This window comes from Gynurincola endophyticus (assembly GCF_003991195.1).
Lineage (GTDB): Bacteria > Bacteroidota > Bacteroidia > Chitinophagales > Chitinophagaceae > Gynurincola > Gynurincola endophyticus.
The window spans coordinates 173,015-230,685 of record NZ_RCWL01000006.1 but is presented as its reverse complement, the minus strand read 5'-3'; the positions used below and the strand labels follow the sequence as shown (position 1 = coordinate 230,685).

The window sequence follows — 57,671 nt, the reverse complement described above, 5'->3', positions numbered from 1 at the left end:
GTTGATAATGGTGGGCGACAGCAGCACCTTAACAGGGATCAGTTTTTATCAACGCTTGCTGGATTACACTCAATCAATGAACGGTTATGCCAGTGCGTGGAACTGGATGTTGGAATAAATGGAGAAGGAAGAATGGAGCTGCGAAATCTGGCAGGGAATTATCCTTGAATCATGCCGAATAAAATAAATAACGCTTTTGGTTGATTTTTTATTGAAACATGAAGAAAAGTTAAAGGGGATGAAGTGAATGAAGCAGCGAAGCTGTTCTTATTTTCTTCCATCCGTTCATTTTCTTCCTGTTTAAATAATAATCTGCGAAAATCTGCGGGGAATAGCACTTTTTTTGGAAAGGATTTTATCCGCGTTATCTGCGGGAAAATAGTCCTTGAATCATGCCAAATAAAATAAAGAATGCTTTTGTTTGATTTTCATTGAAACATGAAGAAAAGTAAAGACGATGAAGTGAATGAAGAAGCGAAGCTATTCTTATTTTCTTCCATCCCTTCATTGTCTTCCTGTTTAAATAATAATCTGCGAAAATCTGCGGGGAATAGCACTTTTTTTGGAAAGGATTTTATCCGCGTTATCTGCGGGAAAATAGTCCTTGAATCATGCCAAATAAAATAAAGAATGCTTTTGTTTGATTTTCATTGAAACATGAAGAAAAGTAAAGGCGATGAAGTGAATGAAGAAGCGAAGCTATTCTTATTTTCTTCCATCCCTTCATTGTCTTCATGTTTTCATCGATCAACAATCAGGTATAAATTATCTGAAGTGGAAAATAATGCTTGAATCGCGACGAATAAAGTAAATAACGCTTTTGGTCGATTTTTTATTGAAACATGAAGAAAAGTAGAGGCGATGAAGTGAATGAAGAAGCGAAGCTATTCTTATTTTCTTCCATCCCTTCATTGTCTTCATGTTTTCATCGATCAACAATCAGGTATAAATTATCTGAAGTGGAAAATAATGCTTGAATCGCGACGAATAAAGTAAATAACGCGTTTGGTTGATTTTTTATTGAAATATGAAGAAAAGTAAAGGCGATGAAGGGAATGAAGAAGCGAAGCTATTCATATTTTCTTCCATCCCTTCATTGTCTTCATGTTTTCATCGATCAACAATCAGGTATAAATTATCTGAAGTGGAAAATAATGCTTGAATCGCGACGAATAAAGTAAATAACGCTTTTGGTTGATTTTTTATTGAAACATGAAGAAAAGTAAAGATGATGAAGTGAATGAAGCAGCGAAGCTGTCTCTTATTTTTCTGCTATCCCTTCATTTTCTTCCTGTTTACATCGATCAAAAACCTGATAGAATTTATCTGATGTCAATAAACAATGCTTTTGGTTGATTTTTTATTGAAACATGAAGAAAAGTAAAGCTGATGAAGTGAATGACGCAGCGAAGCTGTCTCTTATTTTTCTGCTATCCCTTCATTTTCTTCCTGTTTACATCGATCAAAAACCTGATAGAATTTATCTGATGTAAATGAACCATGTTTCTGACTTTTTTCATTCTCAAATGATTAAAGCTAAAAATCCCCCTTCAATAGATGAAGAGGGAGATGCTATTAGTAATGGGAAAAAATTATCTAATGCAATGAGCAGCTGCTCTTTATATAAAAAATAAGCACTTTAATTAAAAATGGTGAAGCTAGTAGTATACCCTTTAATCCGAGAAGACGAGGGTATACTACTCTGCATCACCGGCTGTTTGACCCTTTTACGGGCACGTCGCATTCATAGGTATTGGAAGCTAAAAGCGTTGGTTTTCATGGCTAAAACAGAATACCGAATTTAGCTTCTGTCTTTCATAGGAATAATCAATTTAAAGAACTTACAACGGTAAAGGGAAAATAATAAGGGGAGTGAGTCGATAAGAATCTAGGAGTCAACTGGGTTATGCAAATATAATAACATCTTATTAAAAATTCCAAATATATATTAATAATATTTTGCATTTAAGGTGGTATATATAGTAGTACTTATATGCATATTGATCAGGGTCAATGTTATGCTTAAAAACCTGATCGTATCAGTAACATCCGCTCAATTATTACCACTTTTTCTGCTCAAAAGATTGTAAAATACAAACTAAAGTAATAATTTTAGTTCACCTCTCAACACATACATCCTTCTCTTAAAGGTTAGTTAGCAAATATCTCATTCAATCAGTTAGCAAATCTCTCATTCAAAAAGAGTTAACCTTATTTAAATGAGTTTGTATGAAAATCATCTCGAAAAATGCATTAGATTTCACCTTAACGGCTGAAATGATCGCTCCGAAAGAAGGAATTAAAAAATTTAACGCCAACTGGGAATTCGGTAAAGTGGATTTGCTCGCCAAACGCTTAGAGCACCTTCGTTATTACCATTGTCAGATTCAAGGGCGTGGTGACGACGAATTAGTCGTTATCATTAAAGAACCCGCCATTTTACTGGTATGTTCTTTACACGGAAAAATTGACGCGCGTGTGAAAGGTTTGGGCGACCTCACCTTTCATGAAAGAGGGTTCAATGTGTTGTACTCTCCTATCTGGAGCGCTGAAGTAGTGATCCGTAACGCTACGCAGGATGTTTTCTTAATTGAAATTCCGCTGAGTATGTTACAGGAAAAACAACACAATTTTCCTTTGTTAGAAGCTTTTACCGCTATGATTGAGCTCGATCGTTCGTGCAAGCTGATGCGCCTGAACCAGGTAGCCGATCGCGCAATGTTACACAAAATCGAAATGGTGATTAACACGCAGCAGGATGAAGAAAAACTCATCTGGCTGAACAGCGTCATCAGTTACGCACTGGAACTTTCCATGCGCCACCCTGTGAAACGAATCCCCCGCTTAACCGAAGAAGAGATTCACAAGATGTATCGCGTAAAGGACATGATCTTAAATCAATTGCATAAGACTTATACCTTAAAGGAACTTTCAGAAAGAGTCAATATTAACATTCTGAGACTGAAAAAAGATTTCAGAAAAATCTTCGGCTTAACGCCTGCTGCTTTGCAAACAGAACAACGCATGAAAAAAGCGGCAGAACTATTATCTACCAGCAGAACATATACGATCTTGCAGGTGGCAGAAACGGTAGGTTATAAATATCATACGGATTTTACAAGGGCGTTTAAACACTTCTATGGGTTTTCGCCTAAAGTACTCAGCAAAAAAGCGCCCAGATATTAATAAAAACTACCAACATGAAAAAAGTAATAGAAGCTATTTTGATTCTATGGATTAGTTTGCCGTTACTGTTCGAAGCGATGAATGTTTTTACCAACCTGGAGAATTATAAGTTTTATATCGGCTGGTTTACCAATCGCCTCTACAGAAGCAATACTTATTATTATACCGCTGCCATTATAGAAATCGTACTGGTATTCCTGATCTTTATCGACGTTAAAAGAAAGATCATGCTTTATCTCGGTTTCCTGATCATCATCACCTGGCAGGTACTCAAGTTTGTACTGATGGAGTCTGACAGATTCTTAGGATATCTTCACCTCCGGTTCACCTTCAGCAAACCTGAGTACTTTACCATTCTCGGAGTATATGTGGCAATAGGGATGGTGTTGTTTTATTTAACTTATTACAGAAATAATAAAAAGGGAATTGTTTAATTCCCTTTTTTGTTTTCAATGGAAACATGAAGAGAATGAAGAGAAAAAGAAAAATATTATAAATTTAATAAAATTAGATCTTACGCATACTTTTTTTCGTATGAGTTCTAAAGAACTATATGACTAAAAAGCAGATAACTCAACTCTCCTACGACATTACCGGTATTGCCATCAGTGTGCACAAAGAATTAGGTGCCGGATTATTAGAAAGTGTATATGAAAAATGTATGATTTATGAACTCACCAGCAAAGGCTATGAAGTTTCTCAACAACTATCTACACCAGTAATCTATAAAGGCATTATTATTAATACCCGCTTGAAGTTAGACCTTCTTGTTAATGATTGCATTATCATTGAATTGAAAACGGTAGAAGTTATTCTTCCCATTCATGTGGCTCAGCTTTATACTTACATGAGAATACTTAAAAAACCTCATGGGTTATTGATTAACTTTTTAACCAAAAATATAAGAAGTTCGATGAAATCATTAGTAAACGATCATTTTTCGAATCTACCTGATTAAATGAATTGAAAAGTTTGCAAATTTAAGGTATTGCGCAGCAACCTTCATTCCCTTCAAGCACTAATTTATCTTCATGTTTCTTATTGATAACTTTAACTAAGCTAAATATTTCATTTATAAAATCAATTATTCTAATCAGCTAAAACACTCATTAGCAATTGAAAAAAAGGATCTTAGATTAGTATTATTCTAAATACAGCCACCATGCATAAAAATATCTTCACTGCAGCCCTCGCCTTTTTTCTGATTGCCACCGCCTGTAACGACCAGGCAACAATCGAACAACTACCCACCTACGTGGATGTTATCGATGTAAAAGACAGTACCCTGCCCACAAAAAACCTGACGGAACTGACAAAAGACCAGAACAGTCTGATCTTCTTTTACAGAGCAGATTGCCCGTTCTGTAAAGAACAGCTCACTTACTATATCGGTAAATACAACCATATCAATAACTTTCAGATTATTCTGGCGAGCACAGGCAGTACAGCCGAAGCCATCAACTTTCAGCAGGAACTCGGTATTGATACCTTATCAAAATTCAAACATGTGATTGATAAAAACCAGGACTTATGGAAATACGCCGGCGCTACCGGTGTGCCTTATAATATCATTGTAAACAAACAACAGGAAATTGCCTTACGGCAAGGAGGTATTTTAACCATCGGAACAGTGGAAAATGTTTTACATTAAAAGAGCCTGTCAGAAACATGAAGCCAAAAAACGCGATGAGATAAAATATATCCACCATTTTTTTGTTCTCTTCATGTTTCTTATACAGCACTCCAGGCTATCAATTGGGGGAAGCCTGTATTTTGCATCAACTGAATTCTTGCATTCCTGAATATTTGCCAGCTGCATCCTCAAAAAATATCTTCTCCCAGCATCAACCGGCGAAGTTTATCCAAATGGGGAAATACACAATTAACCTCTTCGGTTAAATCAGCGATTAACATACTTTCATAATGAATCTGTGCTTCCTCTCCTTTAGGGGAAATTTCTCTGACCTCATCAAATTCAGCTAACAAGTCTTCAATTTTCCGCATCGCAGCAGTAACTGCCGTCAGCTGTTTTGAATAGATTGAAATTGACGATACGGGCAAGGTATTCAAATATTCATCATACTTTTCTTTAGCAATTTCAAACATTTCATTATGATCATAGATCGCACCCAAAAAAGAGTACAATCCACTGAACTTAATATTAAATAAGGCTTCACCTAATTCACTCAGTTTTACAAAACGGTTTTGAAACTCTTCGATCTGGTCCTCCATTTAAAAAAAATTAAGTTTAGATTTAGTTATTATATACACTTTCTACCAAAAAGATGGTAAACATCCATCAATCGGCATGGCTACTTTTGTTACTGGTAGCAATGATTTAGTAATGCGCAAAAAGCTATGCATGTAATAGAATAGCATTGCACAATACTAGCAGAAGAATCCTTACGAGGAAATGCTCCACAGCAGAAATAGTTAAAATAAAAAAGCGTGCTGGCAATTATTCTTTTAACTAACTGCTCAATTCATGAAGAGGTGTGTTTAAATCGATATATATACTGTATGCGAAGTCTGAGAGCAAATATAACACGAAGATTAACAATTCCGAAAAAATATTGATACTGTTTATCTCTATTTTGCTTTTTTGAAGCAAATATTGACAAGGATCAACAGAAATGAGGCTTTTTCGAGTTACTCTTCATCCTCTATATAACTATCTAAAACAAAAAAAGTAACCTGTTTTTCAAATATTTATTTTTTAAACATCCCTGCCAAACCGATCGTAGCTCTTTTAGCTATTATAAATTCAGGAATTTCAATCTCTTCTATCTTTTAAGGTTCAAATACACAGTAAAACGAATAAACTGCTTTTAGGGTTAAATGCTCTTTCGTCTATTGCTCATCGTGTTTTATATTATTTACCACTCACCCCTAACCTTCTATTATGAAACTCTTTTTTTCATTTTTAGTACTACTCATCGCACAAACATTACCCGCTCAACTGAGCAGGCAGTATATTGATTCTGTTAGCAGTAACTACAGCTCCAACCTGATAGAAAATTTCAAAATCAGCCCCGATGGCAAAACCTATGTTTATAAATACAATCAACAGCTGATCAAGTTACATACTCCTGACCAAATTATTGATATTACGGCAAGATTTATATTCTATATGGATAATAAAATGCTGTTGTATTCCAATAACAATAAATTGTTCAAAAAAAATCTATTAAAACCACTTGAATCCGACCAGGAACTAGGTGATTTTATAGGTATTAACCTGATTTTTTCAAAAAAAATACTGCATCTGAAAAATAAAAACCTGTTACTTTTTACTGATAATTATTACGAGGAATATCAAAACATAGAAAACTTTCGCACCAAAGGTGATCTGGAGCAGTATGTGGTGCTTACCAATACCAAAGGTGAAAACATTTACCTGTTTCAACAACAGCAACATGTTTTTTCTGACAGTATACTGACCGTGATTGAAGGAAAAACAGAAAACCTGATCGTTACCGCCACACAGATTCATAAAATCAACAATACCACCGGAAAAGTAACGACCCTTCACCATCGTTTCAATAACACTGATCAGCAAATGTTCTCCCAACCGGGTATTCAGTATACTCATTCTAATAATAAAATCTATTCCAAAGAAGTTAAAGACACGGGTACCGTTCAGGATTTCTATTTATCTGCACCACAGCTTGACCTGAACTATTTTCACGAAATCAGCTCAAACCTCAAAGCCAGCCATATCACCACCATTCGATTTACAGATATTCTAAGCGGAGATACCGGTACTGTGTTTTCTTTTTTGAGCAGGAGGGCCAAAAATGAGTTTAACCTGTACAGAGACCTGTTCATTTATGATGCTAATATTGAGGTAAACAACGAACTAATGACGGTGGATAACCTGCCGGTTATCAGAAGTACTGTTTACAATATCCCGTATGAGCAATCTATTCAGATTGATTCTCTGGTACCCTCCTGTAATACCTTTGTGATTACGCCAGACGCCAGGTTCTTATACATAGCCGACCGGCAGCAGTCTTTGTACCGCTACGACTTTCAGCAACGGTCATTGATGCTGTTAATGCAATCATTTCCTTTTAAACCATACAATATCCAGGTAAACGACAGCAGAGATTACCTGCAATTAGCACACTATGATGAGCAAGAACAAAAGGCTTATTTTAATACCAACGGAGATCCTTTAATGATAGATGCGGCAGGTAAGATAGAATTTATCACCACCCGGCTCGCCAAAGGCAGCTTTCAAAATACGGTGCTGTATAAAGTAGTTGACAAAAATCAATACCTGGTTTACTCACTGAATGAAGAAACGGGCATTTCATCGCTGAACTATATCCATGGCAACAAAAATAGAGTGCTGACGGCCAATGACAGTTATAAAATTCCGCAGGCGGCTTTGTACCTGCCGAATAAAGATTATGAAAAAGGCTATTTTTTTATAAAAGGCAGGTTCATCGTATGGTCTGAAAGTAACCTGGCCACCGGTACCCGGATATACACTTACGATCTTACCACCGAATCGGTAAAGCACCTGCCGGTGGTATTTGAAAAACAATATGATTCGTTGAAATACGAATACTTTTCTTACCACACCGGCAAAGAACTGATCAGGGGCGGGTTAAAATACCCGAAAAACTTTGACATGGCAAAAAAATACCCGGTGATTATTTCTTTGTACCTGAACAAATTGCATCACTTACATTTTCCGTCGATGGGTAACTATGCGGGTGAATTGCAAAACATTGCCCGGAGTGCCTTATTGAATGAACTGAACCTGCTGCACCAGGGGTATATCATTGCTTATATAGACATCCCTTTTGAGAACGGTATTTATTCGAGCCACTCGTATTATGCCAATGAAATTATCCGGAAGGTATTCTCAAAAAATCAACACATCGACCTGGCCAGTATCGGGCTGTTGGGGCATAGCCGAACAGCCGGACAGGCATTGGGGGTATTAACCACCGATACGCTCGTAAAGACGGCAGTAATTTCGAATGGGGTACTGTCTGAACTGCTCGATGCCAGCCAGTTTTCAGATTACAGTTTTACTAACAGCCCTTACTCTCCTGAGCGGAGCAGCCGATTTTTCAGAAAACTAGGTTATTCGATGAACAGCTCCTACAACCAATTAGAAGACCTGAAAAACGATTATTCGTATATACAGACCAAAGATCCGTTTTTACAATTGAACCGCTTAAATAGTACCGTACTATTCCTATTAAACGATGCCGACGGCAGTATCAGCAGCAATAACGGGTATTTTACCTATATCAAAACAAAGCTGCTGAACAAAAATACCTATCTGTTGAACTTTCACAAAGAGGGGCATAATCTGTTAAAGCCCGAAAATGCGGCCCAGGCTTACCGGATACTGATGAGTTACTTAAACTTTTACTTAAAAGAGAAAAACGATAAAAATAAGCCCTGGGCATTCAGGCAACCGTAAAACTATCCTTTAAAGTATGGGTACTCCTGCTATTGAGCCGGAGGTATCATTTCATTGAAATAAACGGCTAAACCGGTTATAAAAGAAGGTGTCATGAAAAGTTAAAGAAGTAATTTAGTATAACAGGTTAACCTTTATTACTCCCTATAAAAATAACCTTTCTTTATTTCTCTTCTACTCACTCCCTTTTAAACGCACTGATTCTATCCTTAACAAATGAAACCGATGGTATTCACCCGGGTGTACGTGCTATTGCTACAATATTAATTCATTTAAAACTACTTACAATGAAAAAGACAGTACAGCTACTGGCGTTTCTGGTAACAGCCGGTATAGTGTTTAGCTCAGCCAGTTACAAAGGATTTGATTCCTATTTTGTTTATTGGATACCAAACTACCCTATTGAACCACTTTTTGTAGAAGAATGTGCTGAACAAGAAATACATTTTCGTATTGAAAGTACTTTTGGAACATCCTATTGGGCAGTATACGATTTAAGATGGGCACGATTTGTAAAGGGATCAGATTTATGGCCCGGTCAAACAATTATGAGCTATATCTACAGTGAAGGCTATTATAGTTTTACTTGTCGGCAAATATTTCTTATCCACGAATAATAACCATTAAATAATATTACATAGATACAACATTCTAATTAATCAAAACATTTTTAGAGAATTTATCATTTAATATAATTACTGATAATTATTTAAACATAACATATCTTTTTAATCTAAATACAGTTATAATAAAAAAAAAATATCAAATCTTAGCATTTTCTATAGTGCTATTTACGACATTAGTATCTAGTTCCATTTTACGTGGGGATGTTTATTACATTAAACCTGGTATAATCGACCCAAGTATTAGGCCTCCTGTATCTGAATGTACAGCGCCGATACCAAACAGATTTGAATTTCCTTTTGGACAAGGATACTGGGCTCTTTTTCAACACACCCCTCCTCCAGGACGTTTTGTTAGACAATCAGACTTAAATCCAGGAGAGACATTGGCACAATATAGGGCCAGAATGGGTGGCGATTCTAACTTCTCTTGTGAACTAATCATTCTTGCAGTAGAGTAATACAGGGTACAACTCAGTACCCTATACTTTTTTAAATATCTAGTCTCTTTTAAATTAATTATGAGCTAATCTAAACAATTTACAATTTCATTAACTACTTCTGACAATTTCAAAACAGATCTATCACTGTTGGTGGAAATACCAGAATCTTCAGCATTAATAAACATCCAATCCGTTAATATTTCATTGTAAATCATTTAATAAAACTCAATCTTCAATACATATTTATGGTATATATTATTCTCGTCTACCAGTAATGATTCAACAAAATTTTCATGCAATTTCATTATTTCATCACAATTCTCATCAAAATTATTAATACTGCCAATATAATGTAATAGAAAAGTCAAGTTAAGTTCAAATAGAGATCTTCTTAGTTTGCAAATATTAAAAATTTGATTATTAATTCTGTTATTTAATGAATGTATGATAAAATATATTTTAGTTACTTCTTTAATATATTTTATACGAAGAGTAGATTCATGTGGATTAAAATAAATATAAAGACTCTTTACTTTTACAATTAATCATCATTTAACACCATCTCTGTCAGTTTGTTTAAACAAAAGAACACATGGTTAATACGCTCCATGATATCAACGATCAGCAGGTCGTAAGTAACAAAAGCTTCACTTTCGATATCTGAAAAATCAATCACCGTCTTTTCCGTTTTAGCGAACAAGTCCTGCAAATCTTCTAACAAGAAATTGATCACTGCCAGCACGCGTGTATAAGCATCTTCATTATCTATTCTGATAACCTCTGCCAGGCTAGTACATTTTTGTTTCACCAATTGATAATCGTGGCGATAATGGTCGGCTGAAACCAGTGCACCGGCCAGTAAACTCATTTTCAGTTCTTTCAGCGAAACTTCACAATCGGCGATCATGATCATCTTTTCTTCTAACGATATTTTTCTAAAACTCACGTAAGCACATTTAAAATGAATGAATTAATATTCTCTTGTTTTAACAGGGCAATACTTAAAATTGACTGAAAATAACCCGGTAAGTACAGTTACTGTTATAAATAAGGAACAATACTTTTTGAATAGGCGAAGCTAATTTTTCAGATTAAAACAAAAGTTCATAGGTAGTTTTTCGAGCGTAACTTAGTATTAACAAAAGCGTGAAAGCAATGAACCAGTGCAGCAGCAAACCGATAAATCACTATCCTTCTCATTCAAGGCATTTTATTAACCGTGGATATAGAAAGCGGGAATTCGAAGACCATTCAACAACAAACTAAAACAAACTACCACAAAGATAATCAGTGGTACAATAAAAGAAAAAAGTGTAACAGTTTTTTCACCAAAACAACATTTTTTCAGCAAATTATTGACCAGAATCAACAAAACAGATCTATTGAAAATAAATCTACCACTTCGTTTGTTATCTAACGAACCAAGCAAAAATCTTACAATAAAATGACCGGTTACTAACCGTTCAACAATAGATAAATCATTGAATCAAATTGGTTTGTATAACACAAATCAAACAAAAAAACTTTGCCGGCCAGCAAGTATTGATCACTATTAATTAACCATTTTAATCAGAAAAATCATGAAAAAGTTCTTTCAAATTGCAGCTTTTGCAGTAGTTGGGTTTATTGCGTTTACTTCTGCTAAAGCGATTGGACCAGATAATTTCTATGCGATTCCTCAAACAACACATCCTGTTAAACCTACAGATCCAAATACATGCGCAATTTTACGCAATGGTACTGTAGAAGGCGGAGTTATAGCTTATTGGGCTTTGCGCAGTAGTAGTTTGAATAGATTTGTAAAAGCACAAGATCTAGCTACTAATCAAACAATTGAAGAGTACATCAGTACAAACTTAAGTTTTTTAAGTTGTGAGCAAATATTCTTAATTCAAGAATAATATTTAAAAAAGTACTAACATTGATACTTCATATGTTAGTACTTTTTATTTAAAAGCTAGTTATATATTAAAAACATGCGATATCTAATATTTTCTATTATTCTTATCCTTATAAACTCACAAATACTTAACGGACAATTATCAAACGATTATATACAAAAATATAAAGAAGAATATGATTCTAACATTCCTATGGATTTAAAATTAAGTTCAACTGGTAAATCATATATCTATAAATACAATAACGACACTCTAATTGTACATGTAAACAACAAAAAAATAAAAATACATGGTAATACTATATTCTCCATAATAAAAAATACAATATACATTGACCGAAACAAAGAATTACTAAAGATTACTTTCTCATCTGGGATGGATTACAATGTAGAAAAACTAGGAGATATCAAAAAATACCAAAAAGAAGAAGATGAATTCATAGTAGAGTTAACAGACAATACTATATATGTATTAAATATGGATACAGAAAAAAAAATTCATAACATACAAAAAGTAGAAAGGTACAATATAGATAAAGAATATATGTATATTTTCAAAAAAAAATCATTCAATATCATTTTAAAAGGTAAAAAATTCTTAACCATAAATGAAAATATAAATCAAGTAATAACTGGACCTGAAGAAACACTAATAGTATCAAAAAGTCACCTCTACATAATTAGTAATAACTTAGAAAAATTATTAAAAGAAAAAAATAACATTTCACATATATTAGAAGACTTGAATAAAAGAATCATAACCGAAAAAATATATTTTGACAACAACATAATTATAAAGAAAGAAAAAGACACAACAACTATAAAAGAATATTTCATTTCTTCATCAATACTCGACATCAACTACTTCTTAGAATTAACTTCAAACCAAACACTCCAAAAAATAAAAACAATTGAATCAATAAATATAAAAACAGGGGAGACAAAGCAGCAATACAAATATTTAAATAGACTATTAACACCTTTCAGTAATGAAAGTAAACTCATTAGCAAAAACTCTTTCCTTGAATTAAATAATATTTTTCATATATACAAAGAAGAATTAATACAAGAGACACATATACACAATAAAATATTTAATAAAACCATTAGAATAGATTCATTAGTTAATGATGTCGAATCTTACGAACCTACTACAGACGGAAGATATATATATATATGCAACAAAAAAAGAAATATAATTCGATATGATTTCAAAAAAGATACATCAATTAATATATTTGAAAAATTTGAATTCAAAAAAAACAATATAGATCTGCAAGAAAACAGAAAATATATTGAAATAAATGCATACAATCCAATTCAGAAGAAAACTTATATCAGTTCCGAAAAAAAAATATTCATTGTAGATTCTAATGGAAAAGTTAATGTCTTAAAAAATACACTAAAAAAAAACGATTACAAAAATAGTATATTGGTAAATATGCCAAATGACACATCATACATAATTTATTCTTTAAATGAAAGAAATGGAAATTCTGAAATTGAAATTTTGACGAGTAATAGTACAAAAGTAATTTCTAGCAATGACAGTTACAAGTTTCCATACAACCGACTATACTATCCAAACATTGATTCATCTAGAGGATTTTTTCGTGTAGTTCAAGATAAAATCGTTTGGTCAGAGACAAATCTACTTAAAGGAACATCTGTCTTCATATATGACTTGAATAGTAAAACAAAAAAAAAATTAGATATTTTATATGAAAAAAAATATGACTCTTTAGAGTACAATATTTTTTCTTATGAAAATGAAGATAGAATAGTTATGGGGGGGATAAAATATCCAAAAAAATTTGATCGCTCAATAAAGTACCCTTTAATAATATCTATTTATTTGAACAAGATGCATGGTTTCCATTTCATAAGTAATATTTCTAATTCCAATTATGAAATACAAAACATATCTTCAAATGGTTTAATGAATGAATTAAATTTACTTCATCAGGGATACGCAATCTGCTACATAGACTTACCTTTCCAAGATGGAATTTATTCGAGCAATTCTAATTTAGTAAACGAAATAATAAAAAAAATAATATCAACCATACCCAATATTGATAAAGATAATATTGGAATATTAGGACACAGTAGATCTGCTGGTCAGGTACTTGGTGTATTAACAAATGATACCATAGTAAAATGTTCTATAATATCGAATGGAATATTATCCGAATTATTAGACATAAGTCAATTTACCGATTATGAAATAGTTTCAAAAAATGAAACTGAAAGACACAGCAGATTCACAAGAAAAACAATGTATACATTCAATAGCAAGTACAACATGTATAGAGATATTCACAATAATTATGAAGAAATACTAAAAAGAGATCCATTTTTCAAATTGCAACAAATAAAATCCTCTATTCTGTTTCTATTAAATGATAATGACGCAACAATAAGTAGCAATAATGGATACTTAACTTATATAAAAACAAAACTATTAGAAAAAAATACTTATTTACTAAACTTCCATAAAGAAGGACATAGTATATATAAAAGAGAAATACAAGAATCACTATATTTAATATTAATAGACTACTTAAATTATTTCTTAAAAGATAAAAACAGTAAAGAATCATTTTGGATTCCAAATTTCAACAAAAAAAATTAATAATTCAAATCAATTTGTTTAATCAAATAATCATTTAACAAAAAAATTATTACACAAACTGAATCTTTTTAAAATATGAAGCATAATTTAGATTTGATGAATATGAAAAACCAACAGATCCAATACTTATGAAGTGCCTCCGAGATTTCATCACAGATTAACGAATAGTTTTTAAATTCGGTATTCTGTGAAAAACGTCTGCGCGATGTAAATTGCTCAAAGTAAAAAGCGAGAAAATTTACAAAAAGAAAGCTGTTATGTGATACGTAAGAACATAACACGGTTGAATTACTTACAGTGCAGATCGTGGTTAACAGCGATGTTAACCGGCTTGAAAAAGTGGGGGATAGTATATTATGTACTTAACTTCCGGTGGGCACTGTAATAATTCAATGAACCTGGCAGACTGTACGACATTCGTACCCGTTCTCCGGTTATATTTCAAAACTCATGCGTTAATCTGTTAGCTTGCCAATCGATTTACTTGGTTCTGTGAACCTGAAAATAATAGACACACCTTCTTAGCATTCGGCTGAGCCGATAGTAGTTTTTTCCCATTTTTAGTATTTGTTGGTATGTGCTTAAAGAAATTTAAGTACATACTTTTTCTATGGATGGGGTAGGTAACCGTACTTGTACTGTACCATATTCTTCTGATGTTTTTATTTTGTTTTACTCACTGAATGAACTTTTGTATTATTTCGAATTCCCAATTCTGATTTCCTCTTATTTTATGCTGCGCAGCATTACGATACCTGTTGCGGATACTCCGGGTATTGTATAACTATCAACATTAACATACAAACAACTAATTGCAACAATGGGCTTAACTAAAATAATTTCATCAATACTGCTATTGATGGCTTTTGTTGTTGCTGCGCAGGCACAGGTAACGGTTACCCTCGTTGACGGAGAAGGAAAACCGGTTGCCGAAGCTACTGTAGAAGCCAACAAAAAAGTAATCGGCAAAACCGATGCCGATGGTACCGCCACACTGGATTCCTCCTACCTCAACCAGCAATTGTGTTTTACACATGTGAGTTTCCAAATGTTTTGTGAGAAAGTAACCAGAAACGTGAACAAATTCACCTTAAAATCAAACGATAATTTTTTAGATGCAGCAGTGGTTACTTCGTATGAAAGTACCACTAGAAGAACAACTATTGGAAACGTCTCCACTATTGATATGACGAAAGTACCTGTACTTAATACAAGTAACTCGCTCTCGGCTCTACAAGGATTAGCACCAGGATTAGATATAAAAGTTAGCGGGGGTGGCCTTGGTCAAGCGTCTAAAGTAAGGATACAAGGTGATCAAAGTCTTCTTTTCGCAGCACCACCCATATACGTAATAGATGGAGTAGTAATTTCAGAATATCAAACAAATTCTATAGCTAAGACACCACAGGGTGGAAATCAAGTAATTCCAGCCATTCCCAATCAAAACTCAAGAGGAAACTTCATAGACTTCATTGACTTTAACAATTTAGAAAGTATAACTATACTTAAAGACGCTGATGCAGTGGCAATATATGGTAGCAGGGGAGCAAATGGAGCGATTGTAATTAAAACAAAAAAAGCACTTTCAAATACAATAACTCTAATATCAAATTCAAATTTGAGTTGGCAACCAAGACGCCTAGATTTGATGAATACAGAAGAATATCTTCAAATGAGAAAAACAGCAATAAATAATAGTGGAATCACAAACATAAGTGGTCAAGCATTCTATGACATGACACTATACGATTCAACTGAATATAACGACTGGCAAAAAATTGTTATGGGACATTCTGTCTTTAACTATAGTATTGGTTTTTCTGTATCCTCTTATACAAAAGGAGCATCAAATAGATTCTCATTCAATTTCAAACCAAATAAGCATTTTTATGACGACAAAAGCTACTTTAATCAATTTAACATAAGTAACAATTGGGAGAAAGAGTTACTCAATAATAATCTCATAATTACAAATACAAGTAATATTGGTTTCACATTTTCAAACCAAAATTCAATAGACTTAACTAATTTCTCTGTAACTGCACCACCTAACCTACCCATAGAAATTTGGAACAAAGATGAAGTAATATGGAAATATAAAGATAAACAATTATATGCTAGCAACATTCAACATCCTTTAAATAGATCTGAAGATATTCTTCAATACAATAATATTGACATGATAAATTCTTTAAACATAAAATATAGAATAAATAGAAATATTGATTATGATTTTATATATGGTCTTTCATACAATACTTCTACTGACAAATATATTACACAAATAAATTCTTCTGGTAGATTGATTTACCCAAATGTAATTGGATCATATAGTCTAAAGAAATATGAATCTTGGAAACATAATCTAGAAAGCTTCATAACATTAAAAGATATAAAAATTTTTAATTTAATACAAATAACTAATATCTCAGGTATTAACTACAATAATAGTAACAATGAAGGTATACTAGTAACTTATACAGGAAATCCAATAAAAGAGTATGTAACTAACATCAACTATTACAATACAGGATACAATAAATCACAAGATCAAATTTATTATAGATATTTTGCCATATACAATAGACTTTTAACAAGAATAAATAATATCAATTTTAATATTAACTATAGGTATGACGGCAGCAGTAGATTCTCTCCAGAAAATAGATGGTCGTCATTCTACAGTTTTGGAATTGGCTGGAATTTATCAGATGAAAACTGGTTTAACAATAAAAATTTTTATTTAAAACCTAGAATTACATACGGTAGACTTGGGAATGACAACATACCAGATTACGGCTATATGCAGAGATTCATATACTCCAGCTCCCAAAATTATCCAAACAATGGAATAATAAAAGAAATAAATTTGTATTCAAGAAACTACAAATGGGAAGACTTAAGAAAGTCAAATATAGGTATCGACTTAAAATATAAAAAAATATCTCTCATCCTAGATTACTCACTAACAAAATCTAAAGATTTACTAATAAATTATAGACTACCGGAATACTTAGGACAAACTAGTATTTTCAGGAATTTCCCAGGTGTATTCGAAAATAGATCATTAGAAATAAACTTAGGATATTCAATTAACTTCAAAAAAGAAAAAACTTTAAATATACAATCAATATTTACTATCCCAACAGACAAACTTGTAAGCTTCCCTGATATTGAAAAATCTTCATACGCAAATACACTAATTATTGGAAAAACAAAATCTCTTTCCCCATATTTCCAATATGCAGGAGTAGATCAGGGTACAGGATTGTACTCGTATTATGACAAAGACGGAAAAATAATCTATTCAAAAACACTAGCTAAGAGAGAACTTATTGAAACCCCAATCAATTTTTATGGAAGTTTTATCATCAATTATCAATCGAAAAAAATCTCAGCAAACCTAACATTATTTTACAGAAATGAAAAAAATATAGATAGGAAAATTCTAAACTATGGGGTGACTCAGGCATCACCAGGAGACAATACTAACAATTACAGATTTCTTCTATATGAAAACTTTGACGTAAACAATAATTCCAATTATCAAAAATTCATTATCTCCAGTGCTCCTAATTTGCCAAATGGTTATCTTAACAAATTAAATAGTAATTTCTTAAGAATAAACAACTTATCCATAACATACAAGTTAGAGAAAATAATTGGAATTCAAGGAATCAACTTTACGGCCTATATAAACAACTTACTAATAGCTACTAGTAACAAGGAACTCAATTATGAAAACAACTCTAATAATTTATTACCTATACTATTAAACACAGGCATAACTACACAAATTAATTTCTAAATCATGAAAAAATATATTTTAATTCTTGTTTCAATTTACGTAGCTTCTTGTGAAAAAACAATTTCCGCACCTACTAATAAATCATTTATTGTTATTAATGAAATAATTTCCGATGAGAACTTATTAGATTCATATATATCTAGTATATATAATGATTTATACACTTTATTTAACAATGAGACGTCAAATACGCCTGATGCTAACATCAGTGTGATACTAGGAGCATTTTCGGATGAGTTTAAAGATGTATTTTTCCCAAGCAACAACATATTAAGAAACTCCTACAATAATTCGTACTACACCAACGAACCTATCGGAACACCAAACTTCTTCATTCCTTTTTATAAAATAATTATTAGATGCAATGTAATGCTAAATGATGTTTTAGACGAAGAAAAACACAGCCATAAAAAATATATAAATGAAATAAAGAGTATTAGAAGTATTTTATACTTCTACATAGTTCAACTCTACCAAGAAGCGCCGTTAATTACCTCCTCAGATATTGATATAAATTTTATAACACCCAGAACAAATACTAATATAATTATCAACTTTTGCATAGATGAACTAAACAATGTATTTTCATCAATACATGAAAATAAAAATAAAATAAATAATAGCAGTACTAATTTCAGCTACACTGAAAGGATCAATAAAGACGTAGTATCTTATTATTTATCTGCATTCTACTTATTAAAAAAGGATTATAACAAATCAATTTATCATTCTTTATCTTTAATAGAAAAATACAATTTTGAGTCTAATTTTTCTAAAAAATTTGAAATACCATCATCTGAAAACATATGGCTCTTAAATCCTTCTTTCTCTAACCAAACTTTTCTATATAATAACGCTAATGCTACTTTTTTAAATTATAAACTAGTTCCTTCTATAGTACCATTCGTTTCTTTTACCAGACCCTTTTCCTTATCAGACTCTCTAATTAATAAAATGAGTGAATATGACAATAGACGAATCAATTTTATAGATTCAGTTTATTTTGAATCGAAATGGTATTATTTACCATACAAATATAAAGTTACTGGCTCTTACGATGTCAATTCTTTAAAAGAAAGATTTGTTTTGTTACGACTACCATTAGTTTACTTTAATCTAATAGAAGCTTACTATATGAATGATCAAAAGGATTTAAGTCTGTATTACTTAAATAAAATTTCCTCCATAAATTATTCTAAATATAATGATATCGAAAACATAGATTTACATATAATTTTAAAAGAACGACAAATAGAAATGTTTGGAGAAATGGGAGACAGATGGCTCACCTTAAAAAGAACTAACCTAATTGATAGCATTATGAAGATTTATGTTCCTTTAAAAAGCAAGGGGGAAAATAAATGGGACCCAAACCAAATGCTTTATCTTCCTATTCCTATTTCTGAAACAACCATAAATCCAAATTTGTAAAAAATCATTTTTATTCTCACTATTAATTAATAACATACCTCACCCCTAAAAAACCTCTCCGCCCCTGTAACGACGCATAGTTATACGAAGGATCAAACGTATACCCGTTCGGGTCTTCGTCGGCATATTTGTCAAACGGATCAAAAGGACGCAGAATACCGTTTTTCGGTACAAAATCAAAGATGTTTTTAATGCCGCCGTAAATCTCAAACGATTTCCAGGCTTTTTTCAACTGCAGATTCGAGAGTACGTACCACGGTGAATATTCCGGCCTGAAATCATTGGGTACCACCGGTAATCGCATAGGGCCATTCCATTTGTTCGTAAAATCAACTGTCCATGAACGTGGTAAGGTTCTGCTAACGATCAGATTGCCCGTATAACGGGGTGCATACAACTGTATTGTTTTTTCGCCTCCCTCTTTGCTGTACACGTCCATATAGGTAATTCCTGCCTGTAACTGCCATTTGTTCGATTGTATCGCCGTAATATTCAGGCCGAGACCTCTATTCACCGCATATCCTTCCAGGTTATCATAAATGATCAACTGAGGATCCGTATCCAGATCTGCAATAATTTTATTCGTAAAATAGTTGTAGAAAACATTGATGTCGGCATCAATAATCCAGCTATTCAGATAGTACTTGTTCGAGTATTGCGCTAAAAAGTTATACGACTGCTCGGGTTTCAACGCTTCTTTAATCACCACTTCGCGCGCACCACTCAAAGCCGCATGGTCTTCGGTAAAGATACTCACCACCCGGTAGCCTGTACCCGCACTTAACCGGATCTGCTGCACCGGATTAATCTTATACTTCCAGCCTACCCTGGGTGATGATACCCAGCCGTGTGCCGAATGATGGTCTAACCGGTACCCCAGCAACAACGCATGTTTACCCCACTCTGATTCGTTCTGTACAAACACGCCCGGTAAACGGGTATGCTTTGCAGCTACATAGCCTTCCGTTGCCGGTGTATTGTCATCGTAATAGGTATACCGGTAAGTAGCTCCTACCAATAAGCTCTGGTGCTCGCGCCATTGTTTGTTCCATAAAGCCTGTACAAACGCTACGGTCTGGTCGGCATCAAAAGAGGTGTTTCCGTACATGGAGCGCTGGCGGTGCCCGTTCAGCGACCATTGCACGCGAATATCCTCTTTGGTAGCTAACTGATACTGCCCCAATACCTCCCAGCGGTTGGTTTCGATGTATTCACCATATACACTGTCTGTTCCGAGAAATTGTTTACCCCAGTTGGTTTGTCCGCCCCAGCGCTCCTCCCACACATACCTGCCGGCGAGGGATAATTCTTTACCACTTTTACGTTCGAGCGTCCATTTATTAAACAATGCGATTCTTTTTTGCAGTGCCATATCGGTAAAGCCGTCGTTGTTTCTGTCGATGCGTTGCTGAAAATTATAGTGATTGATGCCCAGTAAAGAATTCCATTTACCAGCTTTAAAAGCGGTGGAAACATCGGCCTGGCTTTCACCCCAGTCGGTGCCCATCAGATCTACAGAAAAACGGGGTGAGTTGTTGGGTGATCTGGTAATGATATTAATGATACCGCCCATGGCTTCAGAACCGTATAAAGCGGCGGCAGGGCCTTTTACCAGTTCTACCCTTTCTACGAGGCTATTGGGAATACCCGATAAGCCGTACACCGTACTGAGGCCGCTCACAATCGGCATTCCGTCAATTAAAATCAGTGTATACGGGCCTTCCATACCATTAATATGAATGTCGCCGGTATTACAAACATTACAATTAATCTGCGGCTGTACCCCGTTGATTAACTCAACCGATTCAAAAAAACTCATGGTCGGGTTTTTACTGAAAAAAGCCGGTTTATATAATTCAATGGGAACAATCGAAGCCGATTTAAAAACGGTTCGCATGTTGCCGGTCACTACCACTTCCTGTAAAGTGTCTTGTTTTTCTTTGTCTTGCGAAAATACATCCTGTGCTAAAAATACAAATCCGATGAGTAACAATATTTTATCCATATTAACTTTATTTTCTTCACAACAAAACTACAAAGTTAGATTCATCTAACAAATAAATTCGGGTATTTTTTTTCTATCCTGTACTTTTGAGTGAAGAATATGGCTATGGTTTCCTATACTGAAGAAAATTATCTCAAGTCGTTATTTCTGCTTTCGCAGGGTTCCGGCGAAGTGGGTGTGAACGAGTTATCGCAGCACCTGGGCATTAAAATGCCTACGGTCAACAGCATGATGAAAAAACTGCGTGAAAAAAAACTGGTGGTATATGAAGCCTATAAACCGTTAAAACTCACTGCCAGGGGTAAAAAAGAAGCGGGCTTAATTGTACGCAAACACCGTTTAACCGAGATGTTTCTGGTAGACATTATGGGTTTTACCTGGGATAAAGTACATGAAATTGCCGAGCAGATTGAGCATATTGCTTCACCGGAGTTTTTCGACCGGATGGATTCGATGCTGGGGCATCCTACGGTAGATCCGCACGGCTCACCGATTCCTGATAAAAACGGTAACCTGGTATGGAAACAATACCGGTCTTTGTTAGAAGTAACCGCCGGTGAAACGGTCAAACTCTGTGCAGTAATTAACTCAAGCGACGAGTTTTTAAGATTCCTGAATGCAAGAAACCTTCAGTTAGGTACTAAAATAAAAGTGGTATCGGTAGAGTCGTTCGACCAGTCGATGCGGGTGAGTTATACCGGCCATAGTGATGAAATGTTGTCGAAGATTGTTTGTGAGAAACTGTTGGTGGAGTAAAAGATCAGTTAAGAATTAATAATTAAAAACGGGCTGACGCTGGTTTTGAGCTTAATCTAATTTGCTGTATTCAATAATTATTAACTCTTAATTCTAAATTATTAATTACTCTCAGATACGCCATTGGTGTGCACCCGAAATACCTTTTAAAGTGTTTGATAAAGTGGGTTTGATCGAAGAAATTATATTGCTCGCAAATCGTAATCCAGTCGAGTGATGGATGTTGTTCGAGGTACGATTTCACGTGATTCATTTTTTCAATTTGTGCAAAGGCTTTGGGGGTCATGCCTACTTTTTCACTAAAGTGAGCTCTGAAAGAAGTTTCAGACATATTCAGCTGCCGGCAGATTGCTTTCATCTTTACATTACCGGCGTTTTCCTGAATAATTGAACAGGCATAAGCAATTTGCTCTATCGTAGCGGTAGTTCGGGCAGTGTTTTTCAGTTTATTTAAGAAGTACTGGTCAAATAACTTAAAGCATTCAGCTTCGTTTGGATAAACCTCTTCTATCCGGTGAATGGTTTCTTTGATGTCATCCAGTAAAATACCGGCATCCATACCTACTCCGGAAATTTTTCGAATGGCAGCTCCCAGCAAATAAAAAGCACCATAGGGTTTAAAAATAACCTGCAACAAACGGTCGGGTACCCGGCTAATCGTTACATAATTATCTACGGGGCCAACAAATACCATAGATGATTTTATTTCTTTTATCCCCTCTGCCAATAGGTGTTTACGGTTTATATCAAAACAAATGATAGAATGATAATCGGGGTGATAATGTGTAAGTGTATGAATGTTGTTGTTTTCAAACAGTACATAGCCCTCTATATAAGGTTGCAGAAGAGGGTGCGGTACAAACATTTTACTGCCCGGTTGCATAGTTGTTGGTTTGCTGGAAAGGAAATTTAACAATTGAAGTTACCGATTTTGAATCATTTTTTTTCAGGGTAACTGATTTTACCCAACCTCCTTTTTCTTTGACAGGCACAAAAAAAGACTGCACGTAAAAACGTGCAGTCGTAACACTAAATGTGTCGATACTTAAATCGAGCGAACTTTCATTCGCAATTCGAATATAGATAATGTTTAGAATCCAACCAATTTTTTAGGCCGGAAAAAACGCCACACACCACTCTCATGGGTACAACTGGGTAAAAATCAACCTGGTAGTGTGCTTTGTTTTTAGTTTATGCCATAAACAACATTATCGCATCAAATCCATGAATGGCGATTCAATATTATATACGTAGCTGGAATGATGTTTGGATGTTGAATACTGAAATTTTATTGCTTTTTTCTAACTTTAGTAACATTTTAGTGTAATTTCCACCTTATGAGCGATTTAAAGACCGATTATGATGCAGTAGTGGTTGGAGCCGGCCCGAACGGCCTGGCAGCAGCTATTACTATTCAGGAACAGGGTTTAAATGTTTTACTGATTGAGGCTACCGATACCATCGGGGGCGGTTCACGTACAGCCGAGCTCACATTACCCGGCTTTCACCATGATGTATGTTCAGCCATTCATCCGATGCAGGCTGCCTCCCCTTTCTTTGCAAACAGAGACTGGAAACGTTTCGGTTTAGAGATGATACTGGCTCCTATTGAAGCAGCCCACCCGCAGGATAATGGCGAAGTAGCCTGTTTGTATAACAGTCTCGATAAAACGATTCAGCACCTGCACAGCGACAGAGATGCGTTTTATGAATTGTTTGAACCGATGGTGAATAACTGGGCGAAATTACAACCCGATGTACTCGGTCCGATCGGTTTTCCACAGCACCTGTTTCCTTATATGAATTTCGGATTAAAGTCTATTCAGTCAGCTCAATCTATCGGCAAAAGATTTAAATCTAAATATACCAGAGGCCTATGGGCAGGAATGACCGCTCATAGTATGCAACCTTTAGAAAATCTTTCAACTGCGGCTATCGGTATCGTTTTAACCACCGTTGGTATGGTACACGGTTGGGCGATTCCGAAAGGAGGTTCACAAAGTATTGCCAATGCAATGGAGCAATATTTTCTTTCGCTCGGTGGAAAAATTCAAACCGGTACTCCTGTTAAAAACCTTGGCCAGCTACCATCGGCAAAAGCTATTTTGTTCGACCTGACGCCTAAACAGGTATTGGAAATTGCGGGTGAGTCGTTTTCTTCGCTATACCGTTGGCAATTGTCAAAATTCAAATACGGGATGGGCGTTTTTAAAATGGATTTCGCCGTTGATCGCCCGGTACCCTTCATTAATCAGTTATGTAACCAGGCATCTACCGTACATATCGGTGGTACATTCGAAGAAATTCAGGAAAGTGAGTCTGACATCTGGAAAGGCAAACATCCTGAAAAACCGTTTGTATTACTCGCGCAATCAAGTATGTTTGATGATACACGTGCTCCCGAAGGCAAACATACGATCTGGGCTTATTGCCATACCCCACATGGTTCTACAACGGATATGAGTGTTGCGATCGAAAATCAAATCGAACGATTTGCACCGGGTTTCAGAAAAACCATTCTTGCTAAAAATACAATCAACAGCAAACAGCTGGAAGCTTATAATGCCAATTATATCGGTGGTGATATTAATGGAGGGGTTCTCAATATTACTCAGCTGGTCAATCGTCCGGCATTACGCTTTTCTCCATATAAAACCAGTGCAAAAGGAATGTATATCTGTTCATCCTCTACACCACCGGGTGGCGGGGTGCACGGACAGTGCGGATTTCATGCAGCGAAACAGGCGTTGAGGGATTTGTGGAGAATTAAAGTGTAAAAAATTGGAACCATTAAGCAATTCAGAAATGAAGAGATAACCGGTTTGGCTTTTTGTTTATAGGTATCAACAGTACATAGCTAATGGTAGTTTTAAAAAGAAATTCAGCCGGTTACACGAAAAAAGTGTACCCGCTTAATCAGCAATGCGGCTTCCTGAATACCTTAATTTCTGAATGGTTCAAAGCCCGATTGTCCTATAATATAAAAAAAGATATAAACAGCTGATATTTAATATACTCTGATTAAATTTTACCAAGAAACCTTAAATTGCGTAATCCGGTAAAATATATTTGCCGAAATTTTGTTATTTAATTTGATAAGCTGTTAGTAACTTACAGCCCCTGAATGCCTTGATGAAGAAGGTATAGGTTGAAAAAAGTAAAGTAAGTATGGCGAAGAATTTATTGATTGTAGAGTCTCCGGCAAAAGCGAAAACCATCGAGAAAATCTTGGGAAAGGATTTTGAGGTGAAGAGTTGCTATGGACATATCAGAGACCTCGAAAAAGATGATATGGGAATCGATATCCAGAATAATTTCACCCCACGATATACGATTCCGGATGAAAAAGAAAAGGTGGTGAAAGAGTTAAAAAGCCTCGCACGGAAAAGTGACGAAGTTTGGTTAGCAACGGATGAGGACCGCGAAGGAGAAGCGATCAGCTGGCACTTATGCGAGGTATTGGGATTAGACCCCGGAACAACCAAAAGGATTGTTTTCCACGAGATCACCAAACCGGCTATTAAAAAAGCCGTTGACAATCCACGCCATTTAAATATGCATCTGGTAGATGCTCAACAGGCCAGAAGGGTTTTAGACAGAATCGTAGGATTCGAATTAAGTCCTGTTCTATGGCGTAAAATGAGCATGAAAAATAACCTGTCTGCCGGCCGTGTTCAAAGTGTTGCCGTACGCTTAATCGCCGAAAGAGAAAGAGAGATCAACGCCTTTACCGCTACTTCACAATTCAAACTGGAAGCCCAATTCATTGCCGACGACCTTAATAAGAAGCCGGTATTATTTACTGCAGAGGGCAAAAAATACGATCAGGAAAATTCAGCCAAAGCTTTCTTAGAATCCTGCAAAGGAGCCAACTATACTGTTACAGATATTCAGGTAAAACCGGGTAAAAAATCACCTGCAGCACCTTTTACAACTTCTACCCTGCAACAGGAAGCATCGAGAAAACTCGGTTACTCCGTTAGCAGAACCATGTTACTGGCCCAACGTCTGTATGAGAGCGGTAATATCACTTATATGCGTACTGATAGTGTGAATCTGAGTGATACTGCTATGGGTGAAATCAAAAAACAGATCACAGGTTCTTACGGGGCTAAATATTACCAGGCCCGTAAGTATAAAAATAAAAACGAATCGGCACAGGAAGCACACGAAGCTATTCGCCCTACTTATATGGAGAACAGTACCGTTGATGATCCGGATTGCAAACGTCTGTACGAACTCATCTGGAAGCGTACCATGGCCAGCCAGATGTCTGATGCCGAACTGGAAAGAACCATTGCCAAAATTTCAATTTCCACTAATAAAGAAGAACTCACTGCTCAGGGTGAGGTTTTAAAGTTTGAAGGGTTTTTAAAGGTTTACCGTGAAGACCACGACGACGAAGATTTACCGGAAGAAGAACAGAACGAAGGTATGTTACCACCATTAAAGGTAAAACAAAGCCTTGAACTGCAACAAATGAAAGCCATTGAACGCTTTAGCCGTGCGTCGCCAAGATACACCGAAGCTTCTCTGGTTAAAAAATTAGAAGAACTGGGCATCGGCCGCCCTTCTACTTATGCACCGACGATCTCTACCATTTTAAAAAGAGGATATGTAGAGAAGCGTGATAAAGAGGGTATTAAAAGAGCCTATCGTATTCTTCAACTGAAAAACGATAAGGTTTCGGCTTCTACTGCCGAAGAAAATACCGGAGCTGAAAAGTCGAAACTTTTCCCGACCGATCTCGGACTGGTAGTAACAGACTTCCTTAAACAACACTTCGACGAAATCATGGACTACGGTTTTACGGCCAGTATCGAAGAACGTTTCGATGAAGTAGCTGCCGGTAAACTGAAGTGGAATAAAATGATTAAAGAGTTCTATTCTCCTTTCAAAGAAGACGTAGACAATACCATAGAAAACGCCGAACGCATTAAAGGCGAAAGAGAATTGGGAGTAGATCCTGAAACCGGTAAAAAAGTAGTGGCACGTATGGGCCGCTTCGGTCCAATGGTACAGATCGGTGATGTCAGCGATGAAGAAAAACCAAGGTTTGCCGGATTAAAGAAAGATCAGTCTATCGAAACCGTTACCCTCGAAGACGCGATGGAATTATTCCAATTGCCAAGAACACTGGGTGAAATTGATGGTAACGAAGTAATTGTAAATACCGGCCGGTTCGGCCCTTACCTGAAAGTCGGAGAACAAAATATCTCTATTCCTAAGGGAGAAGATGCTTTAGCCGTTACTTATGAACGTGCCCTTGAGCTGATCGAAGAAAAAGCCAAGGCCGACGCTCCTATCGCTACCTACGAAAACAAACCGGTAACGAAAGGTACAGGAAGATTCGGTCCGTTTATCAAATGGAACGATCTCTACATCAACGTACCGCGCCGCTATAATTTTGAAAATTTATCGAAAGCAGATATCACAGAACTGATTGATGCAAAAGTTAGCAAAGAAGCCAACCGCTATATCCAGCAATGGCCCGAAGCCAAAGTTAGCATTGAAAACGGAAGATGGGGTCCGTTTATCCGCTTTAATAAAAAGATGCTGAAGCTGGGTAAAAAAGCAGATGACACAAAGTATACAGCTGAAGAAGCGGCAACATTGGAACTGGAAGAAGTGAAAGCGATGATTGAGGCAAGTATTCCGGGGGCCTTTTCTAAAGGAGCAGCGAAGAAAACCGCCGCACCTAAAAAAGCGGCAGCTAAAAAATCAGCAGCACCTAAGAAAGCAGCAAAAAAAGCGGCGCCTAAAAAAGCAGCGAAGAAAAAGAAATAGTCCGTTTGTATACAACCATTAAGAAAATACGTTATCCCGCAGATAACACAGAAAACATCGTTTCAATTCAAATATTACTTCAGCGCAGATCTGCGCTGAAGTAAATTTAAACTATACTATAACTTATCCGCTCAATCAGCGGGAAAACTTCACCTGTCAACATAGGAGGAATTAAGTGGTACAGCTTATCCGCAATTCTTAATGGTTTATTTTTTATTCCTATTCCCCGAAAACTATGAAAGAAAAAAATACCCACTGGTTGTTGCATTTATTCTTTCGAATCACGGGCATTGTGGTGCTCTTCTTCATCATTTACAACCTTCTGTTGAACGGCAGAAAAGATCCGTTGGGTTACGGCTTCCTCTATACCTGCATCTCTGTTATCCTGATCAGCTTTGTTTACTTTTTAGCTGAGTGCATTATACTTTATCGCAAAAGACGAACTTCTACATTATATGTAAGCCTGTTGTTGTTATTATCAGCAACAGGAGTTTTGTGTATTCTCTCCATTTTATAACAATAACACCTATGAAAATTAAAAAGATCCTGCTTTGGAGTATTGCGATCTCACTGGTTGTATTTGTATTAATGTTCATTTATGTTATAAAAACAAAATCTGCCGATATCAGCCGGTATACCCCTTTCAGTGAATGGATAGGGAAAACAGTGATTTTACCTGTTGAAACAGTTTTGTTCGAAGACAGAGATCCTTTCAATAAAAAATATCCCGCTATACTTTATGACAGCCTGCATCCTGACTGGCAACAGGTAGAACAAAGAAAACAATCGGCCACTGACGCTCATCATACAATAAGAATATTTCCTGCGGGATCCAGGTTGACAATAGAAAAAGCCATGATTTATACCAATGGGGTTTCAGGCTTTTCTACAGCTATGCTGTTTGGCACAATTAGTGACAGTAGTAAAAACTATCCGGTAAGTTACAAATGGGGAACTTATAGTGCAGGAAGAGCATTCGATCAGCTGAAAGAATGCTGGTCGTTTCATCAGGCGCCCTGGCAATTGCAGCGGGATACTTCCTACTATTATCTTCCTGAAGGAAACTGGTAATAATTTAAAAAGAGGTTAACAGGTAAAGTCAATTCGTAATTTATGAGTAAAAAACAATTGGGTCACGGTTTCTGTATTATTGATAATTCTTTTATTCTTCATTTTGACAGTGAAGTGTATAAAAAATTTTATACGATTATTGACTTTGCCAGTTTCGAAATAATAAAAAGCAACGGATCAACTTTCCATTACTTTAAGGATAAAAAACATGTTTACCTGGAAAGTTATATGAATGCATTTACCATTCTTCCCGGGGCCAATCCGGCAGATTTTAAAATCACTGATTTTGCAACCGGATTCAGCAATTCGGGAAACCACGATTATATTTTCGATACGCTGCTTCCCTATAGTTTAAAAGATTACACTATTCTTTCTGAATATTATCAGTCGGTTGGAGACAAGATTTACTTCAACTATTACACAGAAGTACCGCAAGCTGACAGAAAAAGTTTTCAGGTATTAAAGGGAGATACGGTAAAAAATGTAGCAAAAGATAACAATCATGTTTACTTCCGCGAAAAGATTGTGGCAGATGCCGATGCAGCAAGCTTCGAACTGCTGGAAGAATGTTTTACCGCCACCTATTACAGAGAATGTGATCATACGTACTACGCAAAAGATAAAAATTATGCGTTTTACATAGATACCATCGCAAAAGATTTTAAGAAGATCAAAACAAAAACGCTTGATCAGCTACACTTTAAAGTAATGAATGAATTGGGGTATGCTATAGACGGAAAATACCAATATCTTTTTGGCAAAAGGAAACCGCTTTCGGTTGAACAGGGATAGGAACCATTCAGCAATTAAGAAATGAAGGGGGAGTTTTTAAAGCAGATCTGCCCCTTTCTCTCAGTCTCCACTTTCTATTTTCAATTCTCCCTTCTTAATTCTAAAAGTGCTTATTGTATATTTTAGAATACCAAAATGTTAATTTGTGGATAATCTTTTTTTCAGAATCCCGAAACTTATAGGAACTTGGATTATATTTCCCACAAAGAATGAATCAAAACAAGGAAATATCATCCCTTTTTACGTTGATCGATGACCCTGACGAAGAAGTATTCGCCGAGGTTGCCAATCGTATCATCACTCATGGGCCGAGATTGATACCCTCACTCGAAGCCTACTGGGAAGGTGCGTGCCAGAGTATGATTCATAAAAGAATAGAGGTGCTCATTCACCGTTTACGCTTCCAGGAGCTTTCCCGGGCTTTTGAGGAGTGGGCTTCCATTGAAGAACCGGATTTACTCACAGGCTATTTACTGGTAACCAAGTTTGAATATCCTGAAATCAACGAATCAGAAATTCAACTGGCGATTGAAAAACTCCGGAAAAACGTATGGCTAGAGTTAAATAATTACCTGACCCCGCTCGAGCAAGTCAATGTTCTGTCAAGCATCTTTTACAACTACTATCAACTGGAAGGTTCGGCAGTGAACTACGAAGATCCTGTTCAGTTCTATCTCAATAATTTATTAGAAAAGCGAAACGGTAATACTATTTCGAACGGATTACTCTATTTAATCATCGCCGATTTATTAGAAATTCCGGTAAAAGTATTGAATATTCCGCAGCACTTTCTTTTAGGGTATTTTCGTACTCATCAGGATCCGTGGGGGCATATTTTAAGTGCTGATACTCCACAATTTTATATCGACCCCACTTCGGGGAGCTTATACTCACAACAAAATATCGATGAGTATTTCCTGAATCACGGTATTGAACCACAACCTCAATTATTGTCTCCAATCGACAGCAAATCTGCAATAAGGATACTTTTACTCGAATTGAGTAAATGTTATCAAAACAAATCAGAATTTTACAAATACGAAGAGCTGCAAAAGCTCGCTCACCTCACAAAAGCGACCTGAGAACGCTGGTATTAAATTTTTATGTATTTTTTTGAAAATCGATGTGCTGCGCAATGATTCATCAGCAGACAGGAAGTTTATTGCAGAAAAGTAATTTATCCTTCAGTAAGGCACAAAAAAAAGCCTCCTGTAGAAACAGTAGGCCTCTAACGATTGCTTGCCATATGAAAAAGTTCGAAATATCTTTTTAGTGATCAACAGTAACTATTTTGTTGCTCTGTTGATGATGTAAAATTACAATCCTAAAAGTCGTATTGCAAATCAAAAAAACTGATATTTCATTATCTCAAAGCTCTAAAAAAAATTATAACTTATTAATATTCAACAAAATAAGCATTCTTTTTTTATTACCTCAAAGAAGAATTCAGTCAAGATATTTCTTTAAAAATGTTCATTTTTTGCATCAATCATTAAAAATGACACAGTCACACACACAAAGAGCTGTCTTTATAGACAGCTCTTTTTATTATTTAATGTGCTGAGATGCAGGGAAAAGAATCTTTCATTGTTGCAAGCGGGCAATTATAATCAGTTTTGCCGTAAACAACTCTTAATTTACTTAAACTCCCAACGTCCAGCCTTCTCTGTATTCTCTTTTCACAAATTGGTTAGCCTCTTCAAAGTTGGTAATTTTCAGTGCTTTAGCATCCCAGTTCAGGCGTTTTCTGCCCAGGTACTTATCGTCCCACCCTTTCAGGTTCGGATTTTTCATCATAAAGCTTCTGATAGCCAGGTTACCGATCAGGATACTTTCGGTAAAAGGGCCGGCATATTCAAATGGTGAAGAGGTTGTACCGTTTCCATAACCGGCGATACAGGCATTTACCCATTGAACGTAGTGTCCTTCAGGAACTCTGGCCAATGTTTCTTTCGGCATGGTATCCTGTTGCATGCGGATAGTAGGAATTAACCTTGGATTTTCTCCATAACAATCACACATGATTTTTCCTTTATCTCCTTCGAAAATAACTCCACCGTCCCAGTTGCCCATCGGCTCATCAGAACCCAGTTCTTCAGGGCGTGGCGGTCTTAGTCCTCCATCATACCAATGTACTTTAATACTGCCGTTACCGGTTGTTTTAGGATATACCAGGTGAATGATAGAAGACGGAGGGCAGCTGTCAGTATTCATTGTATCGTTCCACATTTCTTTCCAGATAGTGGCTAGGCTACATTCAACTGAGCTAGGATATAAAATTGGAAGGATTCTAAAAACGGGATCCATGATATGGCAGGCCATATCGCCTAAAGCCCCTGTACCGAAATTCCACCAGCCTCTCCAGTTAAACGGAACATAGGCAGGGTTATAATCGATATACTGAGCAGGCCCTAACCAAAGGTTCCAGTCAAGTTCAGCAGGTACTTCATGTGTACCGGTAGGAGTCGGTAACCCCTGCGGCCATACCGGCCTGTTCGTCCAGCAATGTACGGTATGTACTTCGCCGATCATTCCGGCATCTACCATTTCTTTCATTTTTCTAACACCATCACCGGAGCCACCCTGATTACCCATTTGAGTAACCACTTTATATCGTTTAGCCGCTTCAGTGAGTACCCTGGCCTCATGGATACTGTGTGTTAATGGCTTTTGAACATACACATGCTTATTCAGTTGTATGGCAGCCAAAGTAGCTACAGCGTGTGTGTGATCAGGGGTTGATACTGAAACAGCATCAATGTTTTTGTGTTCCTTCGAAAGCATTTCTCTAAAGTCTTTGTAATAAGTGGCTTTGGAGAATCTTTCTCTGGTTTTTTTGGCAGCTTCATCGCTAACGTCGCACAGTGCAACAATGTTCACTCGCGGGCTCTTAGCAAAGCCTGCCAGGTCAGATGCGCCTTTACCACCTGCTCCGATACCTGCAATATTCAGTTTATCAGAAGGGGCTACGTATCCGTTTCCGCCAAGTACATGGCGGGGAACAATAAAAAATCCTGCAGCAGCAAGCGCAGAATTTTTTACAAAAGTTCTACGAGAATTTTTATTACTCATTGGTTGACTGTTTTTGCTAAAAGGATTTAGTTATTAAAAACAGGTACAATTTAAGATAAAAAAACCCGAAAAACCAGCTATTGGTGAAACTTATTTTAAGAATTTACCAATTGAGCCTTTAAAGTTATGTTTGCATTAAATAATAAACTTACCGGGCAGTTTTCTTTTGCTTCATTGGCATATTTCTGAAAATCCTCTTCCGATAAGCCCGGAACTTCAGCAGTTAACTCCAATGCAGATTCACTGATTTTTCCATCTTTCAGCTCTACAGCCGCACTGGTGGTTAATCTGGTAGGGGTATAACCTGCCCCGGATAATACAAAACTTAATTTCATGGTAAAACATCCTGAGTGAGCTGCTGCCAGTAATTCTTCAGGATTAGTGCCTCTTCCGTCTTCAAAACGGGTCGCAAATGAATAAGCATTCTCATGCAGCACCCCACTTTGGGTACTCAAATGGCCACTACCTTCTTTACCTGTTCCTGTCCATACAGCTATTGCAGTTTTTTTCATACTTTGTTGTTTTTATATTTGAAATAAAAAATGACGATTCAGTGGAATGACTTCGGGAAAATCGAAATAGCGGGCAGGCACAATTGAAACAGTAGCAGAATTTCTCAAAGCCCAAAAACCGGCGTATCAACTTACTATCAATTTTAGTGCTAAAGGTATTAAAAAGTCGTCTGTTCAAACAACAGAGTTGAATTAAGAGAAGAATTGAAAGTGGAAAATGAAAAATGTAGAATTCTTAACTATTAATTCCTAATTATTAATTGATGAGCAATCTTTTGCCCATTTCTTAAATGATTTATCTCAATTATTAACCCCTTAGGTACCATTTTTTTTGTTAATCACGATCAATAAATTAAATAGTCAGAATGATTTAAACAACTGTCTGACCTGCTCTATTACATTGATTTTAATACACTTCTATTTTTTTCATTTTTTTACTGCTACATGACCTTCATTGAGCGCTGAATGTCGCATTCAAATATAATCGTAACTTTCTCTTCGTAATTCATTGGTTACATGCTTAGGATGGGTTAAATTGCTCATTAAAGCCATTTGTATGAGATTCAAAGCTATTTGGGTACAAGAAACAGCTGAAGGAAGATTTCAGCGCAGCATTATTGAAAGATCAGTGGAAGATTTACCTAAGGGAGAGGTAGTGATCCGTGTACATTACTCAGCCCTGAATTACAAAGATGCTTTATCAGCAACAGGAAACAGGGGTATTACCAAACTGTTTCCACATACACCGGGTATTGATGCAGCCGGTATCGTGGTGAGTAGTGAGAACCCTGACTGGAAAGAAGGCGATCAGGTGTTAGTGACCGGTTATGATTTAGGAATGAATACCCACGGTGGATTCGGCGGGTTAGTACGTGTTCCCGCAGAGTGGATCGTTGCTTTGCCCGAAGGGCTGACGTTACAACAGGCAATGATTTTAGGTACCGCCGGTTTTACTGCGGCGTCTGCTATTTATAAATTAGAACTGTTAGGCCAGTCACCAGCAATGGGGCCGGTTGTAGTAACAGGTGCTACCGGAGGTGTGGGCAGCATGGCAGTTGCCATACTTTCTAAAATCGGTTATCAGGTAATTGCCATTACCGGTAAAAGTAATGCAGGTGATTATCTTCGTCAGTTAGGCGCGCATCAGATTGAAAAACGTGATTATGTAAATGATGAAAGCGGCAAATTACTGATCAAACCAAAATGGGCAGGTGGTATTGATACTGTAGGTGGTAACACGCTGGCAACACTGTTAAAAGGATGTATGACAGAAGGTGCTATTGTAAGTACCGGATTGGTTGGTTCTCCTAAACTAAACACTACCGTATATCCTTTTATTCTTAACGGAGTCAGTTTGATTGGCGTAGGCTCGGCTGAAACGCCCATGCGTATCCGGAAAATTTTATGGAATAAATTATCTACCGATTGGAATATCAATGAGCAATTAAACGGAATAGCCAGAGAAGTTACCTTAGAAGAATTGAATGATACCTATATCGATGCAATATTAAATGGTCAGATTACCGGTCGGATACTAGTAAAATTGAATACTTAATATGAACATTGTCAGATGGGAAATCCGGGAAATGTATTCATATGGCAGAGGCATTTATGGATACATTCTCGATTCACTGGAAACCACTTCCCCAACATACCAGACAGGTCAGTTTATGACTGTTTTGCTCGATTATGAAGGAGCCATTTACCGGCGGGCATATCCCATCTACACAGTTCCGGGTATTGATGACGGTTTAGGTATTTTAGTACGTTCCGACACCCACTACAGTTTTGAAGCGCATATTCATGAAACATGGGAGCCCGGCACCCAGATTTTCACTTATCCACCCACCGGAAAAATGTTGCTCGAAACGCCGCCTGATGAAGGACGGCTGATTATTTGTATCGCCGAACATCCTTTTTCCGCTTCCATCTATCCCCTCATTAAACAAATTTTACATACAGAACCCGACTCACAGATACATTTACTTTATCAGTCGCCTAATGAAAAAGAAGTACTTTTTCAAAAAGAACTAAAAGCCTTACAAACTGCTTTTCACATGCATTTTCGCTGGGAAAGCTTTTATACGGAACCCCACTATAATCCGGCTCAACCCATCCCCCACCGCCAGTTAACCATTGAAACAATCGCCCAGTCTCTCAGCGACTACGATCCCTCCGACCAGGGAATACAGGTATTCATTTGTGGAAGTAACCAGTTTACGCGTATGGCTGTTGTAGCTGCAAGAATTACAGGTTATCGTGAAGATATTCTGAGATGGCAGCTGTTCAGCCCCGACATTATCACCGCACCTGCCGAAATGCAACCGCAGGATGAGTATAAAATCACGCTGTACTACGGTGTAAAATGTTATGAATTTTATAGCCGGCCCGATGAAAGCCTGATCGATTCGATCAGCCATCACAAACTCGACATTCCCTATAGTTGCCGGGGTGGTACTTGTGGTGAATGCGCCGTCATTGTTCGTAAAGGCGATTATATCATGACCAAAAATGAAGTATTAAAAACACAAGACCTTAAAGAAAACCAGGTATTACTTTGCACCTGCTTTGCGAAAAGCGATCTTGAAGTTTGTTTTCCCAATTATGTATACCTGAGTCTGGGTGACAAACTGATGTGGGATTGAGTAAATTAATTGAATCATTAGGAAATGAAATTGATTAGCCTCTTTACATATTCATCTCTTTTACTTCAAACTCCAATGGCAAAACATGAAGCGAATGAAGAAAAAAGTAAATCAAGGACGCTTCTGCCGAAGCAACTCGTTGCTTTCTTCATTCTCTTCTAAATGTCAGGGCTTCATTTCCTTCTTGTTTTTAAATACCAATTTCAAACATAGGAGAAACTTAGGAATCATGTTGATTAGCCTCCTTACATATTCATCTCTTTTACTTCAAACTCCAATGGCAAAGCATAAAGCGAATAAAAGAAAAAAGTAAATCAAGGACGCTTCTGCCGAAGCAACTCGTTGCTTTCTTCATTCTCTTCTAAATGTCAGGGCTTCATTTCCTTCTTGTTTTTAAATACCAATTTCAAACATAGGAGAAACTTAGGAATCATGTTGATTAGCCTCCTTACATATTCATCTCTTTTACTTCAAACTCCAATGGCAAAGCATAAAGCGAATAAAAGAAAAAAGTAAATCAAGGACGCTTCTGCCGAAGCAACTCGTTGCTTTCTTCATTCTCTTCTAAATGTCAGGGCTTCATTTCCTTCTTGTTTTTAAATACCAATTTCAAACATAGGAGAAACTTAGGAATCATGTTGATTAGCCTCCTTACATATTCATCTCTTTTACTTCAAACTCCAATGGCAAAGCATAAAGCGAATAAAAGAAAAAAGTAAATCAAGGACGCTTCTGCCGAAGCAACTCGTTGCTTTCTTCATTCTCTTCTAAATGTCAGGGCTTCATTTCCTTCTTGTTTTTAAATACCAATTTCAAACATAGGAGAAACTTAGGAATCATGTTGATTAGCCTCCTTACATATTCATCTCTTTTACTTCAAACTCCAATGGCAAAGCATAAAGCGAATAAAAGAAAAAAGTAAATCAAGGACGCTTCTGCCGAAGCAACTCGTTGCTTTCTTCATTCTCTTCTAAATGTCAGGGCTTCATTTCCTTCTTGTTTTTAAATACCAATTTCAAACACAGGAGAAACTTAGGAATCATGTTGATTAGCCTCTTTACATATTCATCTCTTTTACTTCAAACTCTAATGGCAAAGCATGAAGTGAATGAAGGAAAAAAGAAAATCAAGGACGCTTCTGCCGAAGCAACTCGTTGCTTTCTTCATTCTCTTCTAAATGTCAGGGCTTCATTTCCTTCTTGTTTTTAAATACCAATTTCAAACATAGGAGAAACTTAGGAATCATGTTGATTAGCCTCTTTACATATTCATCTCTTTTACTTCAAACTCTAATGGCAAAGCATGAAGTGAATGAAGGAAAAAAGAAAATCAAGGACGCTTCTGCCGAAGCAACTCGTTGCTTTCTTCATTCTCTTCTAAATGTCAGGGCTTCATTTCCTTCTTGTTTTTAAATACAAATTTCAAACATAGGGGAAACTTAGGAATTAAGTTATTAAACCTCATCCCTTTTTCAATTTTCCATTTTCAATTTCTTACAACAATTCCTTCGCCCCAAAAGCTAAAGGCAATAAGTTCGTGGCTTTGTCAAGCACTATCACTTTACCTTCCAGCCCCGACAGAATCATTTTAAAAGATCCGAAACGGGTTTCATATTCACTCAGCACCTGACGGCAAACACCGCAAGGGCTAATCGGGTGATCACTTGCCGCCTGTTCAGGTTTATATGAAATGGCCATTGCCAGTATATGATGGGGGTGATATTGCGAAATCACTGCAGCCATGAGTACACGTTCTGCACAGATTCCTGCCGGAAAAGAGGCATTTTCCTGATTCGTACCGGTTACAATCCGGCCATCGCTCAACAAAGCTGCCGCTCCTACATTAAACTTTGAATAAGGCGCATAACTATATTGAGTAGCTTTTCGGGCTGCTGCTAATAACTCGGCATCGGCTTTTGATAAATGCTCACCGGAGTCAAATTCTGTCAGGTCAAAAGACAATATAACCTTTCTACTACCCATATTTTTTAGTTTAATCTTTTATTCTTTTCAACATCCTGTCCCAACGGATACCATTCTCCAGACTAAAGAAAATCAACCAGGCTCCACCTACAATGTGATCTTCAGGAACAAATCCCCAGTAACGGGAATCCTGTGACTGGTCTCTGTTATCTCCCATCATGAAGTAATAATTCATTTTGAAAGTATATTCCTGCGCCGGTACACCATTGATGGAGTATTGCCCGGCTTTGCCTTCTACTTTATTTTGTTCGTATACTTCGATACAGCGTCTGTAAAAAACCATATTATCTTCTGTTAAAGCAATCGTAGCACCACGTTTAGGTACCCAGAGCGGACCGAAATTATGACTTGACCATGCATAGTTTTTATTGCGTGGAAATACATCGCTTCTCGGTGCTTCTGATTTCTTTTCAATTCTGGCCACTTCAGGCATCTGCATTACCTTACCTAACTCACTTTCGGTTAAGTTCAACTGTAATACTTTACCGTTTTCCATTGCCGCATAATCCATCTGCGTATAAGAAATACGAACCCCACGGTCACGTAACATTTGCTCGGTTAAAATAGACTTTACATATACATGATAAAAGCTGGCTTGTGTGGGTGATACGTAAGCAGATTCACCATTGATCAGCAACTTACCGCCTCTGATTTCCAATGTATCTCCTCCGATAGCCACACAACGCTTAATATAGTTTTCTCTTTTATCAACAGGACGTGTAATCAAAGGATATCTTCTCGGATTATTCAAAATCGCTTTACGGCCGAGCTCCAGATCATAAATCATTTTTCCGGCTGAGTCAAATTTGTTGGTCATTCCCTCGGCCAGCATCTGGTCGTAATAGGTAATCCGTGACTGGAACTCCGGTAAATTAATAACAGTATCTCCTACCGGCAGGTTAAATACCACAATATCATTTCTGTCAACATCTTTCGCAAACCAACGTTTATAAGGAAGCTGGATCAACTCGCTGTAAGATTTTACCTCCAGCTTAGGAACAGTGTGGTGTACAAATGGAATAAATAAAGGTGTATTCGGAACCCTTACTCCATAAGTTGTTTTACTGACGAACAGGAAGTCATTTACCAGTAATGTTTTTTCCATCGAAGAAGTAGGAATCATATAGGCTTCAAAAACAAAAGCTCTGATCAGTGTAGCAGCTACGATCGCAAATACAGCTGCATCCACCCACTCACGCACACCGGATTTTTTATGCTGACGAACTTTTTCTGCTCCGATAAAACGGGTGTCTTTATGATTGGCGATGTAGGGAAAATAAATGAAAGGAATAAGAACAGCACCGGCATGATCAAGAAAAGAGAAACGTCCTAATAATTTGGCGAACTCAACCAGAATCCACAAACTCACAAACCAGCCAACAATTGGTAAAAACTGACAATAAAACCACACTTTTTTAAGTCCGGTCAGTTTGTAGATTTCCCACATATTCAGGAAAGGAACAAAAGCTTTCCAGGCGGGAATATTCAACTTCTTAAAGATCAGATAAAAGCCGTACGAAGGTAACATGACAATCAGAATGGCTATCAGATAAATGATCGATATGTCTAAAAAACTCATTTTAATTAATTTATAAGCACCAAAAATAGAACTTTCTGTTCATTCCTATAGTTTACGAATATAGTATAAAACTTTATCGAGATCAAGATTTTACCATAAACGTTACTTTTTTAGTTTTTCTTTTAGAAAGTTTGCTAATTTACTATAAGAAAACCAGCCTATGAATGTTTTTACCATCAAAGAAGCCGAAACATTAACGGGTATTAAAGCTCATACACTCAGAATTTGGGAACAGCGTTATGAAATGCGGCTGTGTATTGATAAAAATGGTCGTCAGCGGCTCTATACGCCGACTGAGATGAAGTTTTTATTAAGAGTTGCCTATCTGATTAAAACAGGTTACAAAATTTCTCAGATAGCTAAACTGGCGGGCCTGGAAATAGAACAACTGACGGTTCAGTTCCATCCGAGAATTCCCCGGTTAGATACTTACTTTAACCGGTTATCCGATATCATTCTTGATATGGATGTAAACGAATTTAAGCGTTTGTTAACAGAAATGCAGGAGGAATATACCGCTGAAACCATCATCCACGAAATATTACTGCCGATCAGCAAACACATCGAACAGGTGAGCATTGTTTCAAAAAGAAAATTCACCCAAAGTGTGGTTGCACAGCAATGGATCAGCGAATATATTTGCCACTGTACCGAATTTCTACCTAAACAATATCAAAACAATATGCACCTGTTCATATTGTTTACTCCACCTCAGCAAAACTTTGAAACATGTCTTCTATTCACGAACTATCAGCTTAGAAAACACTACATACAAACTATTTATCTGGGTAAAAATATAGACCCGGCAGTGTTGAAGCAACTGTTGAATCGTTTTCCCCATGCCGCACTTTGTTTTGATATGGGCTACATGGACTTCAGTGCTTCTTTCAGAAACTATATCCAGGCATTAACAGAATTTGCCCCTACACAGAACATTTTCTATAGTCAGCAGCCGAATATGGGATTCTATGCTAATCTTCCCAAAAACGTACATGGCTTTAAAGGAGTAGAAGAAATTTTATATTGGACAGAGGTTCAACACGCGGAGCCCTAAGTTTTTTTTACCTTTGCCGTGTTATGGAAACATCACAATACGACAAAAACATATTAGGATTGCAACTTCCTACAGACCCGCGCTGGGTTGATCTGGCCGGTATTTCACTGGCCGACATCCTGACCGATCATGCCTATTGCGAGCAAAAAGCAGCCACCAGCTGCATCTCATTAATTCAACGTTATAGCGATAAAGAAAAACTGGTACGTGATTTGGCTCCCATTGTTACTGAAGAATGGGGACACTTCAGGCTGGTATTGGCTGAGTTAGATAAAAGAGGCTTACCATTTGGGAAACAAAGAAAAGACGAATATGTAAACGCACTGTTGCAATTTGAAATAAAAGGGGGAAGTGAAGAAAGCCGTTTGCTGGATAAACTTTTAATCTGTGCATTAATTGAAGCCAGAAGTTGTGAGCGCTTCAAAAGATTAAGCGAAGGATTAAATGATCCCTATCTCCAAAAGTTTTACCGGCGTTTTATGGAATCAGAAGCCGGTCATTACCATCTATTTATTGAACTTGCAGAAACTTATGTTGCCAAAGATAAAGTGCGTGAACGTTGGCAGGAATGGTTAGCGCAAGAAGCATTGATCATGCAACAACTGGAAGTTCGGGGTGACAGAATGCACTAAAAAATGAAGAATTAATAGTTAAGAATGAAGAGTTGAAAGCGAAGCATTGACCAGCTAAAAATGAAGAATTAATAATGAAGAAGGAAGAGTTGAAAACGAATCATTTTTAATTATTAATTCTCAACTCTTAATTTCTAAAGTTTCCCTTTCAGGAAGTGATCCAGCTCTTTCGAAAAGTCAAGAAAAGGATATTCCTTCATTAATTGCCGGGCTTTCTCCGCTTGTGTTTTCAAAAATACCTGATGAGCATTAGTGCCTTCATGCATCGGCCGGTGCTTAGCGGCTGTTACCAGTTTTTGTACATGCTCAGCAATTTGATTCGCCTCTCCCGACACAAATTCTTTCATGAAATTTTCAAGTACAAAGTTGGTAGCGGCATAGTTGGGATGAACCATGTCTACATCAAAAAAACGGTAATCTCTTAACACATCTATTACCAGTTCATAAGCAGCAAAGTAATGTAACCGGTCAAATTTGTTCACCAGATGATGTACAGATTCGAGTAATCTTGCTTTGGATCGATTATTCGCCACCACTCCATCACGGATATGCCGAACCGGGCTCACGGTAAAAATCACCTGTATACCCGGATTAAAGAAGAACAGCTGATGCAACATATTATCTAAAGAAGTAACCGTTTCTTCAATTGTCATCATATGTTTATCAAACCATTGCTGAGGTGCGCGGTGACAATTTGCTACACCCAATCCTGCCCCGCCACCGGTAGCAGCAGCCTGGTTGGTTAACCGGTAAGAAAAAGAAGATCCCAGCGTTATAATCAACCACTTTGCAGTTTTTAGAAACCGGTGAGCTTCCTCTTGTGATTGATTCATCTTGTTTAAACACGCTTCAGGAGTTAATGCTGAAAATCGTGAATGATGATACCAGCTTTGCCAAACATCATTCAGGTAAAAAATATCCTTTTCCGTGTATAAAGTCGGTTTTATATATGACTTCAGGGCATGCACCGTACTCGCCGGGTCAAACAGAATACCATTCGGATTCTGCAGTACCGGAAATTTATAGTTCGCCAACGCATTACCGATATGCTCGGTAAAGCAGGAACCTATTAAAAATACCGGTTCGTTATATTCAATCATCTTCCCCTGATAATGAGAAGGGATATTTAACATAAATGACGACATATCCTGATTATTGAAACACCTGTAGAGCCAGTGCTGTAGCTTTATGTAAAGCAGTTTTATTAATACCGGTATCGATCGATTTCTTTTCAAAAAAATCAATCATCCATTCTGTATCCATATTACCTACCAGATCGTCTTTTGCCATCGGACAGCCACCGAAACCTTTTAAAGCACCGTCATAGCGGATACATCCTGCCTCAAAAGCAGCCTGTAATTTCTCAATGCGGGTTTCAGCACTCGCGTGCAGATGTACTCCGATTTCAATAGCAGGAAATTCACTGATCAGGCGATGAGTGGTTGTATATACCTGTTCGGCAGTAGCAATACCGACCGTATCTGCCAGCGACAAAATCTTTATTCCCGCCTCTGTCAGTTTTTTTGCCCATTCCATTACAATCAATTCCGAATATGGATCTCCGTAAGGATTTCCAAATCCCATTGACAAATAAACCACCAACGTTTTTTGATGTTGTAAACAAATAGCCTGAATATTCTTCACTCTTTCAAACGCTTCTTGAATAGTAGCATTGGTATTACGCATCTGAAAAGTGGGAGAAATGGAAAACGGAAAGCCGAGATAGCTGATATGTTGCAATGAAGCGGCTTGTTGAGCTCCTCTTTCATTGGCAATAATCGCCAGCAGCTGATTATTGCCGAGATTATCTTTAATAGCCTCGTAAACCTCCGGCGTATCAGCCATTTGCGGAATGGCTTTGGGTGATACAAAACTTCCGAAATCGATGGTATCAAAGCCCGCTTCTAATAAACTTTTTATATAGTTTATTTTCACATCGGTAGCAATAGGATGTTTCCATCCCTGCATTGCATCCCGGGGGCATTCAATAAGTTTAATCGATTGTCGGTTATCCATAAAATTTATATTATGAAAAAGTTCTTTGTTTTACAGATTCATACAGTATAATACCGGCTGCCACAGAAACATTGAACGATTCAAAATTTCCGCTCATAGGAATGCGGAAAGTCTGATCAGCTAATTTCATTAAGGCAGGAAATATTCCATGTTCTTCACCACCCATAATGATGGTACAGGGTTGTTTTAAATCAACTTCATGCAGATATGATTGTGCGGTCATTTCTGAAGCCAGTACGGCAATACCGTTCAAACGCAAAGTATCGGCAGCTTTCATCAAACTGTTGACACGGCATACCTGAATTTTTTCTAATGCACCGGCTGATGATTTCAGTGCTTCTTCATTCAAGGCTCCCACTCCCCTGTCGGGAATGATTAACGCCTGTGCCCCGCAGGTTACAGCCGAACGGGCAATGGCACCGATATTTCTTACATCGGTAACACCGTCGAGCATAACAAACAACGGCGTTTCACCTGAAGAAACTACGTGATCGATGACTGCCTGCAAATCGAGGTATTGCACTAAAGCTGCGATAGCAATCACCCCCTGGTGATTTGCTTTTGTCATACCATGCAATTTCTCTACCGGAACATATTGAACAGGCACCTGATACTGACGGGCCAGGTCACGGATTTTTACAATTGCATCACCACTTGCATTCTTTTGAAGCAGTATTTTGTCAATGCCCCTGCCGGCTTCCAATGCTTCAATAATAGGTTGACGGCCTATCACTAAAGCCGATTGTTTGATTGCCGGTTTTCTTTTAAAGTATCCTTCCATCTAATAACATCAATTTTACTTTCAGTATACCTGCAACGCTTAAAGAGTCGGTGATTTCACCACGCTCCACCATCTCATATACTGTTTGAAAAGGTAATTTTTTTACGATGAGCTGTTCTGTTTCTTCAGGACAAGCTGTATGTTGTTCTAAATTCTGCGCAAGATAAATAATTCCGTATTCATCGCTCACAGAATTGGATAAATGCATGGTTTGAACAGGTGTCCATTTTTGGGCTACCAATCCGGTTTCTTCCAATAATTCACGTTGAGCGCCTTCTAAAGGATCATTGACCAAAGGGCTACCCCCTTCAGGAATTTCCCAGCTGTAGGCATTGAGGGGAAACCTGTATTGCCCTACCAGAAAAGTATTTAAATTCTGATCCAATGCAATAATACCGATTGCCAGATTCTTAAAATGTACTTTACCGTAAATTCCGGGGTTGCCGGCAGGATTTAGTACCTGATATTCAGTAATTTTTATCCAGTTATTCTGATAATGATCTTTTTCACTCAAAATAGTCCACGGATTATCCATTTGCATAGTAAAAGTCTGATTAATACGGTATAAAGATACTACTTAATTAAGAAGAGCGAATGGTTAGCCTGTAGATATGGAGCTCCATTCGGTATTACCCTGCTAATTACTTAATTTCTAAATGTTAAGTAATGACTGTTGAGTAATAAATACTCATTTCAACTAAAAAGGGTAGAGCTTCCGGCTCTACCCTTTTGTATAAAAATTCTTATAAAGTTATTTCAAGCCGAATGCTTTTTTCACTTTAGAAACATAGTCTAATTTTTCCCAGGTAAATAACTCTACTTTCTTTTTCACTGTTTTACCATCAGGAGAAACAAAGGTTTTTGTTACTTCCTGTGGTTTTCTACCCATGTGGCCGTAAGCAGCTGTTTCACTGTAAATAGGGTTACGCAATTTTAATCTTTTCTCAATGAAATAAGGACGTAAGTCAAATAATTCATGAACGATTTTAGCGATTTCACCATCTGTCAGTTCAACTTTAGCAGTACCATAGGTATTGATGTATAAACCCATTGGTTTAGCTACGCCGATCGCATAAGAAACCTGTACCAGTACTTCGTCGCACAATCCTGCAGCAACAAGGTTTTTAGCAATATGTCGTGTAGCATAAGCAGCGGAACGGTCAACTTTTGAAGGATCTTTACCACTGAAAGCACCACCACCGTGTGCACCTTTACCACCATAAGTATCTACGATGATTTTACGGCCTGTTAAACCGGTATCACCATGCGGGCCACCGATTACGAATTTACCGGTTGGGTTGATATGGTAAGTGATTTTTCCGTTGAAAAGTTTTCCGAATTTTTTATACTTATTCTTTACACGCGGAATCAGGATATTAATAATATCCTTCTTGATTTTATCCTGCATTTTAGTTTCGGTATCAAAGTCATCGTGTTGAGTAGAAATAACGATGGTATCGATTCTTACAGGTTTATTATTATCATCGTACTCAAGAGTAACCTGGCTTTTTGCATCAGGGCGTAAGTACTTGATTTGTTTATTTTCTCTTCTTAATGCAGCTAATTCAATCAACAACTTATGGGCGAGGTCTAATGCCAATGGCATATAGTCGTCAGTTTCATTGGTTGCATAACCGAACATCATTCCCTGATCACCTGCTCCCTGCTCTTCTTTTTTCTTTTTATCAACCCCTTGATTGATATCTGCAGACTGCTCATGAATAGCAGATAAGATACCGCAAGAGTTTGCTTCAAACATATATTCGCTTTTGGTATAACCGATTTTACGGATAACACCTCTGGCTATTTCCTGTACATCTAAATAAGCTTTTGATTTAACTTCTCCAGCCAGTACTACCTGACCGGTTGTTACCAGTGTTTCGCAGGCTACTTTTGCCTGTGGGTCGAAAGCAAGAAAATTATCAATTAATGCATCAGATATCTGATCTGCAACTTTATCAGGATGTCCTTCTGATACACTCTCAGAAGTAAATAAATAAGGCATAATAATGAGTTAGTCTGTTAATAAATCTTTACAAAGATAATGGAAGTATCTACAGTTTAGTATAGATAATGCGGAATTTAGCCGGCTTTGTAGTATGGCTTCCACCTCCTACAACCACTCTTCCTGCTCCTATGTAATCATTAATGAACAGGTAGCTCGCCAGGGGCCCGAATGCTCCAGTAGGAGATTCATAATACGGATAGGTTGCATAAGGGTTGTAAACTCTGAAAGTATAGTAAGGTAATTTATTAGTTACGACGCTCTGCATGAATCTCGACAGATTAAATCTGTAAGCATTGTTTTTATGTATCCCTTCCAGTGAAGCGATTTCATACCCCAGAATACTGCTGGTAGAAGTTACAAAATCTCTTCTGATAGTAAACACAGAGTCTCCGGTTTTACTGATCGCATCAATAAATAATATGTTAGGAGATAAGAAGGTATTACTTTCAGCGCTGGGTAATTCTTCAAAAATCAGTTCAGCACGGTTAATAATTCTGTTGGTAGTCTGGAAGGTATCCAACCCTTTAATATTAACAGAAATATACGATCCGGGAGAGGTCTGAATGAAACCAAGGTCGTCGTTGGTGGTTCCGTTATTAATATAAGATAAATAATCACCACCCGGAACACGTGTAATCAGGTTAGCCTGTGTACCCTGACTAAAACCTGATGAATAGTTATAAATCATGCTATAACTGGCAGTATCAATCACAGGGTTATCGTTCTGAATAGTAGTTGACTTATAATAGAAGGTTAATTTGGTATTTGTACTGTTAGACAGGTCCCAATAGCTGATCGCTTTTTTGTTAGCCGAGGAAGCAGCTAATTTCACCACAACTCCTTTAAAATGGGTTTTAAAGAGTGAATCGCTTTTGAACTGGGTAGCTGTATCGTAAGCCAGAAATTGATTTGCCCAGCTTAAATTCATAGGAATTCTTAACACATTCGTACTGTAAACAGTATCCGACCCGTTTTCGATATGCATTACGGAATCTTTCAGCATGGTAGGCAGAAAAATACGGCTTCCGATTACAGTAGGATCGGTATCAATCTGATCGGCGATATAGAAAATAGAATCCGTTTTAAAATTACCGGTTGTATTGCTGATCGGATAAACTTCAAAAGTTTGCGGTAAAAGTGTATCACCATATACAGTCGTATAGCTGATCGACAGAACAGCAGAATCCAAAACTACATTATCTCTATTTCCGAAAGGATAAAAACCGTAGCTGGTAGGATTCAAGCTGAAATACATAGCTGCTTCTGTATTGCCAAATACGGGATCCTCTAAAATACCGATGGCATTTTTGCTGGCAGCTGTAATACGTGTACTATCCGCCAGAAAATGGTTATCGATTTCAACAGGCAATATCACTTCAAATGTATGCACATTATCCACTTCAGGGATAAGGCCGGCACCAACAGTGGTTGCATCAATTTTAGCACAGGCATTCCATAAAATCGCAGACGACAGGAATGCTGAAACAGACACTAAGAATTTCCTATTCACGCAGAAATTGTTGTGGGTTAGAATTTGTTTTCCTTATTTAGCAAGGTCGGAATACAATTGCAAATAGTCTGTTAAATCTGATTCCTCATTAAAGTTTAAGACCTTTTTGCCTTTTACTTTACCGAATTCGTCCTTTAAACTCGGGTCAACATCTGCAGTACCGAAAGAAATAGCATCCGCATAGCTGGCACCCCCTCTTAACATACCCAGATTATCTGCACTTGCATAAGGCTCCAGATCTTTGTCTTTAATATTTGCATTAATATTCGCTATTTGAAGGAAATCATCCCCCAAACTTTCTGTAAATGTATTACTTCCAATCGTATAAATCAACTTGCTATGTGCAAAAACAGGTTCTTTTTTGTAGGCAGTTTTCAAGAAAAGAGGAACTAAACCTGTCATCCATCCGCTGCAATGGATAATATCCGGAGGCCATCCGAATTTTTTTACGGTTTCCAATGCACCTTTACAGAAGAAAACACTTCTTAATCCGTTATCATCGAACCATTTTTCTTGTTCGTCATGATAAATATACTTACGTTTGAATAAATCTTCATTATCGAGGAAATACACTTGTAATCGTGCATTTGGTAACGAGGCAACTTTAATCTGAAGTGGATAATCATCATTATCTACCGTCACATTGATTCCTGACAAACGCACCACTTCATGTAAGCGGTGACGACGTTCATTAATGACCCCAAACCTTGGCATAATACAACGAACTTCGTAACCATTGTCATTTGCTTTTATTGCCAATTTGTTCACGATTTCAGAAAATTCAGTCAACTCCAGATATGGAGACATTTCGTTGGCAATAAATAAAATTCTTTTCTTTGTCAGCATTATGGTATTAATTGGTTAGAATATCCCTATTCGAAATAGGGTGCAAAGTTAAGGCTTTTTTCGTAAAAAATGAGCCGTATAGCCAGTTTCGTTTAGATTAAACAACATTTTAGATGATTATTTTCAAAGAAATTGACGCGCTTCAAAGCTTTTTAGCAGGTAAGGATGAAATCGGGTTTGTACCCACTATGGGAGCATTGCATACGGGCCATCTAACCCTCCTTCAGGAATCCTTAAAGCACTCAAAATTAACGATTTGCAGCATTTTTGTTAATCCTACCCAGTTCAATGATCCAAGGGATTTTGAGAAATATCCGATTACCCTTGAAAAAGATATTGAACTGTTAACCAATGCCGGTGTGGACGCGGTTTTTGTACCCACGGTGGCTACCATTTACCCTGCCGGCCTCAACAAACTCGAAACTTATCCACTCGGCAGTCTTGAAAAACTTTGGGAAGGTTCTTACCGCCCGGGGCATTTTCAGGGAGTTTGCCAGGTAGTTTCCAGATTATTAGATGCCGTACAGCCCCATAAAATTTATATGGGTCAAAAAGATTTTCAACAATGTATGGTGATTAAAAAACTGATCGAACTCAAAAATATTTCTACCGAATTGATCCAGGTAGCTACTGTTCGGGAAACTTCAGGGCTTGCCATGAGTTCGCGGAACATGCGTCTTTCCGCTACAGAAAAAACAACCGCTGTTACTATTTCACAGGTTTTAGACTACCTGAGAGACCATATAAACATATTGCCCATTTCTTTGTTATTACAAGAAGCTCAAAACCGATTAATGCAGGCAGGCTTTAAAGTTGATTATGTAGGTATAGCAGACGCCTCCACGCTCGAGCCAATTGTTCAGATTGACCCGAAACGTGATGCAGTGGCAATGATTGCCGCTTATTTGAATGAGGTCAGACTCATCGACAATAAGCTCATATATACTGCTTTACAGTAATAATATACGATTTTTTTTCCAAATTATAAAGGTTTATGGCCTAACTTTTATAGCTTGCAGCAATTTTTAAAAAAGCTCACGTTAAGATCATGGAAATTGAAGTTCTAAAATCAAAGGTTCACCGTGCCGTTATCACAGAAGCGAATTTGAATTATGTGGGTAGCTTAACATTAGATGAAGATTTAATGGAAGCTGCTAATATGATTGAATATGAAAAGATTCAGGTGGTAAATGTTAACAATGGCTCCAGAATTGAAACTTATCTTATTAAAGGAAAAAGAGGTTCCGGCGTATGTTGCTTAAACGGTCCGGCTGCACGTCAGGGTGCCGTGGGAGATATTGTTATTATTATATCTTATGCAAGAATAGACTTCGAAAAAGCCAAAAGTTTTCAACCAAGTGTAGTATTTCCAAACGAAAATAACCGATTATAACGTTAGTATCCCGGTATGAAGAAAAAACTAGTTGCAATTTTACAATATGTCCTTTTTCTTGGATTAGGATTGTTTTTAGTATGGTGGTCGATCCAAAAAATCACTCCTTCAGACTGGGTAGATATTAACCATGCGATCAAACATGCACGATGGTGGGTACTGATACCGATCATCGTTTGTTTGCTGCTGAGTCATTACAGCAGAGCCATCAGATGGAAAATTTTGATGACTCCGCTGGGATACCGTCCCAGCCTCCGTAACACCTATCTGGCTGTACTCATCGGTTATCTGGCAAATCTCGCCTTCCCCCGCTTAGGTGAAGTATTAAAATGTACAACGCTCGCCAAGTATGAAAAAGTGCCTGCCGACAAACTGGTAGGAACGATCGTAGCCGAAAGAGCCTTCGATGTGATCTGCCTGCTGTTGCTGATCGGTATTACATTCTTTACACAGGTTAATGTAATCGGCGATTATTTTGAAACAGTACTTTCTGAAAACTTTGGTGAGAAGGCGGCTTTCTTCCGTTCATGGGGAATACTTATTTTATTATTAACAGGTGCCGCAGGGTTACTACTGCTGATATGGTTCCTCAATAAGTTTCAACACATCAAATTTATCGGCAAAATACGCGCAATAGGTATCAATGCATGGAAAGGCGTTACCTCTATTAAATATGTAAAAAACAAAGGGTGGTTTATCTTTCATTCACTGTTTATCTGGTTAATGTACTTCCTGAGTACTTATATCGGAATGCAGGCATTAAAAGAAACTGAACACCTGGGCATTTTACCGTCGATGAGTGCCTTGTCTATCGGATCTATTGCCATGATTATCACCCCCAGCGGCCTGGGCGCTTATCCGGCTATGATACAGGAAACAATGTTGTTGTATCAGTTAGAATCTGGTATCGGCCTGGCACTTGGCTGGTTAATGTGGTCTGCACAAATATTCCAGATTGCCATTGCAGGGTTTATTGCATTAATTTTGTTTCCTATCTTCAATAAAAAGAAAATAAATGAAACAGGTGAATAAAATTCCGGAGAAAATCTATGCTATCCACAAATTGCAACAACAAATTGCCATCTGGAAGTTTCTTGGAAAAAAAATCGCATTCACCAACGGGTGTTTTGATATCCTCCATAAAGGCCATATCTTCTCTTTATCTGAAGCAGCTGCAACAGCAGATATACTAATAGTGGGTCTTAATGCCGATAAAAGTGTTAAAAGATTAAAGGGTGAATCACGACCTGTGAATGACGAAGACGCCCGTGCGTTGTTGTTAGCCAGCTTATCGATGGTGGATGCAGTAATATTATTTGAAGAAGATACTCCTCAGCAACTCATTGCTGCTCTTTTACCCGACGTACTTGTAAAAGGAGGTGATTATACCGTAGAACAAATTGCCGGTGCCCAGGAAGTAATTGCCAACGGTGGAAAAGTAGTGATCAACCCTATTATTGAAGGCTTCTCCACTACCGGTATCATCGAAAAGATGAAGCAAACACAATAAAGCAATCTTACCTGAATACATTCTATATTCCTTAACAATTTCAAGTGTTTTTCTTAACACATTGGATGAATGTGTCGTTATTAATGCCCCTTCCCTGACTAAAAGTTAATCAGCTTTTAATACCATTAAAGAATCTAATCAGATTCTAATTTCCGGCGGTTGGATTGTTTACTGCTGGCGGATATTTTTGTAAACCTTGACAGTATAGCCATGAATACGATATTACTCATAGAAGATGAACAACACGTTGCTGACCTGATTAAACAAAGCCTCGAAGAAGTAGGTTATAAAGTTATTCACGCTACTGACGGACTGAGTGGTATCGAACTGTTACAAAAGCAACGTTTTCATCTTATTATTCTAGACATTCTTTTACCGAATATGAACGGACTGGAAGTCTGTAAAAAAATCAGAACCGAAGGGTATAAAGATATTCCGATTCTGATTCTCACTGCTTTGGGAAGTGCAGAGAACGTTGTTCTCGGATTAGAAACCGGTGCAGATGATTATCTCGCCAAACCATTCAAACTGATCGAACTAAAAGCACGCATCCGTAATCTTTTACGCAGATCCGATAAATTTGAAAATGTTGCACAACCTGCAAACCAGCACGTTTACAGATTTGCAGATCTTGAAGTAAACGATTATACCAAACAGGTTAAAAGAGATAATAACGAAGTATCGTTGACTTCAACAGAATACAGGCTATTACTCATGTTTATAAAAAATCCTACGAAAGTACTGGCCCGTACCGATTTATTGGATGAGGTATGGGGAATCAATTTCGACATCGGTACGAATGTGGTAGATGTATATGTAAACTACCTCCGCAAAAAACTCGACAAATACGGCAGTAAGAAATTAATTCACACTGTAACAGGTATGGGTTATGTATTAAAAGATTCAGAATGAAAAGCTACAACAGAGGTATCTATATAGTAATTGGAATTTTTATCTTTTATACGCTTATTTTTAGCGGTTATGTATATTATTCCTTTACCAATCTGGCTTTTAATGACTTTTATAAGCGGATGTCGGTACGTGCTCAGATGGCCGCTCAAATGGAATTAGGTACCCCTTCAGAGGTAGAAAATGTGAGGGATATGTATCAGGGATTTCTCGAAAAACTACCCGACCAGAGAGAATACTTCTTTTTAATAGAGAATAACCGGATTATTAAAGACTCTGATGCCAATCATTTACCCAATAGCCTTTTTAAAGAAATCATTGCAAACGGTAGTGCCGACGGTCACGAAGGTATATTGTTTTACAGCGGTATCCGCTACGATGCCAATAACGGAAATAGCTATGCGGTAATTGTAACGGCAGATAACTTCTTCTACTCTTACCACATCCGCCACCTCCGCAGTTTATTAATCAGTTCGCTGGTACTTGCATTTGTGATGATACTGATTGTTTCAAGGCTGGTTAAAAATACACTGACCAATCCGGTAAGAAGGTTTGTGAATGAACTTGATAATATCAGTTCTGAAAATCTGCATATGAGGCTGGATGTTCGTAGCAATAAAGACCCGCTGAACGATCTTACCAATAAATTTAATGATATGTTGAACAGGCTGGAGGCAGCCTTTGCAACGCAAAAAAACTTTATCAGTAATGCCTCACACGAACTCAATACACCTCTCACTTCTATCATCGGAGAAGCAGACCTTGCTTTGTCTAAAAACAGAACGCCGGAAGAATACCAGCTGGCATTAGGCAATATTCTGGAAGAGGCAGAAAAACTCGATAAAAAAACAAAAGCCCTTCTGTTGCTCGCCCGTACCGGTTTTAACGGCAAATCGCAGGTATTTGACAAACTACGTGTTGATCAGCTGCTAATGGATGTAAAAGAAACCGTACAACGTATTAACAGTAGATTCAAAATAAAAATAGACTTCAGCCTATTACCGGAAAATCCTGAAAAACTAAAAGTGAAAGGTAATGAGCAATTACTTCATCTGGCCTTATCTAATATTATCGAAAACGCATGCAAATATTCCGACTACAATATGGTGCAGGTTGCGTTAGGGGCCTCAGATGAAGACGTAGTGATTATTATCCGCGATAACGGCATCGGTATTCCTGACAAAGAAATACAGTATATCTATGACCCTTACTTCAGAGCCTCTAATACAGGCAACTACGAAGGCTATGGTATCGGTTTGCCTTTAAGTCGCAATATCATTCTAATGCATAAAGGAAAACTCCTCATTAACTCCGTTCTTGGAGAAGGAACCACTGTTCAGATTAACCTCCCTATCGGTAATTACAAGTTGTAAAAAAAGCCGGCTCGTTTAATAGAAAGTAGAAAATTGAAAATGGAAAGTGTGTGTAACTCTTGTTCGTTAATTGAACATAAAAACTACATAACCGTCTTCCATTCTCAACATTCAATTTATCTGCGAGCCGTTTTCAGTTTTCAACTTTCCTCTTTCAATTTATCTGCGTAGCTGTTTTTTAATTCTTAATTTTTAATTCCCTAAATTTCTTAAAGCTTTCCCTCAATTCTAATCGGTTTCTAACAACCTTATAAGATCTCTAATCGAAACCTAATAATCTTCTTATTCTCTAATTTTTTTCTAATCCTATTCTTAAGCGTCTCCAATAGCCATGATGGTAACTTTGATAAAAATAAATACTCATGGAATCAGTAAAAAAAGTATTAGTACCCACAGATTTTTCTGTTAAATCATTAAATCTAGTTGTTGATATCATCGAGCAAAGCAAGGAAGAGAAACTGGAAATAGTGCTTTTACACGGCATTGACATTTCTGCTTCTATTCCTGAAATTTTGTTTTTCTCAAGAGCTAAACTGTTAAGAAGTTTACAAACTCCTGAGTTTGTTGATTCATGCAACCTGATCAAAAATAAATTTCAGTCCAGAATAGTATCGATGTATGCCGATATCATTACCGGACACTCGCGCGCTTATTTTAATAACTATATCGACGCGAATGACATCGATGAAATTTATATCCCTGTATCATACAGAATGGAATTTAAAAACAAACAAAGTTTTGACGTTTGTGATTTATTAAAAAAAGTATCAGTTAAAAAAGTAGAAATTAACTGGCCGGAATATTTACATCATCACACTGTTCCTACCGGACAAATGGCTGATTTATTTCTGGCTCGTATTGACTAATCTTAAAAAACATAAATGATGAAAATAGCTTATTGGTACATGGTGGTAGTAGGCATTGCGTTAAGTTCTTTTATCGTTTTGTCGAAAGTTGACAGCCCTGAAACATTAATTAACGGAACCTGGCAGGAGGTAGAATGGGAATATGAAAAAGTTAATTATGTAGATGGAAAAAAAGAACTGACGATTACAGGAGAGCAAAAAAAAGAAATATGTAGCAAACTGGTGATTCATCATGATCCTGTATGGCATTTTACCGGCCAGAATCGTCTTTTAAAGATCGGTGAAACAGGCAAAAATGCAGAAGAGCTCAACTGGAATGTAAAAGGCCGGGGGCATATTCTCGAACTGAAAGGAACAGAAGGTGTAGAAGATTATCAGATAGTAGAACTTACCAGAGACAGAATGGTACTCTACTTCAATTTTGATTTACAGATACGTGGAATTATTAAAATGACTTTTAAAAGAATAGGATAAAATGTTACGGAAATACAGTACCCATAGAACACACTCTGATAATATGAAGCTGGGAGGCCTCACAGCCTTCTCGTCGGGCATGGTGAATGTGATATCGCTGATTGTATTCTTTGCATTCACTTCGAATGTAACAGGGCACTTTGCCATTTTCGCACAGGAAATAGCTAAAGGTAACTGGTACCAGGCAACAGTAGTTCTATTATGGATCCTGCTGTTCTTTCTGGGAAGCTTTACCGCAAACATGCTCATTATTCACGGAAATAAATATATCGGCAGATACCTGGCGCACGCCACTCCGCTTATATTAGAAACACTTTGTTTATTGTTTGTAGGCATCTACCTTCAAAACTTTTACAAAGAAACCTTACAGGAAACGGAAATATTAGTAGCCCTGATGCTTTTTGCTATGGGATTACAAAACGGTTTAACCGCCAGTATTTCTAATTTCTCTGTAAAAAGTACGCACTTAACCGGTTTATTAACTGACCTGGGAATTTTATTCTCCATGTTTACCAAAGAAAGGTTTCGTGCAGATAAACAACTTAGAGAAAAATGGCAACTCCTGCTCTGTATCATGACCTGTTATGTGTGCGGAGGTATTATTACAGGATTACTTTTTTATAGTATCAGTTATTCTGCTTTTTATATTGTGTGTGCCGTATTATGTGTAATCATGTTGTATGATTACTACAAACTATCAGTTATCAAGTACATGCACAAAAAGCAACCGCTGATCAGACAACATTATATTATAAAAGAAGCCAGTGGTGAAGAAAAGGAACCTTATAAGAAGAAAATGGTAGTTGATTAATTATAAAAATACAGCGATGGGTAATATGATACTGACTAAACCGGTTGACCCGTGTTTTCATCATCCATTTACCCCCTAAATCCTAAACCTGAGTTTAGCAGTATTATGCCCATCGTTTTTTATTACGACTTACTATCATACCATTATCAGAAACAGAAAAACGGGTATAGAACTACACCGGGTATTAAAATCTTCCGAAGTACATTATCTCAGCCTCCCGCACATATATTTCAATTTCGCGGTCATCACCATCCGGCCTATAAGGCTGTTTCAGATTACTATTAAAAACAAAGGCTATTGTTTGCCAGAATCGCGCAGAAACCCCGCCTTTATACTCTTTAATAATCTCGTAACAGTTATTACCGGTTTCGCGGTTAATGAGCTTCATCAGCACTTTGCCCTGATACACAGAAAGGTTCGTTAAAGGATCAGTGAACTTTTTCTTTAGTTCTGCTTCACGCGACTTTATATATGCTTTCTTGTCTTTATCTGAAGATATAGTAGCAAGATGCGCCTGCATTTCGAGAAGAATCTTAGCCGCTTCTTTGGCGTAAGGATAAGTCACCAGCACCGCATTTTTTAACCGGTTACGTTCACTCATTCTTTTAGCCTGTTGCTTCGATAACTTAGCCGTTACCACATGCCACTCAAGCCACTGAAAAGGTACCAAAGTATTTGATTCAATTAAAGCACCTACCAGTAAAGTATCATTCGGCCCGTATGGCGGAGGCACATAGGGAATAGTGTCTTGCGCTTTACCCAGGGTACAGGATAAAAGGAAGCTACATAGAAATATAAATACTTTACTCTTCATCTTTACTAAAAGTACACAATTTAAAACATACTCAAAATAGAGGGCATTGAAATACAAAAATTTAACAGACAACAGCAATATTCCTTTGCCTAATTCATTCTTTCAGCATAAACTATTAAAAATCCACTTTACCTATCATCCAAACCTGTTCCACTTTCCGTATATAACTTAAACAACCTTCTATTTATATGGAAAAGTATACAGACAATATTCGTTTTTTCTGGCAATGGTTTGAAAATCAATACGAAACATTCTTTAATCAAAACTGTGTTCTTAAAAAACCGGCACATCAGCTGCAAAAACACCTGGAAGCAATTCACCCGGATCTCTGTTTTCAGATTGCCCACCGCCTCGATGAGTATCATTACGAACTGGTTTTTTCCTGCGGGGCTAATACTGCATTAAAGCCTTTGGTAAAAGCTATCGCCGCCAATGCGCCCTCCTTTCCCCTGGTTCGGGTAGCTGCTTTTAAACAACGGGCAGATCTTTGTGAAGGTATTTGTTTAGAAGATACTACTATTCATGTAGAAAACGTTCGCTTTAAAATAACCACCTTCCTCAATAAAGTTGCCATTCACGTCTATACGCTGGAGGATTTTTCGCGCGAGGATATTCAGGTAGCGCTCATTTTATTACTTGAAAACCTGATCGGTGAAGAATTAATGCTGGATTATGTAGCCGATATTCAGTTTTACCGGCTTACAAAAGAAGAAGAACAAAAATTACCCTTACTGAATAAAATACCCCTGGCAATCGACCAACTGATTTCTACCATTGAAAAAGCATGGTTGGCTAATTAGATGATTTTTTCAATTATATGTCGATGATAGATCAGCCCGTATTCCTGATCAAACAAACTCAAATCATGGTTTTGTTGAAGCAACAAGACATATACCTGGATTCACTCATCTGATAACTCCACCTCCATCAGGTTAAAACCATTAAACCTTATCATTCTATAACCTCCGGCTCTATATTTCCATGAAAATATATAGTCGTAA

At 37.1% G+C, this 57,671-nt stretch carries 48 protein-coding genes (1 of these 48 cut by a window edge); 32 read left to right on the top strand and 16 right to left on the bottom strand.

Annotation, left to right across the window (positions count from 1 at the left end; all coding sequences use genetic code 11):
• The 5 genes from D9O48_RS12830 to D9O48_RS12810 form a co-directional block, all read left to right on the top strand.
• Positions 1 to 118, top strand: partial view of an AAA domain-containing protein gene (locus D9O48_RS12830; RefSeq protein ID WP_126973379.1) — the final stretch only. It extends 1,727 nt beyond the left edge of the window; 118 of the gene's 1,845 nt are visible here — the last part of the coding sequence; its start codon lies beyond the left edge, outside the window; its stop codon occupies positions 116 to 118.
• Positions 119 to 2,229: 2,111 nt separating this feature from the next.
• Positions 2,230 to 3,186, top strand: coding sequence for a helix-turn-helix domain-containing protein (locus D9O48_RS12825; RefSeq protein ID WP_126973378.1), 957 nt, complete (start codon positions 2,230 to 2,232; stop codon positions 3,184 to 3,186).
• Between the two features lie 14 nt (positions 3,187 to 3,200).
• Complete coding sequence (locus D9O48_RS12820; RefSeq protein WP_126973377.1) at positions 3,201 to 3,620, top strand: hypothetical protein; 420 nt, start codon at positions 3,201 to 3,203, stop codon at positions 3,618 to 3,620.
• A gap of 119 nt (positions 3,621 to 3,739) precedes the next feature.
• Positions 3,740 to 4,144 (top strand): GxxExxY protein, encoded by a 405-nt coding sequence (locus D9O48_RS12815; protein ID WP_126973376.1) that lies wholly within the window; start codon positions 3,740 to 3,742, stop codon positions 4,142 to 4,144.
• 204 nt (positions 4,145 to 4,348) lie between these two features.
• Positions 4,349 to 4,837 carry a peroxiredoxin family protein gene (locus D9O48_RS12810; protein WP_126973375.1) on the top strand — a complete coding sequence of 163 codons (489 nt, stop codon included), beginning with the start codon at positions 4,349 to 4,351 and terminating at the stop codon, positions 4,835 to 4,837.
• A gap of 170 nt (positions 4,838 to 5,007) precedes the next feature.
• Here D9O48_RS12810 and D9O48_RS12805 read toward each other — a convergent pair whose 3' ends face one another.
• Positions 5,008 to 5,418, bottom strand: coding sequence for a hypothetical protein (locus D9O48_RS12805; protein WP_126973374.1), 411 nt, complete (start codon positions 5,416 to 5,418; stop codon positions 5,008 to 5,010).
• Between the two features lie 670 nt (positions 5,419 to 6,088).
• Here D9O48_RS12805 and D9O48_RS12800 point away from each other — a divergent pair.
• Positions 6,089 to 8,632, top strand: coding sequence for an alpha/beta hydrolase family protein (locus D9O48_RS12800; protein WP_126973373.1), 2,544 nt, complete (start codon positions 6,089 to 6,091; stop codon positions 8,630 to 8,632).
• 287 nt (positions 8,633 to 8,919) lie between these two features.
• Positions 8,920 to 9,249, top strand: a complete 330-nt coding sequence (locus D9O48_RS12795; RefSeq protein WP_126973372.1) for a hypothetical protein — start codon at positions 8,920 to 8,922, stop codon at positions 9,247 to 9,249.
• Between the two features lie 990 nt (positions 9,250 to 10,239).
• Here D9O48_RS12795 and D9O48_RS12790 read toward each other — a convergent pair.
• Positions 10,240 to 10,644, bottom strand: a complete 405-nt coding sequence (locus tag D9O48_RS12790) for a hypothetical protein (RefSeq protein ID WP_126973371.1) — start codon at positions 10,642 to 10,644, stop codon at positions 10,240 to 10,242.
• Positions 10,645 to 11,278: 634 nt separating this feature from the next.
• Here D9O48_RS12790 and D9O48_RS12785 point away from each other — a divergent pair.
• From D9O48_RS12785 to D9O48_RS12770, 4 genes are all read left to right on the top strand, one after another.
• A complete protein-coding gene (locus D9O48_RS12785) occupies positions 11,279 to 11,599 on the top strand; it encodes a hypothetical protein (RefSeq protein WP_126973370.1) in 321 nt (106 codons plus the stop codon).
• A 75-nt stretch (positions 11,600 to 11,674) separates the two neighbouring features.
• Entirely contained in the window at positions 11,675 to 14,233 is a 2,559-nt protein-coding gene (locus tag D9O48_RS12780; RefSeq protein ID WP_126973369.1) for an alpha/beta hydrolase family protein, read from the top strand.
• 820 nt (positions 14,234 to 15,053) lie between these two features.
• A complete protein-coding gene (locus D9O48_RS12775; RefSeq protein ID WP_126973368.1) occupies positions 15,054 to 18,041 on the top strand; it encodes a TonB-dependent receptor plug domain-containing protein in 2,988 nt (995 codons plus the stop codon).
• A gap of 3 nt (positions 18,042 to 18,044) precedes the next feature.
• Positions 18,045 to 19,472 (top strand): RagB/SusD family nutrient uptake outer membrane protein, encoded by a 1,428-nt coding sequence (locus tag D9O48_RS12770; RefSeq protein WP_126973367.1) that lies wholly within the window; start codon positions 18,045 to 18,047, stop codon positions 19,470 to 19,472.
• A gap of 22 nt (positions 19,473 to 19,494) precedes the next feature.
• On the opposite strand, the gene D9O48_RS12765 is transcribed toward D9O48_RS12770, so the two are convergent.
• Positions 19,495 to 21,477: a TonB-dependent receptor plug domain-containing protein gene (locus D9O48_RS12765; RefSeq protein WP_126973366.1), complete on the bottom strand. Its 1,983-nt coding sequence runs from the start codon at positions 21,475 to 21,477 to the stop codon at positions 19,495 to 19,497.
• Between the two features lie 105 nt (positions 21,478 to 21,582).
• On the opposite strand from D9O48_RS12765, the gene D9O48_RS12760 reads away from it, so the two are divergent.
• Positions 21,583 to 22,233, top strand: a complete 651-nt coding sequence (locus D9O48_RS12760) for a metal-dependent transcriptional regulator (RefSeq protein WP_126973365.1) — start codon at positions 21,583 to 21,585, stop codon at positions 22,231 to 22,233.
• 70 nt (positions 22,234 to 22,303) lie between these two features.
• Here D9O48_RS12760 and D9O48_RS12755 read toward each other — a convergent pair whose 3' ends face one another.
• On the bottom strand, positions 22,304 to 23,116 hold the full coding sequence (locus D9O48_RS12755) for an AraC family transcriptional regulator (RefSeq protein ID WP_126973364.1): 813 nt from the start codon (positions 23,114 to 23,116) through the stop codon (positions 22,304 to 22,306).
• 454 nt (positions 23,117 to 23,570) lie between these two features.
• On the opposite strand from D9O48_RS12755, the gene D9O48_RS12750 reads away from it, so the two are divergent.
• From D9O48_RS12750 to D9O48_RS12725, 6 genes are all read left to right on the top strand, one after another.
• On the top strand, positions 23,571 to 25,010 hold the full coding sequence (locus D9O48_RS12750; RefSeq protein ID WP_126973363.1) for a phytoene desaturase family protein: 1,440 nt from the start codon (positions 23,571 to 23,573) through the stop codon (positions 25,008 to 25,010).
• A gap of 391 nt (positions 25,011 to 25,401) precedes the next feature.
• Positions 25,402 to 28,020: a type I DNA topoisomerase gene (gene topA, locus D9O48_RS12745; RefSeq protein WP_126973362.1), complete on the top strand. Its 2,619-nt coding sequence runs from the start codon at positions 25,402 to 25,404 to the stop codon at positions 28,018 to 28,020.
• A gap of 235 nt (positions 28,021 to 28,255) precedes the next feature.
• Positions 28,256 to 28,537: a hypothetical protein gene (locus D9O48_RS12740; RefSeq protein ID WP_126973361.1), complete on the top strand. Its 282-nt coding sequence runs from the start codon at positions 28,256 to 28,258 to the stop codon at positions 28,535 to 28,537.
• A gap of 11 nt (positions 28,538 to 28,548) precedes the next feature.
• Positions 28,549 to 29,091: a hypothetical protein gene (locus tag D9O48_RS12735; protein WP_126973360.1), complete on the top strand. Its 543-nt coding sequence runs from the start codon at positions 28,549 to 28,551 to the stop codon at positions 29,089 to 29,091.
• A 42-nt stretch (positions 29,092 to 29,133) separates the two neighbouring features.
• On the top strand, positions 29,134 to 29,883 hold the full coding sequence (locus tag D9O48_RS12730) for a DKNYY domain-containing protein (protein ID WP_126973359.1): 750 nt from the start codon (positions 29,134 to 29,136) through the stop codon (positions 29,881 to 29,883).
• 209 nt (positions 29,884 to 30,092) lie between these two features.
• A complete protein-coding gene (locus tag D9O48_RS12725; protein WP_126973358.1) occupies positions 30,093 to 30,965 on the top strand; it encodes a transglutaminase family protein in 873 nt (290 codons plus the stop codon).
• 559 nt (positions 30,966 to 31,524) lie between these two features.
• Here D9O48_RS12725 and D9O48_RS12720 read toward each other — a convergent pair.
• Together D9O48_RS12720 and D9O48_RS12715 are read right to left on the bottom strand one after the other, a co-directional pair.
• A complete protein-coding gene (locus tag D9O48_RS12720; RefSeq protein ID WP_126973357.1) occupies positions 31,525 to 32,955 on the bottom strand; it encodes a Gfo/Idh/MocA family protein in 1,431 nt (476 codons plus the stop codon).
• Between the two features lie 95 nt (positions 32,956 to 33,050).
• On the bottom strand, positions 33,051 to 33,467 hold the full coding sequence (locus D9O48_RS12715) for an OsmC family protein (RefSeq protein WP_126973356.1): 417 nt from the start codon (positions 33,465 to 33,467) through the stop codon (positions 33,051 to 33,053).
• A gap of 556 nt (positions 33,468 to 34,023) precedes the next feature.
• On the opposite strand from D9O48_RS12715, the gene D9O48_RS12710 reads away from it, so the two are divergent.
• Positions 34,024 to 35,022, top strand: a complete 999-nt coding sequence (locus D9O48_RS12710) for a YhdH/YhfP family quinone oxidoreductase (protein ID WP_126973355.1) — start codon at positions 34,024 to 34,026, stop codon at positions 35,020 to 35,022.
• Between the two features lies 1 nt (position 35,023).
• A complete protein-coding gene (locus tag D9O48_RS12705) occupies positions 35,024 to 36,112 on the top strand; it encodes an iron-sulfur cluster-binding domain-containing protein (protein WP_126973354.1) in 1,089 nt (362 codons plus the stop codon).
• A 1,493-nt stretch (positions 36,113 to 37,605) separates the two neighbouring features.
• Here D9O48_RS12705 and cdd read toward each other — a convergent pair.
• A complete protein-coding gene (cdd, locus tag D9O48_RS12700; protein WP_126973353.1) occupies positions 37,606 to 38,094 on the bottom strand; it encodes a cytidine deaminase in 489 nt (162 codons plus the stop codon).
• Positions 38,095 to 38,104: 10 nt separating this feature from the next.
• Positions 38,105 to 39,673 (bottom strand): signal peptidase I, encoded by a 1,569-nt coding sequence (lepB, locus tag D9O48_RS12695; RefSeq protein WP_126973352.1) that lies wholly within the window; start codon positions 39,671 to 39,673, stop codon positions 38,105 to 38,107.
• A 160-nt stretch (positions 39,674 to 39,833) separates the two neighbouring features.
• Between lepB and D9O48_RS12690 the strand changes: the two genes are divergently transcribed.
• Positions 39,834 to 40,727 carry a MerR family transcriptional regulator gene (locus D9O48_RS12690; RefSeq protein ID WP_126973351.1) on the top strand — a complete coding sequence of 298 codons (894 nt, stop codon included), beginning with the start codon at positions 39,834 to 39,836 and terminating at the stop codon, positions 40,725 to 40,727.
• Between the two features lie 23 nt (positions 40,728 to 40,750).
• Positions 40,751 to 41,359 (top strand): tRNA-(ms[2]io[6]A)-hydroxylase, encoded by a 609-nt coding sequence (gene miaE, locus D9O48_RS12685; RefSeq protein ID WP_126973350.1) that lies wholly within the window; start codon positions 40,751 to 40,753, stop codon positions 41,357 to 41,359.
• Positions 41,360 to 41,493: 134 nt separating this feature from the next.
• On the opposite strand, the gene D9O48_RS12680 is transcribed toward miaE, so the two are convergent.
• From D9O48_RS12680 to D9O48_RS12650, 7 genes are all read right to left on the bottom strand, one after another.
• The gene (locus tag D9O48_RS12680; protein ID WP_233589242.1) at positions 41,494 to 42,504 is read right to left on the bottom strand and encodes a GSCFA domain-containing protein; all 1,011 of its coding nucleotides are present in this window, start codon (positions 42,502 to 42,504) and stop codon (positions 41,494 to 41,496) included.
• A gap of 7 nt (positions 42,505 to 42,511) precedes the next feature.
• Positions 42,512 to 43,375: a hydroxymethylglutaryl-CoA lyase gene (locus D9O48_RS12675; protein WP_126973349.1), complete on the bottom strand. Its 864-nt coding sequence runs from the start codon at positions 43,373 to 43,375 to the stop codon at positions 42,512 to 42,514.
• Between the two features lie 10 nt (positions 43,376 to 43,385).
• Entirely contained in the window at positions 43,386 to 44,156 is a 771-nt protein-coding gene (gene rlmB, locus D9O48_RS12670) for a 23S rRNA (guanosine(2251)-2'-O)-methyltransferase RlmB (protein ID WP_126973348.1), read from the bottom strand.
• Positions 44,140 to 44,697 carry an NUDIX domain-containing protein gene (locus D9O48_RS12665; protein ID WP_126973347.1) on the bottom strand — a complete coding sequence of 186 codons (558 nt, stop codon included), beginning with the start codon at positions 44,695 to 44,697 and terminating at the stop codon, positions 44,140 to 44,142. The genes rlmB and D9O48_RS12665 overlap by 17 nt, the downstream gene beginning before the upstream one ends.
• Before the next feature lie 210 nt (positions 44,698 to 44,907).
• Complete coding sequence (metK, locus tag D9O48_RS12660; protein WP_126973346.1) at positions 44,908 to 46,161, bottom strand: methionine adenosyltransferase; 1,254 nt, start codon at positions 46,159 to 46,161, stop codon at positions 44,908 to 44,910.
• 49 nt (positions 46,162 to 46,210) lie between these two features.
• Positions 46,211 to 47,674: a DUF4270 family protein gene (locus tag D9O48_RS12655; protein WP_158624889.1), complete on the bottom strand. Its 1,464-nt coding sequence runs from the start codon at positions 47,672 to 47,674 to the stop codon at positions 46,211 to 46,213.
• Positions 47,675 to 47,707: 33 nt separating this feature from the next.
• Positions 47,708 to 48,520 (bottom strand): glycogen/starch synthase, encoded by an 813-nt coding sequence (locus D9O48_RS12650; RefSeq protein WP_126973344.1) that lies wholly within the window; start codon positions 48,518 to 48,520, stop codon positions 47,708 to 47,710.
• Between the two features lie 113 nt (positions 48,521 to 48,633).
• On the opposite strand from D9O48_RS12650, the gene panC reads away from it, so the two are divergent.
• From panC to D9O48_RS12605, 9 genes are all read left to right on the top strand, one after another.
• A complete protein-coding gene (gene panC, locus D9O48_RS12645; protein WP_126973343.1) occupies positions 48,634 to 49,479 on the top strand; it encodes a pantoate--beta-alanine ligase in 846 nt (281 codons plus the stop codon).
• An 89-nt stretch (positions 49,480 to 49,568) separates the two neighbouring features.
• Entirely contained in the window at positions 49,569 to 49,913 is a 345-nt protein-coding gene (gene panD / locus D9O48_RS12640) for an aspartate 1-decarboxylase (protein WP_126973342.1), read from the top strand.
• A 15-nt stretch (positions 49,914 to 49,928) separates the two neighbouring features.
• Positions 49,929 to 50,945, top strand: coding sequence for a lysylphosphatidylglycerol synthase transmembrane domain-containing protein (locus tag D9O48_RS12635; RefSeq protein ID WP_126973341.1), 1,017 nt, complete (start codon positions 49,929 to 49,931; stop codon positions 50,943 to 50,945).
• Positions 50,929 to 51,423, top strand: coding sequence for a D-glycero-beta-D-manno-heptose 1-phosphate adenylyltransferase (gene rfaE2, locus D9O48_RS12630; protein WP_126973340.1), 495 nt, complete (start codon positions 50,929 to 50,931; stop codon positions 51,421 to 51,423). The genes D9O48_RS12635 and rfaE2 overlap by 17 nt, the downstream gene beginning before the upstream one ends.
• 210 nt (positions 51,424 to 51,633) lie before the next feature.
• A complete protein-coding gene (locus D9O48_RS12625) occupies positions 51,634 to 52,335 on the top strand; it encodes a response regulator transcription factor (protein ID WP_126973339.1) in 702 nt (233 codons plus the stop codon).
• Positions 52,332 to 53,705, top strand: coding sequence for a sensor histidine kinase (locus D9O48_RS12620; RefSeq protein WP_126973338.1), 1,374 nt, complete (start codon positions 52,332 to 52,334; stop codon positions 53,703 to 53,705). The genes D9O48_RS12625 and D9O48_RS12620 overlap by 4 nt, the downstream gene beginning before the upstream one ends.
• Positions 53,706 to 54,067: 362 nt before the next feature.
• Positions 54,068 to 54,571 (top strand): hypothetical protein, encoded by a 504-nt coding sequence (locus D9O48_RS12615; RefSeq protein WP_126973337.1) that lies wholly within the window; start codon positions 54,068 to 54,070, stop codon positions 54,569 to 54,571.
• Positions 54,572 to 54,586: 15 nt separating this feature from the next.
• Positions 54,587 to 55,045: a hypothetical protein gene (locus D9O48_RS12610; protein ID WP_126973336.1), complete on the top strand. Its 459-nt coding sequence runs from the start codon at positions 54,587 to 54,589 to the stop codon at positions 55,043 to 55,045.
• A 1-nt stretch (position 55,046) separates the two neighbouring features.
• The gene (locus tag D9O48_RS12605) at positions 55,047 to 55,856 is read left to right on the top strand and encodes a YoaK family protein (RefSeq protein ID WP_126973335.1); all 810 of its coding nucleotides are present in this window, start codon (positions 55,047 to 55,049) and stop codon (positions 55,854 to 55,856) included.
• A 184-nt stretch (positions 55,857 to 56,040) separates the two neighbouring features.
• On the opposite strand, the gene D9O48_RS12600 is transcribed toward D9O48_RS12605, so the two are convergent.
• A complete protein-coding gene (locus tag D9O48_RS12600; RefSeq protein WP_126973334.1) occupies positions 56,041 to 56,670 on the bottom strand; it encodes a DUF4294 domain-containing protein in 630 nt (209 codons plus the stop codon).
• Between the two features lie 188 nt (positions 56,671 to 56,858).
• Between D9O48_RS12600 and D9O48_RS12595 the strand changes: the two genes are divergently transcribed.
• Positions 56,859 to 57,470 (top strand): hypothetical protein, encoded by a 612-nt coding sequence (locus D9O48_RS12595; RefSeq protein ID WP_126973333.1) that lies wholly within the window; start codon positions 56,859 to 56,861, stop codon positions 57,468 to 57,470.
• Positions 57,471 to 57,671 lie beyond the last annotated feature (201 nt).

Coding starts and splice junctions, on each gene's coding strand:
- D9O48_RS12825 (WP_126973378.1), top strand. CDS start 2,230: ATGAAAATCATCTCGAAAAATGCATTAGATTTCACCTTAACGGCTGAA.
- D9O48_RS12820 (WP_126973377.1), top strand. CDS start 3,201: ATGAAAAAAGTAATAGAAGCTATTTTGATTCTATGGATTAGTTTGCCG.
- D9O48_RS12815 (WP_126973376.1), top strand. CDS start 3,740: ATGACTAAAAAGCAGATAACTCAACTCTCCTACGACATTACCGGTATT.
- D9O48_RS12810 (WP_126973375.1), top strand. CDS start 4,349: ATGCATAAAAATATCTTCACTGCAGCCCTCGCCTTTTTTCTGATTGCC.
- D9O48_RS12805 (WP_126973374.1), bottom strand. CDS start 5,418: ATGGAGGACCAGATCGAAGAGTTTCAAAACCGTTTTGTAAAACTGAGT.
- D9O48_RS12800 (WP_126973373.1), top strand. CDS start 6,089: ATGAAACTCTTTTTTTCATTTTTAGTACTACTCATCGCACAAACATTA.
- D9O48_RS12795 (WP_126973372.1), top strand. CDS start 8,920: ATGAAAAAGACAGTACAGCTACTGGCGTTTCTGGTAACAGCCGGTATA.
- D9O48_RS12785 (WP_126973370.1), top strand. CDS start 11,279: ATGAAAAAGTTCTTTCAAATTGCAGCTTTTGCAGTAGTTGGGTTTATT.
- D9O48_RS12780 (WP_126973369.1), top strand. CDS start 11,675: ATGCGATATCTAATATTTTCTATTATTCTTATCCTTATAAACTCACAA.
- D9O48_RS12775 (WP_126973368.1), top strand. CDS start 15,054: ATGGGCTTAACTAAAATAATTTCATCAATACTGCTATTGATGGCTTTT.
- D9O48_RS12770 (WP_126973367.1), top strand. CDS start 18,045: ATGAAAAAATATATTTTAATTCTTGTTTCAATTTACGTAGCTTCTTGT.
- D9O48_RS12765 (WP_126973366.1), bottom strand. CDS start 21,477: ATGGATAAAATATTGTTACTCATCGGATTTGTATTTTTAGCACAGGAT.
- D9O48_RS12760 (WP_126973365.1), top strand. CDS start 21,583: ATGGTTTCCTATACTGAAGAAAATTATCTCAAGTCGTTATTTCTGCTT.
- D9O48_RS12755 (WP_126973364.1), bottom strand. CDS start 23,116: ATGCAACCGGGCAGTAAAATGTTTGTACCGCACCCTCTTCTGCAACCT.
- D9O48_RS12750 (WP_126973363.1), top strand. CDS start 23,571: ATGAGCGATTTAAAGACCGATTATGATGCAGTAGTGGTTGGAGCCGGC.
- topA (WP_126973362.1), top strand. CDS start 25,402: ATGGCGAAGAATTTATTGATTGTAGAGTCTCCGGCAAAAGCGAAAACC.
- D9O48_RS12740 (WP_126973361.1), top strand. CDS start 28,256: ATGAAAGAAAAAAATACCCACTGGTTGTTGCATTTATTCTTTCGAATC.
- D9O48_RS12735 (WP_126973360.1), top strand. CDS start 28,549: ATGAAAATTAAAAAGATCCTGCTTTGGAGTATTGCGATCTCACTGGTT.
- D9O48_RS12730 (WP_126973359.1), top strand. CDS start 29,134: ATGAGTAAAAAACAATTGGGTCACGGTTTCTGTATTATTGATAATTCT.
- D9O48_RS12725 (WP_126973358.1), top strand. CDS start 30,093: ATGAATCAAAACAAGGAAATATCATCCCTTTTTACGTTGATCGATGAC.
- D9O48_RS12720 (WP_126973357.1), bottom strand. CDS start 32,955: ATGAGTAATAAAAATTCTCGTAGAACTTTTGTAAAAAATTCTGCGCTT.
- D9O48_RS12715 (WP_126973356.1), bottom strand. CDS start 33,467: ATGAAAAAAACTGCAATAGCTGTATGGACAGGAACAGGTAAAGAAGGT.
- D9O48_RS12710 (WP_126973355.1), top strand. CDS start 34,024: ATGAGATTCAAAGCTATTTGGGTACAAGAAACAGCTGAAGGAAGATTT.
- D9O48_RS12705 (WP_126973354.1), top strand. CDS start 35,024: ATGAACATTGTCAGATGGGAAATCCGGGAAATGTATTCATATGGCAGA.
- cdd (WP_126973353.1), bottom strand. CDS start 38,094: ATGGGTAGTAGAAAGGTTATATTGTCTTTTGACCTGACAGAATTTGAC.
- lepB (WP_126973352.1), bottom strand. CDS start 39,673: ATGAGTTTTTTAGACATATCGATCATTTATCTGATAGCCATTCTGATT.
- D9O48_RS12690 (WP_126973351.1), top strand. CDS start 39,834: ATGAATGTTTTTACCATCAAAGAAGCCGAAACATTAACGGGTATTAAA.
- miaE (WP_126973350.1), top strand. CDS start 40,751: ATGGAAACATCACAATACGACAAAAACATATTAGGATTGCAACTTCCT.
- D9O48_RS12680 (WP_233589242.1), bottom strand. CDS start 42,504: ATGTCGTCATTTATGTTAAATATCCCTTCTCATTATCAGGGGAAGATG.
- D9O48_RS12675 (WP_126973349.1), bottom strand. CDS start 43,375: ATGGATAACCGACAATCGATTAAACTTATTGAATGCCCCCGGGATGCA.
- rlmB (WP_126973348.1), bottom strand. CDS start 44,156: ATGGAAGGATACTTTAAAAGAAAACCGGCAATCAAACAATCGGCTTTA.
- D9O48_RS12665 (WP_126973347.1), bottom strand. CDS start 44,697: ATGCAAATGGATAATCCGTGGACTATTTTGAGTGAAAAAGATCATTAT.
- metK (WP_126973346.1), bottom strand. CDS start 46,161: ATGCCTTATTTATTTACTTCTGAGAGTGTATCAGAAGGACATCCTGAT.
- D9O48_RS12650 (WP_126973344.1), bottom strand. CDS start 48,520: ATGCTGACAAAGAAAAGAATTTTATTTATTGCCAACGAAATGTCTCCA.
- panC (WP_126973343.1), top strand. CDS start 48,634: ATGATTATTTTCAAAGAAATTGACGCGCTTCAAAGCTTTTTAGCAGGT.
- panD (WP_126973342.1), top strand. CDS start 49,569: ATGGAAATTGAAGTTCTAAAATCAAAGGTTCACCGTGCCGTTATCACA.
- D9O48_RS12635 (WP_126973341.1), top strand. CDS start 49,929: ATGAAGAAAAAACTAGTTGCAATTTTACAATATGTCCTTTTTCTTGGA.
- rfaE2 (WP_126973340.1), top strand. CDS start 50,929: ATGAAACAGGTGAATAAAATTCCGGAGAAAATCTATGCTATCCACAAA.
- D9O48_RS12625 (WP_126973339.1), top strand. CDS start 51,634: ATGAATACGATATTACTCATAGAAGATGAACAACACGTTGCTGACCTG.
- D9O48_RS12620 (WP_126973338.1), top strand. CDS start 52,332: ATGAAAAGCTACAACAGAGGTATCTATATAGTAATTGGAATTTTTATC.
- D9O48_RS12615 (WP_126973337.1), top strand. CDS start 54,068: ATGGAATCAGTAAAAAAAGTATTAGTACCCACAGATTTTTCTGTTAAA.
- D9O48_RS12610 (WP_126973336.1), top strand. CDS start 54,587: ATGATGAAAATAGCTTATTGGTACATGGTGGTAGTAGGCATTGCGTTA.
- D9O48_RS12605 (WP_126973335.1), top strand. CDS start 55,047: ATGTTACGGAAATACAGTACCCATAGAACACACTCTGATAATATGAAG.
- D9O48_RS12600 (WP_126973334.1), bottom strand. CDS start 56,670: ATGAAGAGTAAAGTATTTATATTTCTATGTAGCTTCCTTTTATCCTGT.
- D9O48_RS12595 (WP_126973333.1), top strand. CDS start 56,859: ATGGAAAAGTATACAGACAATATTCGTTTTTTCTGGCAATGGTTTGAA.